The 57271-nt window shown below is 50.8% G+C and carries 54 protein-coding genes, 1 tRNA gene and 1 pseudogene (2 of these 56 only partly in view); 20 read left to right on the forward strand and 36 right to left on the reverse strand.

The window, feature by feature from the left end; genetic code table 11:
• From ABLV07_RS18730 to pepA, 3 genes are all read right to left on the reverse strand, one after another.
• On the reverse strand, window positions 1-945 hold the 5' end (the start) of the coding sequence (locus ABLV07_RS18730; protein ID WP_047063866.1) for a valine--tRNA ligase. Its footprint begins 1911 nt before the window's first position; 945 of the gene's 2856 nt are visible here — the first part of the coding sequence; the start codon lies at window positions 943-945; its stop codon lies off the left edge, out of view.
• Window positions 945-1388 (reverse strand): DNA polymerase III subunit chi, encoded by a 444-nt coding sequence (gene holC, locus ABLV07_RS18735; RefSeq protein WP_020079783.1) that lies wholly within the window; start codon window positions 1386-1388, stop codon window positions 945-947. The genes ABLV07_RS18730 and holC overlap by 1 nt, the downstream gene beginning before the upstream one ends.
• 121 nt (window positions 1389-1509) lie before the next feature.
• On the reverse strand, window positions 1510-3021 hold the full coding sequence (pepA, locus tag ABLV07_RS18740; RefSeq protein WP_008807121.1) for a leucyl aminopeptidase: 1512 nt from the start codon (window positions 3019-3021) through the stop codon (window positions 1510-1512).
• 390 nt (window positions 3022-3411) lie between these two features.
• On the opposite strand from pepA, the gene lptF reads away from it, so the two are divergent.
• Genes lptF through ABLV07_RS18755 form a run of 3 tightly spaced genes read left to right on the forward strand, consistent with a single transcriptional unit; the run spans window position 3412 to window position 6126 of the window.
• Window positions 3412-4509 carry an LPS export ABC transporter permease LptF gene (gene lptF / locus ABLV07_RS18745; protein WP_020079782.1) on the forward strand — a complete coding sequence of 366 codons (1098 nt, stop codon included), beginning with the start codon at window positions 3412-3414 and terminating at the stop codon, window positions 4507-4509.
• Window positions 4509-5591, forward strand: coding sequence for an LPS export ABC transporter permease LptG (lptG, locus tag ABLV07_RS18750; RefSeq protein ID WP_015368543.1), 1083 nt, complete (start codon window positions 4509-4511; stop codon window positions 5589-5591). Before lptF ends, lptG begins: the two co-directional genes overlap by 1 nt.
• 55 nt (window positions 5592-5646) lie before the next feature.
• Window positions 5647-6126 carry a hypothetical protein gene (locus tag ABLV07_RS18755; protein WP_348853696.1) on the forward strand — a complete coding sequence of 160 codons (480 nt, stop codon included), beginning with the start codon at window positions 5647-5649 and terminating at the stop codon, window positions 6124-6126.
• A 94-nt stretch (window positions 6127-6220) separates the two neighbouring features.
• On the opposite strand, the gene ABLV07_RS18760 is transcribed toward ABLV07_RS18755, so the two are convergent.
• Entirely contained in the window at window positions 6221-7723 is a 1503-nt protein-coding gene (locus ABLV07_RS18760; protein ID WP_348853695.1) for a helicase HerA-like C-terminal domain-containing protein, read from the reverse strand.
• A gap of 87 nt (window positions 7724-7810) precedes the next feature.
• On the reverse strand, window positions 7811-8632 hold the full coding sequence (locus tag ABLV07_RS18765) for a TIM barrel protein (protein WP_101705569.1): 822 nt from the start codon (window positions 8630-8632) through the stop codon (window positions 7811-7813).
• Between the two features lie 355 nt (window positions 8633-8987).
• Between ABLV07_RS18765 and ABLV07_RS18770 the strand changes: the two genes are divergently transcribed.
• Window positions 8988-10493: a CoA-acylating methylmalonate-semialdehyde dehydrogenase gene (locus tag ABLV07_RS18770; protein WP_032713568.1), complete on the forward strand. Its 1506-nt coding sequence runs from the start codon at window positions 8988-8990 to the stop codon at window positions 10491-10493.
• Window positions 10494-10511: 18 nt separating this feature from the next.
• On the forward strand, window positions 10512-11312 hold the full coding sequence (gene iolB, locus ABLV07_RS18775; RefSeq protein ID WP_032713569.1) for a 5-deoxy-glucuronate isomerase: 801 nt from the start codon (window positions 10512-10514) through the stop codon (window positions 11310-11312).
• Between the two features lie 84 nt (window positions 11313-11396).
• Here the strand turns inward: iolB and ABLV07_RS18780 are convergent, their stop codons facing one another.
• The gene (locus tag ABLV07_RS18780; RefSeq protein WP_015368536.1) at window positions 11397-12251 is read right to left on the reverse strand and encodes a MurR/RpiR family transcriptional regulator; all 855 of its coding nucleotides are present in this window, start codon (window positions 12249-12251) and stop codon (window positions 11397-11399) included.
• 29 nt (window positions 12252-12280) lie between these two features.
• Between ABLV07_RS18780 and ABLV07_RS18785 the strand changes: the two genes are divergently transcribed.
• Window positions 12281-12403, forward strand: coding sequence for a hypothetical protein (locus ABLV07_RS18785; protein WP_257880794.1), 123 nt, complete (start codon window positions 12281-12283; stop codon window positions 12401-12403).
• Here ABLV07_RS18785 and iolC read toward each other — a convergent pair.
• On the reverse strand, window positions 12400-14313 hold the full coding sequence (gene iolC, locus ABLV07_RS18790; RefSeq protein WP_047076909.1) for a 5-dehydro-2-deoxygluconokinase: 1914 nt from the start codon (window positions 14311-14313) through the stop codon (window positions 12400-12402). The two genes, ABLV07_RS18785 and iolC, sit on opposite strands and share 4 nt — an antisense overlap.
• Window positions 14314-14840: 527 nt before the next feature.
• Between iolC and iolD the strand changes: the two genes are divergently transcribed.
• From iolD to ABLV07_RS18815, 5 genes are all read left to right on the forward strand, one after another.
• Entirely contained in the window at window positions 14841-16781 is a 1941-nt protein-coding gene (gene iolD / locus ABLV07_RS18795) for a 3D-(3,5/4)-trihydroxycyclohexane-1,2-dione acylhydrolase (decyclizing) (RefSeq protein ID WP_348853692.1), read from the forward strand.
• A gap of 47 nt (window positions 16782-16828) precedes the next feature.
• Window positions 16829-17842: a Gfo/Idh/MocA family oxidoreductase gene (locus ABLV07_RS18800; protein WP_015704222.1), complete on the forward strand. Its 1014-nt coding sequence runs from the start codon at window positions 16829-16831 to the stop codon at window positions 17840-17842.
• 41 nt (window positions 17843-17883) lie between these two features.
• Complete coding sequence (locus tag ABLV07_RS18805) at window positions 17884-18768, forward strand: sugar phosphate isomerase/epimerase (RefSeq protein WP_015368532.1); 885 nt, start codon at window positions 17884-17886, stop codon at window positions 18766-18768.
• Between the two features lie 23 nt (window positions 18769-18791).
• The gene (gene iolE / locus ABLV07_RS18810; protein WP_348853690.1) at window positions 18792-19691 is read left to right on the forward strand and encodes a myo-inosose-2 dehydratase; all 900 of its coding nucleotides are present in this window, start codon (window positions 18792-18794) and stop codon (window positions 19689-19691) included.
• A gap of 153 nt (window positions 19692-19844) precedes the next feature.
• The gene (locus ABLV07_RS18815) at window positions 19845-21341 is read left to right on the forward strand and encodes a sugar porter family MFS transporter (protein ID WP_015704224.1); all 1497 of its coding nucleotides are present in this window, start codon (window positions 19845-19847) and stop codon (window positions 21339-21341) included.
• Between the two features lie 100 nt (window positions 21342-21441).
• On the opposite strand, the gene ABLV07_RS18820 is transcribed toward ABLV07_RS18815, so the two are convergent.
• From ABLV07_RS18820 to ABLV07_RS18855, 8 genes are all read right to left on the reverse strand, one after another.
• Window positions 21442-22752: an ABC transporter substrate-binding protein gene (locus tag ABLV07_RS18820; protein WP_015704225.1), complete on the reverse strand. Its 1311-nt coding sequence runs from the start codon at window positions 22750-22752 to the stop codon at window positions 21442-21444.
• Complete coding sequence (locus ABLV07_RS18825) at window positions 22745-23818, reverse strand: ABC transporter ATP-binding protein (protein WP_015704226.1); 1074 nt, start codon at window positions 23816-23818, stop codon at window positions 22745-22747. The genes ABLV07_RS18820 and ABLV07_RS18825 overlap by 8 nt, the downstream gene beginning before the upstream one ends.
• Window positions 23819-23823: 5 nt before the next feature.
• Complete coding sequence (locus ABLV07_RS18830; RefSeq protein WP_015704227.1) at window positions 23824-24648, reverse strand: phosphodiesterase; 825 nt, start codon at window positions 24646-24648, stop codon at window positions 23824-23826.
• A gap of 10 nt (window positions 24649-24658) precedes the next feature.
• Window positions 24659-25546 carry a carbohydrate ABC transporter permease gene (locus ABLV07_RS18835; protein WP_015704228.1) on the reverse strand — a complete coding sequence of 296 codons (888 nt, stop codon included), beginning with the start codon at window positions 25544-25546 and terminating at the stop codon, window positions 24659-24661.
• A complete protein-coding gene (locus ABLV07_RS18840; RefSeq protein WP_015368525.1) occupies window positions 25536-26408 on the reverse strand; it encodes a sugar ABC transporter permease in 873 nt (290 codons plus the stop codon). The genes ABLV07_RS18835 and ABLV07_RS18840 overlap by 11 nt, the downstream gene beginning before the upstream one ends.
• A gap of 142 nt (window positions 26409-26550) precedes the next feature.
• Window positions 26551-27570 carry an NAD(P)-dependent alcohol dehydrogenase gene (locus ABLV07_RS18845; protein ID WP_015368523.1) on the reverse strand — a complete coding sequence of 340 codons (1020 nt, stop codon included), beginning with the start codon at window positions 27568-27570 and terminating at the stop codon, window positions 26551-26553.
• Between the two features lie 113 nt (window positions 27571-27683).
• Window positions 27684-29153, reverse strand: a complete 1470-nt coding sequence (locus ABLV07_RS18850) for a SulP family inorganic anion transporter (RefSeq protein WP_348853686.1) — start codon at window positions 29151-29153, stop codon at window positions 27684-27686.
• Window positions 29150-29788: a carbonic anhydrase gene (locus ABLV07_RS18855; RefSeq protein WP_058655185.1), complete on the reverse strand. Its 639-nt coding sequence runs from the start codon at window positions 29786-29788 to the stop codon at window positions 29150-29152. Before ABLV07_RS18855 ends, ABLV07_RS18850 begins: the two co-directional genes overlap by 4 nt.
• Before the next feature lie 572 nt (window positions 29789-30360).
• Between ABLV07_RS18855 and ABLV07_RS18860 the strand changes: the two genes are divergently transcribed.
• The 3 genes from ABLV07_RS18860 (at window position 30361) to ABLV07_RS18870 (ending at window position 32673) form a co-directional block, all read left to right on the forward strand.
• Window positions 30361-30445: transfer RNA gene (locus ABLV07_RS18860), tRNA-Leu, on the forward strand.
• A 188-nt stretch (window positions 30446-30633) separates the two neighbouring features.
• Window positions 30634-31884, forward strand: coding sequence for an integrase arm-type DNA-binding domain-containing protein (locus ABLV07_RS18865; RefSeq protein WP_079919773.1), 1251 nt, complete (start codon window positions 30634-30636; stop codon window positions 31882-31884).
• A 96-nt stretch (window positions 31885-31980) separates the two neighbouring features.
• Entirely contained in the window at window positions 31981-32673 is a 693-nt protein-coding gene (locus ABLV07_RS18870) for a SinI family restriction endonuclease (protein ID WP_079919771.1), read from the forward strand.
• Window positions 32674-32704: 31 nt separating this feature from the next.
• On the opposite strand, the gene ABLV07_RS18875 is transcribed toward ABLV07_RS18870, so the two are convergent.
• Both ABLV07_RS18875 and ABLV07_RS18880 read right to left on the reverse strand, forming a co-directional pair.
• Window positions 32705-34084, reverse strand: a complete 1380-nt coding sequence (locus ABLV07_RS18875; RefSeq protein WP_079919769.1) for a DNA cytosine methyltransferase — start codon at window positions 34082-34084, stop codon at window positions 32705-32707.
• Window positions 34085-34512: 428 nt separating this feature from the next.
• Window positions 34513-34824, reverse strand: coding sequence for a conjugal transfer protein TraD (locus tag ABLV07_RS18880; protein WP_079919767.1), 312 nt, complete (start codon window positions 34822-34824; stop codon window positions 34513-34515).
• An 829-nt stretch (window positions 34825-35653) separates the two neighbouring features.
• Here ABLV07_RS18880 and mobQ point away from each other — a divergent pair.
• The 3 genes from mobQ (at window position 35654) to ABLV07_RS18895 (ending at window position 38632) form a co-directional block, all read left to right on the forward strand.
• On the forward strand, window positions 35654-37150 hold the full coding sequence (mobQ, locus tag ABLV07_RS18885; RefSeq protein ID WP_348853684.1) for a MobQ family relaxase: 1497 nt from the start codon (window positions 35654-35656) through the stop codon (window positions 37148-37150).
• Between the two features lie 77 nt (window positions 37151-37227).
• Window positions 37228-37731 (forward strand): hypothetical protein, encoded by a 504-nt coding sequence (locus ABLV07_RS18890; protein ID WP_348853682.1) that lies wholly within the window; start codon window positions 37228-37230, stop codon window positions 37729-37731.
• A 538-nt stretch (window positions 37732-38269) separates the two neighbouring features.
• The gene (locus tag ABLV07_RS18895) at window positions 38270-38632 is read left to right on the forward strand and encodes a hypothetical protein (protein WP_348853681.1); all 363 of its coding nucleotides are present in this window, start codon (window positions 38270-38272) and stop codon (window positions 38630-38632) included.
• 721 nt (window positions 38633-39353) lie between these two features.
• Here the strand turns inward: ABLV07_RS18895 and ABLV07_RS18900 are convergent.
• The 4 genes from ABLV07_RS18900 to ABLV07_RS18915 all read right to left on the reverse strand — a co-directional run bounded on the left by ABLV07_RS18900 (window position 39354) and on the right by ABLV07_RS18915 (window position 41428).
• Window positions 39354-39839, reverse strand: a complete 486-nt coding sequence (locus tag ABLV07_RS18900; RefSeq protein WP_348853680.1) for a hypothetical protein — start codon at window positions 39837-39839, stop codon at window positions 39354-39356.
• A gap of 175 nt (window positions 39840-40014) precedes the next feature.
• A complete protein-coding gene (locus tag ABLV07_RS18905) occupies window positions 40015-40290 on the reverse strand; it encodes a hypothetical protein (protein ID WP_057222672.1) in 276 nt (91 codons plus the stop codon).
• Window positions 40291-40300: 10 nt separating this feature from the next.
• Window positions 40301-40852, reverse strand: coding sequence for a DNA-directed RNA polymerase subunit beta (locus ABLV07_RS18910; protein WP_348853679.1), 552 nt, complete (start codon window positions 40850-40852; stop codon window positions 40301-40303).
• Window positions 40853-40867: 15 nt separating this feature from the next.
• Window positions 40868-41428 carry a hypothetical protein gene (locus tag ABLV07_RS18915; protein ID WP_064149395.1) on the reverse strand — a complete coding sequence of 187 codons (561 nt, stop codon included), beginning with the start codon at window positions 41426-41428 and terminating at the stop codon, window positions 40868-40870.
• A gap of 197 nt (window positions 41429-41625) precedes the next feature.
• Here ABLV07_RS18915 and ABLV07_RS18920 point away from each other — a divergent pair, with 197 nt between their 5' ends.
• Window positions 41626-41949 carry a helix-turn-helix transcriptional regulator gene (locus ABLV07_RS18920; protein WP_057222683.1) on the forward strand — a complete coding sequence of 108 codons (324 nt, stop codon included), beginning with the start codon at window positions 41626-41628 and terminating at the stop codon, window positions 41947-41949.
• 433 nt (window positions 41950-42382) lie between these two features.
• On the opposite strand, the gene ABLV07_RS18925 is transcribed toward ABLV07_RS18920, so the two are convergent.
• Together ABLV07_RS18925 and ABLV07_RS18930 are read right to left on the reverse strand one after the other, a co-directional pair.
• Window positions 42383-43102: a hypothetical protein gene (locus ABLV07_RS18925; RefSeq protein ID WP_348853678.1), complete on the reverse strand. Its 720-nt coding sequence runs from the start codon at window positions 43100-43102 to the stop codon at window positions 42383-42385.
• 448 nt (window positions 43103-43550) lie between these two features.
• Complete coding sequence (locus ABLV07_RS18930) at window positions 43551-43820, reverse strand: hypothetical protein (RefSeq protein WP_348853676.1); 270 nt, start codon at window positions 43818-43820, stop codon at window positions 43551-43553.
• Between the two features lie 1056 nt (window positions 43821-44876).
• On the opposite strand from ABLV07_RS18930, the gene ABLV07_RS18935 reads away from it, so the two are divergent.
• On the forward strand, window positions 44877-45575 hold the full coding sequence (locus ABLV07_RS18935) for a DNA-binding protein (RefSeq protein WP_348853675.1): 699 nt from the start codon (window positions 44877-44879) through the stop codon (window positions 45573-45575).
• 31 nt (window positions 45576-45606) lie between these two features.
• Here the strand turns inward: ABLV07_RS18935 and ABLV07_RS18940 are convergent, their stop codons facing one another.
• From ABLV07_RS18940 to ABLV07_RS19000, 13 genes and pseudogenes are all read right to left on the reverse strand, one after another.
• Window positions 45607-45846, reverse strand: a complete 240-nt coding sequence (locus ABLV07_RS18940; protein WP_348853673.1) for a DNA-binding protein — start codon at window positions 45844-45846, stop codon at window positions 45607-45609.
• Between the two features lie 69 nt (window positions 45847-45915).
• On the reverse strand, window positions 45916-46266 hold the full coding sequence (locus ABLV07_RS18945; protein WP_348853672.1) for a hypothetical protein: 351 nt from the start codon (window positions 46264-46266) through the stop codon (window positions 45916-45918).
• A gap of 39 nt (window positions 46267-46305) precedes the next feature.
• Entirely contained in the window at window positions 46306-46542 is a 237-nt protein-coding gene (locus ABLV07_RS18950; RefSeq protein WP_038435614.1) for a hypothetical protein, read from the reverse strand.
• A gap of 53 nt (window positions 46543-46595) precedes the next feature.
• Complete coding sequence (locus ABLV07_RS18955; protein WP_143992401.1) at window positions 46596-46892, reverse strand: hypothetical protein; 297 nt, start codon at window positions 46890-46892, stop codon at window positions 46596-46598.
• Between the two features lie 77 nt (window positions 46893-46969).
• On the reverse strand, window positions 46970-47284 hold the full coding sequence (locus ABLV07_RS18960) for a hypothetical protein (RefSeq protein ID WP_038435616.1): 315 nt from the start codon (window positions 47282-47284) through the stop codon (window positions 46970-46972).
• A 184-nt stretch (window positions 47285-47468) separates the two neighbouring features.
• Window positions 47469-47672 carry an AlpA family transcriptional regulator gene (locus ABLV07_RS18965; RefSeq protein ID WP_021535617.1) on the reverse strand — a complete coding sequence of 68 codons (204 nt, stop codon included), beginning with the start codon at window positions 47670-47672 and terminating at the stop codon, window positions 47469-47471.
• Window positions 47673-47909: 237 nt separating this feature from the next.
• Window positions 47910-48224, reverse strand: a pseudogene (locus tag ABLV07_RS18970) (NIPSNAP family protein).
• A gap of 555 nt (window positions 48225-48779) precedes the next feature.
• On the reverse strand, window positions 48780-49124 hold the full coding sequence (locus ABLV07_RS18975; protein WP_015368495.1) for a DUF1294 domain-containing protein: 345 nt from the start codon (window positions 49122-49124) through the stop codon (window positions 48780-48782).
• A 115-nt stretch (window positions 49125-49239) separates the two neighbouring features.
• On the reverse strand, window positions 49240-49998 hold the full coding sequence (locus ABLV07_RS18980; RefSeq protein ID WP_227502770.1) for a DNA/RNA non-specific endonuclease: 759 nt from the start codon (window positions 49996-49998) through the stop codon (window positions 49240-49242).
• Between the two features lie 278 nt (window positions 49999-50276).
• The gene (locus tag ABLV07_RS18985) at window positions 50277-53426 is read right to left on the reverse strand and encodes a CusA/CzcA family heavy metal efflux RND transporter (protein ID WP_348853671.1); all 3150 of its coding nucleotides are present in this window, start codon (window positions 53424-53426) and stop codon (window positions 50277-50279) included.
• An 11-nt stretch (window positions 53427-53437) separates the two neighbouring features.
• Window positions 53438-54700: an efflux RND transporter periplasmic adaptor subunit gene (locus tag ABLV07_RS18990; RefSeq protein ID WP_015368491.1), complete on the reverse strand. Its 1263-nt coding sequence runs from the start codon at window positions 54698-54700 to the stop codon at window positions 53438-53440.
• A gap of 45 nt (window positions 54701-54745) precedes the next feature.
• Window positions 54746-55090 (reverse strand): cation efflux system protein CusF, encoded by a 345-nt coding sequence (gene cusF / locus ABLV07_RS18995; RefSeq protein ID WP_015368490.1) that lies wholly within the window; start codon window positions 55088-55090, stop codon window positions 54746-54748.
• Between the two features lie 17 nt (window positions 55091-55107).
• Window positions 55108-56493, reverse strand: a complete 1386-nt coding sequence (locus ABLV07_RS19000; protein ID WP_032706755.1) for an efflux transporter outer membrane subunit — start codon at window positions 56491-56493, stop codon at window positions 55108-55110.
• A gap of 173 nt (window positions 56494-56666) precedes the next feature.
• On the opposite strand from ABLV07_RS19000, the gene cusR reads away from it, so the two are divergent.
• Window positions 56667-57271: the 5' portion of a copper response regulator transcription factor CusR gene (gene cusR, locus ABLV07_RS19005; RefSeq protein WP_008807068.1), read on the forward strand. It continues 79 nt past the right edge of the window; only the first 605 of its 684 coding nucleotides appear in the window; its start codon is at window positions 56667-56669; the stop codon falls past the right edge of the window.

The raw sequence follows: 57271 nt of genomic DNA on the forward strand, positions 1-57271 counted from the left end.
ATCGTAGACTTCCGCGCTTTCGCGGATGTCGCCATCAAAGGTCAAAATATTAATCATCGGCAGCTGATGACGGCGGCCAACTTCGTAGTCGTTAAAGTCGTGCGCCGGGGTGATTTTCACGCAGCCGGTGCCTTTTTCCATGTCGGCGTGTTCGTCGCCAACAATTGGAATGCGGCGGTTAACCAGCGGCAGCACCACGAATTTACCGATAAGGTCTTTGTAACGCGGATCTTCCGGGTTAACGGCCACGCCGGTATCGCCCAACAGGGTTTCCGGACGGGTGGTGGCGACCACCAGGTAATCTTTACCGTCAGCGGTTTTCGCGCCATCGGCCAGCGGATAGCGGATGTGCCACATGGAACCTTTCGATTCGCGGTTCTCTACTTCCAGGTCAGAGATGGCGGTGCGCAGTTTCGGGTCCCAGTTGACCAGGCGCTTGCCGCGATAAATCAGGTCTTCTTTGTACAGGCGAACGAAGACCTCTTTCACCGCGTTGGACAGGCCTTCGTCCATTGTGAAGCGCTCGCGCTCCCAGTCTACGGAGTTGCCGAGGCGGCGCATCTGGCGGGTAATGGTGCCGCCGGATTCCGCTTTCCACTGCCAGATTTTATCGATGAAGGCATCGCGACCGTAGTCGTGGCGGGTTTTACCTTCTTCAGCGGCAATCTTACGCTCAACCACCATCTGGGTGGCGATACCCGCGTGGTCGGTACCGGCCTGCCACAGGGTGTTTTTACCCTGCATGCGCTGGTAGCGAATCATGGTATCCATGATGGTTTGCTGGAAGGCATGACCCATATGCAAACTGCCGGTGACGTTCGGCGGCGGGATCATGATGCAGAAGCTCTCCTGGCTTTCATCACCATTCGGTTTGAAATAGCCCTGCTTTTCCCAGTGCTCGTAAAGCGGCTGTTCGATATCTTGCGGGTTGTATGTCTTTTCCATTATTTCCAGGTTGCCGTGTTCAGGTTGAAACCAGCCATGCGGTACGCTTTATAGCGTTCGCGCGCCAGTTGTTTCAGAGAATCTTCGTAAGGGACAAAGTCTATCACTTCTGTGAAAGCGGTGGCAAAATCTGCAAAGTTTAGCCGCAGGCTGATAAGAATATCCCGCGGGCTGCTGTTGCGCTTTTGCGGCCAGGCAATTTCTACCGGCGCGCCGCCTCTCGGGCCTTCGCCCGCCAGGTTATGCGGCACAAAGCTCTCCGGCGGCCGCGTCCACAGCGCTTCGTCGAGGCGAATAGCCTGCTGTTCATCTTCACAGGCGATCAGGACGCGCTTGCCGTTGCGCCAACGTTCTGCGGCAATTTCACACACCAGCTGTTCGACGGCGCTGAGCTCGTCGACGGTGTCTTCGTTGTCCAGAAGATAGAACGTTGCGTTTTTCATATATGGGGCTTCTTGTTGTGGATTTAAATGCAAAGCCGGGTGGCGCTACGCTTACCCGGCCTACATACGGCATTTTTCCGTAGGCCCGGTAAGCGTAGCGCCACCGGGCATCAGACGGCAATCACTCTTCGCCGTTAAAACCCGCACGATTGAGCAGGAACTGCGACAGCAGCGCCACCGGGCGGCCAGTCGCGCCTTTGGCCTTCCCGGAACGCCAGGCGGTACCGGCGATGTCGAGGTGCGCCCAGTTGTACTTGCGGGTGAAGCGTGACAGGAAGCAGCCAGCGGTAATCGCGCCGCCAGGACGGCCGCCGATGTTCGCCATATCCGCAAAGTTGGACTCCAGCTGATCCTGGAACTCGTCGGCCAGCGGCAGACGCCATGCGCGGTCGCCGGCCAGTTCGGAGGCGCCGATCAGCTCATGAGCCAGCGGGTTATGGTTCGACATCAGGCCGGTGATGTGATGGCCGAGGGCAATCACGCAGGCGCCGGTCAGCGTCGCCACATCGATAACCGCTTCCGGCTCGAAGCGCTCAACGTAGGTCAGCACATCGCACAATACCAGACGGCCTTCGGCGTCGGTATTCAGCACTTCAACGGTCTGCCCGGACATGGTGGTCAGAACATCGCCCGGGCGATACGCGCGACCGCCAGGCATATTTTCACAGCCTGCCAGCACGCCGATGACGTTTAACGGCAGCTGCAGCTCGGCAACCATTCGCATTACGCCGTAGACCGCCGCCGCGCCGCACATGTCGTACTTCATCTCGTCCATGCCTTCGGCAGGCTTGATGGAGATACCGCCGGAGTCGAAGGTCAGGCCTTTACCGACCAGCACGATAGGGCGCGCGTCTTCAGACGGGTTGCCTTTATACTCGATGACCGACATCAGCGACTCGTTCTGCGAACCGTTGCCGACGGCGAGATAGGAGTTCATTCCCAACTCGCGCATCTGCTGCTCGCCGATCACGCGGGTGATGACGTTCTTGCTGTAAGTGTCGGCCAACTGGCGCGCCTGGGAAGCAAGGTAAGCCGCGTTACAGATATTCGGCGGCATGTTGCCGAGATCTTTCGCCGCTTTGATGCCGGCGGCGATCGCCAGGCCATGTTGAATGGCGCGTTCGCCGCTGGTGAGCTCGCGGCGAGTCGGTACGTTAAAGACCATTTTACGCAGCGGGCGACGCGGCTCGCTTTTGTTGGTCTTCAACTGATCGAAGCTGTATAGCGTCTCTTTGGCGGTTTCAACGGCCTGGCGAACTTTCCAGTAGTTGTTGCGGCCCTTAACGTGCAGTTCCGTCAGGAAGCAGACGGCTTCCATCGAACCAGTATCATTCAGAGTATTAATGGTTTTCTGAATAACTTGTTTATACTGACGTTCATCCAGTTCGCGCTCTTTACCACAGCCGATGAGCAGAATGCGCTCAGACAGGATGTTCGGCACATGGTGCAGTAACAACGTCTGGCCAGGCTTGCCTTCGAGCTCGCCGCGACGCAGCAGGGCGCTGATGTAACCGTCGCTGATTTTATCGAGTTGTTCGGCGATGGGGGAGAGGCGACGTGGTTCGAAGACGCCGACCACGATACAGGCACTCCGCTGCTTCTCCGGGCTACCGCTTTTTACACTGAACTCCATGCACTATGCTCCTGAATCTTAAAGACAACAGTGGTGGCTACGGCTATACTCGTCGCCTTTCCAGTTGCAGATGCGTTGGCTACGCCTGCTTACCCCTGACGCTGGCTGATGCCGCTCCGGGGCTTCACAGTCCTGCCGCCTTTCTACAACTCGAAATCCATTGAGTATATAATTGCAAGCTTTCGTAACTCATGTCCGCTGTTGCGGTGACTTCGTGTTAATCTTAACGTTATTACGGCCTTGGTTCGTCAGAAAAGATCCTGATACGCAGAACCGATGAGTCATTTAATCTTAGCGATGTTTTCGACGACAAAAGAGAATAAATGACGTTTAAGCCATGAAACAAGCAATTTTCCTGCAATAAGACGGGTTTTTACGGGCGTATTTATAGTGATAATCATAAGATATCTGGTTCGTGAGACGCTGAAAAGCCAGTTGGCGATCCTATTCATCCTGTTACTGATTTTCTTCTGTCAGAAACTCGTCAGGATCCTTGGCGCCGCGGTAGATGGCGATATCCCGACCAACCTGGTGCTCTCTCTGTTAGGGCTGGGCGTACCGGAAATGGCGCAGCTCATTCTGCCCCTGAGTCTTTTCCTCGGGTTGTTGATGACGCTGGGCAAACTGTATACCGAAAGCGAAATTACGGTGATGCACGCCTGCGGCTTAAGTAAAGCCGTATTGATTAAGGCGGCAATGATCCTCGCCCTGTTTACCGGCGCCGTCGCGGCAGTCAACGTGATGTGGGCGGGGCCGTGGTCGTCGCGCCATCAAGATGAAGTGCTGGCGGAAGCCAAAGCCAACCCTGGAATGGCGGCGCTGGCTCAGGGCCAGTTCCAGCAGGCCAGCGACGGCAGCGCGGTGTTGTTTATCGAAAACGTGAACGGCAACCGCTTTAGCGACGTATTCCTTGCGCAATTGCGGCCAAAAGGCAACGCGCGTCCTTCCGTTGTAGTGGCGGATTCCGGCGAACTGTCGCAGAAAAAAGACGGATCCCAGGTGGTCACTATGACTCAGGGGACGCGTTTTGAAGGCACGGCGATGCTGCGCGATTTCCGTATTACCGACTTCAAAAACTACCAGGCGGTAATTGGCCATCAAGCGGTAGCGGCCGATCCCAGCGACACCGAACAGATGAATATGCGCACCCTCTGGAAGACCGATACCGCGCGCGCGCGCGCCGAACTGCACTGGCGATTTACGCTGGTGGCGGCGGTGTTCATGATGGCGCTGATGGTTGTCCCGCTTAGCGTGGTGAACCCGCGTCAGGGCCGCGTGCTGTCTATGCTGCCGGCGATGCTGCTGTATCTGGTGTTCTTCCTGCTGCAAACGTCGATCAAATCGAACGCGGGTAAAGGCAAAATGGACCCCGCTATCTGGATGTGGGGCGTGAACCTGCTCTACTTCGCGCTGGCGGTGCTGCTTAACCTGTGGGATACGGTGCCGATGCGTCGTTTCCGTGCCCGGTTTAATAAAGGAGCGGTGTGATGCAGGCGTTTGGCGTACTTGACCGCTATATCGGTAAAACCATTTTCAACACCATCATGATGACGCTGTTCATGCTGGTGTCGCTCTCCGGCATTATTAAGTTTGTCGACCAGCTGAAAAAAGCCGGACAGGGCAGCTATGATGCAATGGGCGCCGGGCTTTATACCATTCTCAGCGTACCAAAAGATGTGCAAATCTTCTTCCCCATGGCGGCGCTGCTTGGCGCATTGCTGGGGCTGGGGATGCTGGCGCAGCGCAGCGAACTGGTGGTGATGCAAGCTTCCGGTTTTACCCGTATGCAGGTGGCGCTGGCGGTGATGAAAACGGCGATCCCGCTGGTGTTGTTAACCATGGCGATGGGTGAGTGGGTGGCGCCGCAGGGCGAACAGATGGCGCGTAACTACCGTGCGCAGCAGATGTACGGCGGTTCACTGTTGTCGACCCAGCAGGGGCTGTGGGCGAAAGACGGGCATAATTTTGTCTACATTGAGCGAGTAAAGGGCAATGATGAACTAGGCGGCGTGAGCATCTATCAGTTCAACGATAATCGTCGTCTGCAATCTGTCCGTTACGCCGCTTCCGCGAAGTTTGATAATGAAGCTAAGATCTGGCGCCTGTCGCAGGTGGATGAATCTAATCTGACCGATCCAAAACAGGTCACCGGTACGCAAATGGTGAGCGGCACCTGGAAGACCAAGCTAACGCCGGACAAACTCGGCGTGGTTGCGCTGGATCCGGATGCGCTGTCAATCAGCGGCCTGCATAACTACGTGACCTATCTGAAGTCCAGCGGCCAGGATCCGGGCCGTTACCAGCTCAATATGTGGAGCAAAATCTTCCAGCCGCTGTCGGTGGCCGTGATGATGCTGATGGCGCTGTCGTTCATTTTTGGCCCACTGCGGAGCGTGGCGATGGGCGTGAGAGTGGTTACCGGGATTAGCTTCGGCTTTATCTTCTACGTACTCGACCAGATATTTGGCCCACTAACGTTGGTTTACGGGATACCGCCGATAATCGGCGCGCTGCTGCCAAGCGCAAGTTTCTTCCTGATAAGCCTTTGGCTGATGATGAGAAAAGCGTAGTACAATAGAAGGGTGCGAAAGCACCCTTTTTTTTCGTCTTTGCATGGAGGCATTGATGTTTGGTAAATCCCTGATATTCATTCTGCAGGTCGCTGCCGGAATCTTGTGGATCCCGGATATTTTTATCATCGCCACCATCTTCTTCGGCGCGTTGCATCCAGAGTGGGCCAGCGGCTGGTTCCTGTTTGAAGGCACAGTTTTTCTGTTTATGCTGGTGTTTTTTATCTGGTCGTTGAAACGAGCGGATGTGCTGAGCCTGACGACGGGGCTGGTGCGTGCGGGCACAGCAGAAGAGCAAAAAGCCGATCGGGTGCTGTTTTGGTTCGATCTCAATGGCACGTTAGCGGGGGTTATACTGTCGCTATCGATATTCGCTTTTCTGTTTGCTTTCGTGGTGTTAGACAAAGGCCTGCCGCTATATCTTCATCAGGTTGCGGTGGTCGCCGTGCTGGCGCTGTGCTGGCACGGCAATCACCGCCTCGAAGCGCGCAAAAGCGCGCGGGGATATGGGGATTATGTTAAGACAACCCCCTGAGGCGACTAAGGCCTAACGCTTACGCTCACCGAGCCAACAAAGAACCCGGATGAGGCGCAGCGCGCCGCAATCCGGGGTCGGCATCCTTCTTACGCTAACGGCGCCTTCCGCCGAGCAGGCTTCCCAGCATGCCGCGGACGATCTGGTTGGTTACCTGACGTACGGCGCTTTTGGCCGCGGTCTGCACGATACCATCTCGTTTACCGCCGCGCGGGCCGGTAGTGCCGAACAGAATATCTTTCAGTCCACCGAGTAGCCCGTCGTCATCACCATTTTGTTGACCTTTTGCCGGCTGTGCCGACTGCTGTTCTGTGGCGACCTGCACCCCTTTTTGCAGCATTTCGAAGGCCGACTCGCGGTCAATCTCTTCTTCATACTTGCCGTACAGCGCCGAGTGGTTAATCAGGCCATTTCTCTCATCATCGGTGACCGGCCCCATCCGTGAACATGGGGCGATGACCATTGCGTGCTCGACGACCGACGGGCTGCCTTTCTCGTCGAGGAAGGAGATCAGCGCTTCGCCGGTACCGAGCTCCTGAATGGCCTGCTCGGTACTGAATGCCGGGTTGGCGCGCATGGTCTGGGCGGCGGTTTTCACCGCTTTTTGATCCTTCGGAGTAAAGGCGCGCAGGGCATGCTGCACGCGGTTGCCCAACTGGCCAAGCACGGCATCCGGGATATCCGACGGATTCTGCGAGACAAAATAGACGCCGACCCCTTTAGAGCGGATAAGACGGATCACCTGCTCGATTTTATCTAGCAGTACCTGCGGCGCATCGTTAAACAGCAGGTGGGCTTCGTCGAAGAAGAACACCAGCTTCGGTTTTTCGAGGTCGCCGGCTTCCGGCAGGCGTTCGTAGAGTTCGGAGAGCATCCACAGCAGGCTGGCGGCGTAAAGCTTCGGCATCTGATAGAGCTTTTCGGCGCTGAGGATATTAATCACCCCTTTACCGCTGGCATCGACACGCATCCAGTCCTGAATATCCAGCATCGGTTCGCCGAAGAAGTGCTCTGCGCCCTGCTGCTCCAGGGTTAACAGCCCGCGCTGGATAGCGCCGACCGACGCGCTGCTGATGTTGCCGTACTGGTTCTGGAAGGCTTTAGCGTTATCACCGATAAACTGGGTGATGGCGCGGAGATCTTTAAAGTCCAGCAGCAGCAGGCCGCGATCGTCAGCAATACGGAAAATAATGTTTAGCACGCCGCTTTGTACTTCATTCAGGTTGAGCAAGCGGGCGAGCAGCAGGGGGCCGAGATCCGACACCGTGGCGCGCACCGGGTGGCCCTTTTCACCAAAGATATCCCAAACAACCACCGGGTTGGCGTGCGGCTCCCAGTCGGTAACGCCGATTTTTTCCAGACGCGCCTGAAGTTTCTCAGAGCTCTGGCCTGCTTCCGCGATACCGGTCAGGTCGCCTTTCACATCGGCCATAAAGACCGGCACGCCGATCTCGGAAAATGACTCCGCCAGTTTCTGCAAAGTTACGGTTTTACCGGTGCCGGTGGCGCCGGTAATTAGGCCGTGACGGTTAGCCATTGCAGGCAGCAGATACAGTTGTTTATCCAGCGTGCGCGCAATCAGCAGGGGTGAGCTCATGATCGATTCCTCCATTTATCCTGCGTCGATTATAGGCAACCTGACAGTAAAAAGATGGAGGAAATCGATAACTCTCAACGTTTAATCTCAGGCGCAGTGGCGCTGAATCAGCGCGATGCTCTGTTCAATCTCGCGGCGAATCTCCTCTTCGCGCCATGACGCCAGCTGCGGAGCGAAAGGCTCGAAGGCGTAATCGCCACGATATCCGCGGGCTTCGAGATGTTTTACCTGCTGGCAGGTCAGCAGCCTATCTTGTGGTGTCAGCATGATGCGCTCGTCGTCGGTCAACTGTTCGCGTGGGCGGGGATCGTCAACGCCGGAGAGGTGAACCAGACCTATCTCAGCAATGTCCAGCTGGCTGAATTCCTCTTCAGCTTGTGGATAAAGATGATGATGGAAAGTATCAATTAACAGCTTAAACGGCACTTGAGCGTCACGAATGAGCGCCTGCGCCTGCGCCGCCGAGCGCAGCGAACTTTGTGGGAAGCCAAGCGGCTCAACCAGGCCCTGAACGCCATATTGTTCGAACAACGGCGCCAGCTCGCGCATAGCGGCAAGCGTTTCTTGCGGCGCTACAGCGGTGCCATCATTTAACGGGCACATCACCAGCGATTTGGCGCCAATGGACTGCGCCTCTTTTAGCAGCGACTCCGTCAGCTGACGTACTTCAGCGCTGTGGCGATTGAAGGGATAGACGGCGTTGATCGTCAGAATTTCAAGCTGGTATCGGTCGGCTAGCTTGCGCACCTGCTGGTGGGTTAGCTCATCGGTGACTTTACCGCTGGGTAAATCATTACGCAGCTCGACCTTATGCAGCCCGAGTTCGCTTACCAGACGGAAAAACGCTTCAATGCTAAGCGATGGCGCAATTTTACGATTGATACAGAAACGCTGCAGGGCAATGGCCATTTGACACTCCTGACAAGATGTTGACTGGTTTAGTTCGCTTGCCTGATAGTTAAAATGTTTATTTCATCGTTGGCAATGGATGAAATGATGGTTGTTTGAGCACGATCGCAAAATAGTTGCTGCGCTATTTCATAGTTTACATCAACGTCAACCGCAGAAAATCTCACCTTTACTACCGCTGCGATATGAAATCATGTAGAGAGAGGCTTGCTGAAAAATGCGACAGCTATCACCAAAGTGGAATTTCATTTTATCTGTTTATTGAAATATAAATTTCATTTTACTACGGTTATAGCACAGCACAATCAGCGACGGGCCGTAACTTGAACGGCCTTCTACACTATGAGGCGAGAAGATGACTATCACAGGTAACTTTATTGGTGGGAAAACGGTAACCAGCAGCAGCCGGGAAACGATGCCGGTGTACGACCCGGCCACTGGCGATGTGGTTCGCGAAGTCACGCTTTCCACTGCGCAGGAGGTTTCCGACGCAATCCAGGTCGCTCGCGACGCTTTTGACAGCTGGTCCCGTACCACGCCGCTGCGCCGCGCCCGCGTGCTGTTCAATTTTAAAATGCTGCTCGAACAGCACGTCGATGAACTGGCTGGAATTATCGTTAGCGAGCACGGCAAAGTGTGGTCCGATGCGTTGGGCGAGCTGACTCGCGGCATGGAAGTGGTTGAGTTTGCCTGCGGCATTCCGCATCTTATTAAAGGTGAGTTTTCTTCCGACGTAGGTACTGGCGTCGACAGCTATTCGCTCATGCAGCCGCTGGGCGTGGTGGCGGGGATAACGCCGTTTAATTTCCCGGCTATGGTGCCGATGTGGATGTTCCCCATCGCGCTGGCCTGCGGCAACAGCTTCGTGCTGAAACCACCGGCGCTGGCGCCGACCGCGGCGGTACGCATGGCTGAATTACTGAAAGAAGCCGGTCTGCCGGACGGCGTTTTTAACGTCATTCATTGCAGCAATGAAGATGCCGAACAGCTTTATACCGACCCGCGTGTGGCCGCCGTCAGCTTTGTCGGCTCCTCTGGCGTAGCGGAATATATCTATAAAACCGCCAGCGCTCACGGAAAACGCGTCCAGGCGTTTGGCGCGGCGAAAAACCATGCCATCGTGATGCCGGACGCCGATCTTGATGCGACCGTGAATGCCATCATGGGTGGTGCGTATGGTTCCGCAGGCGAGCGCTGTATGGCCCTGCCGGTAGTGGTGGCCGTCGGTGACGAGACCGCAGATAAGCTCATTGCCCGCCTGAAACCATTAGTCGAGTCGTTGAAAGTGGGACCTGGTTGCCTGCGCGGCAAAGACGAAAACGAAATGGGGCCGGTGGTATCCGAAGCGCATCAGAAAAAAGTACTCGGCTATATTGATAAGGGCGTCAGCGAAGGGGCGTCGTTGGTGGTGGATGGCCGCAGGCTGCGCGTGGCCGGGCATGAGGACGGATATTACGTTGGCGGTACGCTGTTTGACCATGTCACTCCGGAAATGACCATCTGGCGTGAAGAGATTTTTGGCCCGGTGCTGGGGATCGTCCGCGTTGCTGATTACCAAAGCGCGCTGGCGCTGGTTAACAGCCATGAATTTGGTAACGGCAGCGCCGTCTTTACCAGCAATGGCCATACCGCCCGCGAGTTCGTTCATGATGTACAGGCCGGCATGGTTGGCGTCAACGTACCGGTGCCAGTACCAATGGCCTTCCATAGCTTTGGCGGCTGGAAGCGCTCGGTATTTGGCGCGCTGAACGTCCACGGGCCTGACGGCGTTCGCTTCTATACCCGTATGAAAACTGCCACCGTGCGCTGGCCGCAGGGGCAGCAAACCGTATCTGAATTCAGTATGCCGACGTTAGGTTAATCGGCGAAGGAGAACGCTATGTCGTTATTGGCTAAAGCGCAAAAAGAGGGACATATCCAGCACATCACCCCGCAGAGCGCGGGGTGGCAGTATATTGGCTTTGATGTCTGGATGTTAAAACAGGGGCAAACCGTGACCCTGGAAAGCGGTGATCGTGAGCTATGTCTGGTTCTGGTCTCCGGGCTGGCCTCGATCAAAACTCAGCACGCCGATTTTCCCGACCTCGGTAAACGCATGTCGCCATTCGAGCGTACGCCGCCGTGGTCGGTCTATGTGCCGCCGCACGATAAGGTCGAGGTCACTGCAGATTCCGATCTTGAGCTGGCGGTTTGCAGCGCGCCGGGCAAAGGCAGCTTCCCGGCGCGAGTGATACGGCCTGAGGATGTTGGCGTAGAGCATCGCGGTAAAGGGCGTAACCAGCGGCTGGTACATAATATTCTGCCGGATAATGCGCAGGCGGATTGCCTGTTGGTAGTGGAAGTCTACACCGAAGAAGGGGCGACCAGCTCCTGGCCATCGCATAAGCACGATACCGCGCTGCCGGGGCAGGAAACCCAGCTGGAAGAAACCTATTACCACCGTTTCGATCCGCCGCAAGGTTTTGCCTTTCAGCGAGTGTACACCGATGACCGCAGCCTGGATGCCTGTATGGCGCCCTATAACCATGATGTGGTGATGGTGCCGCGCGGCTACCATCCGGTAGCGGCGATCGCCGGTTACAACAGCTACTATCTGAACGTGATGGCGGGGCCGGATCGTAAGTGGCTATTTACCTGGGAAGACGATCACGCCTGGATCAACAGCGATCGCTATTCATAGCGTGCGATATACGAGAAAAGCCGGGGATGTCCCCGGCTTTTTTGTCTATTGATTGCCCCTGTTTACCGCTAGCGCAACGGGCAATCAGGCGCGGTGCTGCTGCGGCTCTTTGCTGCTATTCAATGCCAGCGATACCGCCAGCGTCTGCGCCAGGCACAGCGAGGCCACCTGTGAACGGAAACCATCGACCTGCGCTTCACGCACCACAAAGCACACATCACTGAAGGCGGCAAGCGGGCTTACCTGGCTATCGGTAATGGCGATTTGTCGCGCCTTGCGCTGGGCGCCAAGCTCAACCAGCTCCACCACTTCACGGGCATAAGGCGAGAAGCTCACCGCCACGACCACATCCTTCGGCCCCACCAGACTGAGCTGCTCGGTGAACATCCCGCCGAGGCCGTCGATCAGGAAGGCTTTGCGATCCAGATGGCGCAGTGCGTAGGTCAGGTAAGAGGCGACGCTGAACGAGCGACGCAGACCGATAACATAGATATTTTCCGCATCCGCCAGTAAATCTACCGCCCGGTTGAGGTCTTCGCCGGAGGTCTGCATTGCCAGTTGCTGCAGCGCCTGGGTATTGACCATGCTGAACATGTTGAGGATTTCCGTCGGCGTTTCCGGCGGCGTTGTTTCGTCGTTAGTAGTCTGGCGGAACAGACGTGCGCGCTCGGTGTAGTTGGCGGTCTCTTCCATCAGATGCTGCCTGAACATCTGCTTCATTTCGTTAAAGCCGCTGAAGCCAAAGGCGTTAGCGAAGCGAATCAGCGTTGAGGGCGGAACGTCAGCCTGTTGCGCAATGGAGGCTACAGTATCGAAAGCAACGCTATTACTGTTATCCAGTATATAGCGCGCCACCTGCTTCAGACGTTTGCTGAGCGTGTCGTAGCGCCGTCTGATTTCATCCTGCAGGATGGTCAGTTGGGTCGGATTATTAGCCATAAGTTGCGCTCTGAGAAAATGGAAGGAATATGGCTTCCAGTGTACCAAATGAAGCGAATTTTTCATTTTTTGCGATGAAATACGCGATTCATTTCACGAAGAAACCGCAGGCCCGCCGCTTTCAAGGAAAAGGCGGGCCTGAAGGAGGTTAGCCGCGCGCTTCGCGCCAGTAGCCGATGAGCCGTAGATAGTTGCGTTTCACTTCATCGATTAGCGCTGAGTCATCCAGTTCGCCCTGCATCCAGCGGCGCGAAGGTTGACCAAAGATGGTTCGGCCGACGGCAAAACCCTTGATCATCGGGTGCCCGGCCGCTTCGGCGAAACCTGAACGCAATCGATCCGATGGGGCATCCAGCCCGAGGAGCAGGATGCCCCGGCACCACGGATCTTCGCGCTCGATAAGCGCTGAGATCCGCTCCCACTGGGCGCTGGCCAGCGGCGGCAGCTTCCACCAGTCCGGCTGGATGCCCAACTGATAGAAGTGCTCCAGCATAGTGTGGTAGTGGCGTTCATCTTTGTCCGGTCCGTTCTCCGGCAGGATCACTTCCAATAGCAGCTCGTGCCCGGACTTATTGCAGGCCTGCCAGACTTCCAGCAGCAGCGCATCCTGCTCGGCGCGCAGCGCCGCCGGGTCATCCGGGTGGTAAAAGACCAGGCATTTGACGACGTGCTCAAGCGGCCAGTCGATCAGCTGTGAGCCAATATTACCATGTTCAAGACGTAGCGGACGCGAGCTGGGAAGCTCTATCGGCCGACCGATCCACCAGCCTTTACCGGTAATGGCGTTAAGTGAACGTTGACCATAGGTACCATCGGCGAGGATGCCGCTGCGCCGATCCAGCCCGGCCTCTGTGGCGGCCGCCTCGGCGGCGGCCAACAGCAGCAGTTTGAGTTCGGGAATACAGGCCGGGTCGCGCCCGGTTTCTAATGCCAGATCCGCCAGCTGTTTACGATGGTCAAAGGCGAAGATACACAGTTCCGGCCACGGCTGGCGCCGGCTGGTCACCCGGTGCAAATGATTTAACCGCGCGTCGATATCCGGACGCGGAACGGCATCGGCCCGCGATAAATAATCATCAAGCTCTACTTTTGTCGGCATCGCCGGCGCGCAGCCGTGGCGCGAAACCACTAAGGCGCCGCAGGCGTTGGCGTAGCGGCAGGCCTGCTCCCAGCCCTCATCGTTAAGCCAGCCGCGCAGTAGCCCGGACATAAAAGCATCGCCGGCACCGAGCACGTTGAGTACTTCGACGCGAACGCCTTGCTGCAACGGCACTTCGTCCCAGCTATCCGGGATGGCGCCCTCCAGCACCACGCAGCCCATCGGCCCGCGCTTGCAGACCAGCGTCGCTTTGGTGGCATGGCGAACGTTTTTCAGCGCGGTGAGGGTATCGGTGCTGCCGCCGGCGATATGAAACTCCTCTTCAGTGCCGACGACTAAATCGAACAGGTGCAGAACTTCCTGCAACTGACGGGTCACCGGACCCGACTCAATGAAACGCGTTTCACCGTCGCCCAGCGAAGTAAGCCCCCACAGCACCGGACGGTAATCGATATCCAGCGCGGTACGCAGGCCGTGGCGGCGGGCGTATTCCAGCGCCTTCAGTACCGCATCGCGGGTATTGGCGTGTGAAAGGTGGGTGCCGGTCACCGCCAGAGCGCGTGAAGAGGCGATGTACTCCTCATTGATATCGTCAGGCGTCAGCGCCATATCGGCGCAGTTGTCGCGGTAGAAAATCAGCGGGAAGGTATCCTGATCCTTAATGCCCAGCATCACCAACGCGGTCAGCCGTTCTTTATCCGTGATCAGATATTCGGTATCGACACCTGCGCGGCGGAGGGTTTCACGCAGAAACCGGCCGTTGTGCTCATCGCCAACCCGCGCCAGCATCGCCGATTTTAATCCCTGAATCGCGGTACCAAAGGCGACGTTGCCCGAGGAACCGCCGAGATACTTGGCGAAACTGGCCACATCTTCCAACCTTGCCCCTATCTGCTGGGCGTAGAGATCGACGGCCACCCGGCCAATACAGATGACGTCGAGCCGCTTAACTGCTGCATTCATCGCTTGGGTTTCCTTTTGCAAATCTGCTGCCAGGAGAAGGTCGCATGAGTGACAGTCTGCCGTGAACAGCCTGATGGTTATTAGTTATCTCTAGTTTGAGAAATAAATATTTCATTTTCAAATCTAATCGAAATTAAAAAACCAAAAGTGTGAAGGATCTACCACTCTGCGCGGGTACGCAGCTGCCCACCCATACATGCTGTCTGCGTCCCGCTTACCCATGTTCTCCTTTTTTTAATATCAATATTATCCATAATTTTCATGTAGATAATCTTGTTTTTCTTCTTTTGTTTGGAAACCTGCTCGCGAAGGAGATGTAAGTGAAACGTGTGAAATGGGTAGAGAGTTTGATCCTTCTCGCAAAATGAAACATTTTTTCTGTATTTGTGTTTAATGAAAAAAATGTTTGCCTATAATCCAAAAATATTCCAGTGGACGTTAACGGCTTTCCCGCACCTACGCCATCTTCTTTGGCGAGCAAAGCGCTAACTCACACGACAAATACTGAACGATAAGGATTAGGCAACATGGGCAAACTGAGACTGACAATGGCGCAGGCGCTGGTTAAGTTCCTTGATAACCAGTATCTGGAGGTGGACGGCGAAGCGCAGAAATTCGTGAAAGGGATTTTCGCTATTTTTGGTCACGGCAACGTGTTGGGCTTAGGCCAGGCGCTGGAAGAGAACAGCGGCGAACTGCGGGTTTACCAGGGGCGTAATGAACAAGGCATGGCCCATGCGGCCACCGGCTTTGCCCGTCAATCACTGCGCCGGCAGATCATTGCCTGCACTTCTTCCATCGGTCCCGGGGCGGCCAACATGATCACCGCCGCGGCGACGGCTACGGCCAACCGTATCCCGCTGTTATTACTGCCGGGCGATGTATTTGCCACCCGCCAGCCGGACCCGGTACTGCAGCAAATCGAACAGAGCCACGATCTGAGTATCACGACTAACGACGCATTTCGTGCGGTGAGTAAGTACTGGGATCGTATTACCCGCCCGGAACAGCTAATGAGTGCCTGCATTAATGCCATGCGCGTGCTGACGGATCCGGCGGAAACCGGCGCCGTTACCTTGTGTCTGCCGCAGGACGTGCAGGGTGAAGCCTGGGATTATCCCGAGTCCTTTTTTGCCCGCCGCGTCCACCGGCTGGATCGCCGTCCGCCAAGCGCGGCGCAGCTGGCGGATGCGGTAGCGGCAATTAAAGCCAGCCGCAAACCGCTCATCGTCTGCGGCGGCGGCGTGAAATATTCCGCGGCAGGCGAAGCGCTGGTGAGCTTCGCCGAACGTTACGACATCCCGTTTGCGGAAACGCAGGCCGGAAAGGGCACGGTGGTTTCATCGCATCCGCTGAACGTCGGCGGCGTTGGCGAAACGGGCTGTCTGGCTGCCAACCTGTTGGCGAAAGAAGCCGATCTGGTCATCGGTATCGGCACGCGTTTTAGCGATTTTACCACCTCCTCGAAATGGATATTCCAATCCCCGGGCGTGCGCTTTCTTAACGTTAACGTCAGTAATTTTGATGCCTGGAAGCTGGACGGCATCCCAATGCTGGCGGACGCCCGCGAGGCGCTCAGCGCGCTCAGCGCTGCGCTGTCTAACGAGCCCTGGCAGGCAGAATGGGGCGCGCAGATTGCAAGCGTCCAGAGCCGGCAGATGAAAGAGACCCAGCGCGTCTACCGGGCGGTCTGGCAGGAAACGGATTTCGTACCAGAAATTGATGACCATATTGACCGTGAATCGGTATATCGCGAATTCCGTCAAATCACGGATTCTACCCTGACGCAAAGCAGCGTTCTTGGCTTGCTGAACGAGTCGCTGGCGGCGGATGCGGTCATTGTGGCGGCGGCGGGCAGCCTGCCGGGGGATTTACAACGCGTCTGGCGCAACCGCGCGCCGAATACCTATCACGTCGAGTACGGCTACTCGTGCATGGGCTATGAGGTCAACGCCGCCCTCGGCGTTAAGCTGGCGCAGCCGCAGAGCGAAGTCTATTCGCTGGTCGGCGATGGCTCCTTCATGATGCTGCACTCTGAGCTGGTCACCTCCCTGCAGGAGCGGGCGAAGATCAACGTCATCCTGCTCGACAACATGGCGAACGGCTGCATCAACAACCTGCAGCTGGAACACGGTATGGATAGCTTTGGCACCGAGTTCCGCTACCGCTCGGCGGAAAACGGCCAGCTGCAGGGCGGGCTGGTACCGGTAGATTTCGCCACGATTGCTTCCGGCTACGGCTGCAAGACCTGGCGGGTCACCACCCTCGATGAGCTTCGCCACGCGCTGGATGCCGCTCGCCGTGAAACCGTCAGCACGCTTATCGACATTAAAGTACTGCCGAAAACCATGGTCCACAAATACGGTAGCTGGTGGAACGTTGGCGTGGCGCAGACGGCGCTGTCGGAACGTATCCGTAAAGTCGCTGAAATGATTAATGAAAAACGCGCCCAGGCGCGGGATTACTAACAAAGAACACGAACCCTGAACCCTACAGAACTACGGAGAGAACCATCATGTCACTCAAATTAGGTGTCATCGGCGCAGGCGCCATCGGTAAAGAACATATCCGTCGCTGCACCCAGGTCCTACAGGGGGCGACCGTGGTCGCCGTTTCCGATATCAACGCCGATAACGCCCGTGCGGCAGTAGCGCTGCCGGGCGTGCAGGCGGAAGTCTACGCCGACGGTCATGATGTGATTAAAGCCAGCGACGTTGACGCCGTGCTGGTGACCTCCTGGGATCCAACCCATGAAGAGTACACCCTGGCGGCTATTGAGGCCGGTAAGCCCGTCTTTTGCGAAAAGCCGTTGGCGATGAGCGCGGAAGGCTGCCGCCGCATCGTTGATGCTGAAATGAAAGCCGGGCGTCGCCTGGTGCAGGTCGGCTTTATGCGCCCGTACGATGAAGGCTATCTGGCGCTGAAGAAAGTCATTGATGACGGCGATATCGGCGCGCCGCTGATGCTGCGCTGCGCCCACCGCAACCAGTCGGTCGGCGAGAACTACACCACCGATATGGCGATCACCAACACCCTGATCCACGAGCTGGACGTGCTGCGCTGGCTGCTAAATGACGACTACCGCTCCGTACAGGTACGCTTCCCGCGCTCGACCTCCCATACCCATGCGCGGCTGAAAGACCCACAGATCGTCTCGTTTGAAACGAAAAAGGGCACCCTGATCGACGTCGAAGTCTTCGTAAATTGCCAGTACGGCTACGACATCCAGTGCGAAGTCGTTGGCGAAACGGGCATTGCGCGCCTGCCGGAACCGTCGGCGGTGGAGATGCGTAAAGCCGCCAGCCTGTCGACAGCCATCCTTACCGACTGGAAAGACCGTTTCATCAAAGCCTACGACGTCGAACTGCAGGCATTTATCAATGATGTGAAAGCCGGCAAGCTGCAGGGCCCCTCAGCCTGGGACGGCTATGCGGCATCGGTTGCCGCCGACGCCTGTCTGAAGGCGCAAGAGTGCAACGAACCGGTAGCAGTATCGCTACCTGAGTGCCCGGCATTCTACCAACGCTAAATCCTCCTTCACCGACGTAACGTTTCAAACAGGTAACGACGATGAAAATTGCTTTTGATGTCGATGTGATTCGCGATCTCGGGATCACCAGAATGGTTCAGCAGGTGGCGGAGTGGGGCTACAAATACATTGAACAGTCGCCGCACCCGCAGATTAACCCATTCTACAAACATCCGCGCGCCAGCCGGGAGATCATGGCCGAGTATAAGCAGGCGCTGCGTGACAACGGCGTTGAACTCTCCTCGTTCATCTGCGTTTATCGCTGGTCCGGCCCGGATGAGCTGCGCCGTCAGGCGGCGGTGAAGAACTGGAAGCGGCTCATCGAAGTAGCGGTAGAGATGGGCGTGCAGGTTATCAACACCGAATTTTCTGGCGATCCTAACCAGCCGGAAATTTGCGAAGAAATGTTCTACCGCTCGATGGAAGAATTACTGCCGATATTCGAACGTGAAGGTATCCGCGTCGAAATCCAGGCCCACCCGTGGGACTTCTGCGAAGAAAACAACGAGACGGTGGATATCGTGAAGTCCTTCCGTAGCGACAACGTGAAGTACGTCTACAGCGTGCCGCACACCTTCTTCTACGACAAAGGTAAAGGTGAAGTCGAGAAGATGCTGCGCTATGCCGGTCAGGACCTGTCGCACGTGCTGATTGCCGATACCCGCAATCACACCAAACACTGCCGCTATATCGTTAATCCGCCGGGCGTTGACGCCGCCGTACATCAGCACGTCGGCGTCGGCGAGGGGGATGTCGATTTCGATGCTCTGTTCCGCACCCTGCGCGATATGCGCTTCGCTGAACAGACCTTCAAAGTTGGCGGTGAACCGATCGTCTGCACCTCGCTGTTTGGTTACCCGGAAAAGATGAAATACCAGGCCGTGGAAACGCGTGAACTTATCGAACGTGAACTGCTGCGCCGGTAAGGCGCGGCGGCAGGAGCATCAAAATGAACAAAGACAACGTCAAACTGGCTATCGCCCCTATCGGTTGGACTAACGACGATATGCCTGAGCTGGGGAGCGAAAACACCTTCCAGCAAACGGTCAGCGAAATGGCGCTGGCCGGGTTTACCGGCAGCGAAGTCGGCAGCAAATATCCGCGCGATCCGGCGGTGCTGAAGCCGATGCTGGATATTCGCGGCATGCAGATTTGCAACGCCTGGTTCAGCACCTTCTTCGCGAATGGCCAAAGAGAAAAAACCATCGATGAATTCGTTAACCACATGAATTTCCTCCATGCGATGGGCGCGAAGGTGATTGGCTGCTCTGAACAAAGCGGCAGTATCCAGGGGCTCGATAAACCGATTCTCGGCGATGTAAAACCGTGCTTTAGCGACGAAGAGTGGCAGCGGGTAGCTGAAGGTTATAACGCGCTTGGCAAGCTGGCGGCAGAGAAGGGGATGCAGGTTTGCCTACACCACCATATGGGCACCGGCATTCAGACTACCGCGGAGATTGACAAGTTTATGTCGCTGGTGGACGAACGCGTCTTCCTGCTCTACGACACCGGTCACGCCTGGTATTCAGAGGGCGGCGAGGCGCCGATGCTGGCGATCCTGAAAAAATATCTGCCGCGCATTAACCACGTGCATCTGAAAGACGTCCGCCCTGCGGTGATTGAGCAGGTGCGTCGCGAAGGGCTCTCATTCCTCGACGGCGTCAAGAAAGGCACCTTTACCGTACCGGGAGACGGCGAAATAGATTTCCGTCCGGTCTTCCAGTTGCTGGATGACTACGGCTACAAGGGGTGGATGGTAGTGGAAGCCGAACAAGACCCTGCGCTGGCGAACCCCTTCGAATACGCCATAAAGGCGCGTAAGTACATCCGCGAAACGGCAGGAATCTGATCGTTGATGCATTTCGGGCCACACAGCTGCGTGGCCCGCTTTTTCTAAACCTCAAGAGAACCACACGAGAACGACACGTCCGTGAGGCAGGAGGCCTCTGTATTCAGACAAGAGCATATCTTCCCCCTACAAGGTAGGTTACTGGAGTCTTCTATGTCACAGGAACAATATCTCACACTCAATAAAGCGTCGGGGCCGAATAGCGACGCCCCGGCAACGCCGTTTGTTAAGATCGTTGCGTTGATTGCGACCTTAGGCGGTTTACTCTTTGGCTACGACACCGGGGTGATTTCCGGCGCCCTGCTGTTTATGGGTAAGGAACTGCATCTCACGCCCTTTACCACCGGGCTGGTGACCAGCTCACTGCTGTTCGGCGCCGCATTCGGCGCACTGCTTTCTGGCCATCTGGCCAGCGCCGCAGGCAGAAAGAAAATCATCCTCTGGCTGGCGGTGATCTTTGCTATCGGTGCGGTGGGAACCGCCCTCGCGCCGGACGTCAACTGGATGATTTTCTTCCGCCTGGTTCTCGGCGTAGCGGTTGGCGGCGCGGCGGCAACGGTGCCGGTTTACATCGCTGAGATGGCGCCCGCCAATAAACGCGGGCAACTGGTCACGCTGCAGGAGCTGATGATCGTCTCTGGACAGCTGCTGGCCTATATTTCTAACGCCACCTTCCATGAGCTGTGGGGCGGTGAAAGTACCTGGCGCTGGATGCTGGCGGTGGCGACGCTACCTGCCGTGCTGCTGTGGTTTGGCATGATGTTTATGCCGGATACCCCGCGCTGGTATGCGATGAAAGGCCGACTGGCGGAAGCACGCCGGGTGCTGGAGCGTACGCGGCGTAAAGATGATGTCGAGTGGGAGCTAATGGAGATTACGGAAACTCTCGACGAGCAGCGCAATCTTGGTAAGCCAAAAATTCGTGAAATCATGACCCCTTGGCTGTTTAAGCTGTTCATGATCGGTATCGGCGTGGCGGTTATTCAGCAGCTTACCGGCGTCAATACCATTATGTACTATGCGCCGACGGTGCTGACCTCGGTCGGTATGACCGATAACGCCGCGCTGTTCGCCACCATTGCCAACGGCGTGGTTTCGGTGCTGATGACCTTTGTCGGCATCTGGATGCTGGGGAAGATAGGTCGTCGCCCGATGACCATGATCGGCCAGTTCGGCTGTACTGCCTGCCTGGTGTTTATCGGCGCGGTGAGCTACCTGCTGCCGGAAACGGTCAATGGTCAGCCGGATGCGCTGCGCGCCTATATGGTACTGGCGGGAATGCTGCTGTTCCTGAGCTTCCAGCAGGGGGCGCTGTCGCCGGTGACCTGGCTGCTGTTGTCGGAAATTTTCCCAACCCGGATGCGCGGGATGTTTATGGGCGGGGCGGTGTTCTCAATGTGGATTGCCAACTTCCTGATCTCGCTGTTCTTCCCGATACTACTAGCGTGGGTCGGCCTCTCCGGAACCTTCTTTATCTTTGCGGCAATCGGCATCTTCGGCGCGATCTTCGTGATCAAATGCGTGCCGGAAACGCGCAACCGCAGCCTTGAGCAGATCGAGCACTATCTGCGCGAGAAGCTGGATACCAGCCCGGCGGGAAAAGCCTACGCGCGTAAATCCTGGGCTTCGTCGCAGGCGGATAAAATCTAAGGCTTTGCAAAATCTCCCCGGCGCATTCTACGCTGGGGGCGGTTGGTCATCCGGCTTGGGCGTTTACGCCGCAAGCCGGGCGCCCCGCTATAGAACTGCGCTACTTCACTTCTCCCAGCGCAGTCTTATCAACATAAGGTTTCATTAGCGCGTCAGCTTCCTTCTGCGCCGCCTGTACCGCGGCTTCCGGCGTTACTTTAGCATCGTTGACCACCGCCGCCAGCTGGTTCTCCATCGCCTTACGCACGGCGACGGTCTCCCAGGTGGAGTACCACGGATGCGCATACTTCAGCTGTTCAAGGGCGATCGCTGCTCGTGGATCCTGCTGCAGATAAGCTTTCATCTCCGGCGTATCGTAAGAAGCCTTACGCGGCGAAAAGTAGCCGGTAAAGCGGCTCCACGCGCCGTTTACCTGCGGGCTCACCAGATAAGTCAGGAACTGGTAGGCCGCTTTCTTCTGCGCGTCGTTGATGCCTTTAAAGCTCACCAGGCTGGCGCCGCCGATCGGCACCGCGCGCTGCTCTTTGGCTGGTAGCATGGCGACACCGAGTTCAAAATCTTTACTGTTCTCGCGCATAAAGCCCAGTGCGCCGGTGCTGAGCATCGCCATGCCAAGTTTGCCGGAGAAGAATGAAGCGCTGATCTGCTTCGAATTCAGTACCCCGGAAGGCATCACTTTGTCTTTGTAGATCAGATCCTGCCAGAAGCGCAGAGCGCCGATAGCGGTCGGCGAGTTGTAATAAACCTCACCCGGATAGTCTTCATTGAAATATTTACCGCCGTTGGCGCGCACCAGCGCCGAGAAGATCCAGCCGCCGTAGTCGTCGTTGGTCGACGGCAGCATGATCCCCCACTGGCCTTTGCTCTCATCGGTCAGCTTTTTGGCATCAGACAGCAGCTCGGCCCAGGTCTGCGGTGGTTGCGCGATCCCCGCCCGATCGAACAGCGTCTTGTTGTAGTAGAGGATCGGTGTCGAGTTATGGAACGGGATCGCATAGGTGGTGCCCATCACCTGGGCGTTCTTATGCATCGCGGGCCAGAACTCCTTTTGCAGAAAATCGCCAGCCTTTTGATCGCCATATTTAAATAGTTCGTCCATCGGCAGGATCTCATCCTTCAGCGCCAGATCGGTAGTGAAGTTGGCGGACATGATCACCAGCGCCGGCGGTTGTCCGGCCTTCTGTGCGGATTCGGCTTTGATCTTGGTGGTGTCATAGTTGCCGGTGAAGATGCCGCGTACTTCGACATCCTGCTGCGAGTCGTTGAACGCTTTAATAACGCGTGTCATCTCCATCGTCAGCTTGCCGTCTACCGGAGCCGGGAACATGAAGTCTATTTTCTCTTTCGCCAGCGCCGCACCGCTCAGAGCGAGGCTGAGCCCAACCGTCAGGGCGGTTAAGGGGTTAAACATGGTCTGTCTCCATCAGTAAATTATGCTGGGTCTCAGCATGAAAAAGATGCACATCGGCAGGCGAGAAGCCGAGGATCAGCGATTCGCCTTTTTCAGGTACCGTGCCACGGTGGCGGCGGCTAAAGCGCAGGGTGCCGATCGGGGTGCTGACGTGGAGCAGATAATCGGCTCCCATCAGTTCTCGTTGCAGGACGGTGCCCGGCAGGCGCAGATGGCCTTGCTCCACGCGGTCGGTAATATGTTCCGGGCGAATGCCCAGCCAGACGCGGGTCTGGCTGCGGTGGCGCGGCGGTAGCGGATGGCGTAGTTCGCCAAGCTGAACGTTGCCGTCAACGCAGGGAAGTGATAGCAGGTTCATCGCTGGCGAACCGATAAATCCGGCCACGAACAGATTGGCCGGGTTGGCATACAGATATTCTGGCCGTCCTACCTGTTGCACGTGGCCGCCGTTCATCACCACGATGCGGTCGGCCATCGACATGGCCTCGGTCTGATCGTGGGTGACGTAGACGGTACTGGTTTTCAACTGCTGGTGGAGGTCCATAATGCTGTCACGGACTTCGCTGCGCAGGCGGGCGTCGAGGTTGGACAGCGGTTCATCCATTAAGAACAGCCGCGGATTACGCACGATCGCCCGCGCCATCGCTACCCGCTGCCGTTGGCCGCCGGAGAGCTTAGCCGGTTTGCGATCGAGCAGCGCCTCCAGCTGCAGCATCTGCGCGACTTTATCTACCCGCGGCTGCCAGCCGCTTTTTTCTTCCTTACGCACCTTCATGCCGAAGGTGATGTTGTCGCGCACCGAGAGATGTGGAAACAACGCATAGTTCTGGAAGATCATCGCAAAATTGCGTTCTCGCGGCGTGGTGTCGGTGATGTTCTCACCATGCAACCAGATTTCGCCTTCACTGACCTGCTCCAGCCCGGCAAGCAGGCGCAGCAGGGTGCTTTTACCGCAGCCCGACGGGCCGACCAGCACCACAAATTCGCCTTCGTGAATATCAAGCGACAGCGCGCTGAGCGCGGGTTTACCGTCGAAATGTTTACTGATGTTTTGCAGACTGAGCATGGCGGTTAGCGCTCTTCCGTTGGACAACTGATGTTTTCGTCGTACAGCCACGGCCCGGCGTAGTGGGCCAGCGAGTGCTGGTAGCTCACCCATTGCTCGCCGACCTGGCGGTGCATCAGGCACGAAGCCGGCGAGAGATCGTAATACGGGCGAGTGTCTTCGTGGCAGTAAGGCACCTGATGGACGGTGCCGGGGAGGGTGGAGATCAGCGCCTGGCGATACTGGGTCATGGTCAGGCTATGGTTATGACCGCAGAAGATGCGCGTCAGCGACGGGAAACGTTCCACCAGCGCCAGCAGACGGTGGCCGTTTTCGCAGGCAATCGGGTCCATCTGCGCGTTGCCCAGCGGCAGCGGCGGGTGGTGCATAAAGATCGTTGCCGGTTTGTCGCCGCCGTCAAACAGCTGCGCTTCCAGCCAGCTAATGGTCTCGTCGGTCAGCCAGCCTTTTGAAGTGCCGGCGCGGCTGGAGTCGATAAACAGCAGGCGGGTAGCGAAGTCGTCAACCGCATAGCGCATATTATTGGCATCGCTACCGAGCTGTGGGCACAGCGGCTGCAGGTACTCCAGAAACAGCGCTTTATCATCGTGGTTGCCGGGGATGAGATACAGCGGATAGTTCAGGCTGCCGAGGATCTGGCGGGCGATCTGATACTCCTCCGGACGGCCGCAGTTGACGATATCGCCGCTCACCACCACCGCATCCGGGCGTTCGCGCAGCGCGTTAAGTTGAGAAACCACATCAGCATTGGCGGCGTTGACGTCGATAAAGCCGTACAGCTTCTCGCCGCGGCTGCGGAAATGGGTATCGGAAATGTGCGCTAACAGCATGAATAACTCCTTATTTGATCCCGGAGAAGCCGAAGCTTCGCAGGAACTGTTTCTGGAAAAGGATGAACGCCAGCATCAGCGGCAGGCAGACCATCAGCGTCCCGGCGCCGATGGTGCCCCACTGGCCGCCGGATTCAGCGCCCATGGCGAAAGAGACCAGCCCGACCGTCAGCACCTGCTTATCGGGATCGTTAAGCATCATCAGCGGCCACAGGTACTCGTTCCAGTGGTAGGTAATGCTGACGGTGGCGAAGGCCAGCACCGATGGCCAGGACATCGGCAGCAGTACGCGGAATAGCACCTGCCACCAGCGGCATCCCTCCATCAGCGCTGCCTCTTCCAGCTCTTTCGGGATGGCGAGGAACGCCTGGCGCATCAGAAACACGCCGAACGCCGAGGTAAAGTAAGGCATCATCACGCCGGTCAGAGTGTTGAGCAGGCCGAAGGTTTTCAGAGTCAGCATGTTCGGCACCATCATCACCACCGGCATGATCATCAGCTGGACGAGAAACAGCAGAAACAGCGTTTTCTTGCCGCGAAATTCGTGGCAGGCGAAGACGTAGCCGGCGGTGGTGATGGTGAGTAGCTGCACGAAGAAAGTGCCGAAGGTAAAGATAAGGGTGTTGGCGTACAGGCTCAGCCAGTCGGCGCTGTCCCAGGCGTCGCGGAAGTTATCGAGAGTCAGCGGCAGACGGGGCAGCAATGAGGCCATATCTTCGCCGAAGGTGGTGGCGCTGAACGAGGTCGCCAGCATCCAGATAAACGGGCTCACCCATAGCAGCGCCAGGCAGCACATGATTACCGTCAGGGTAAAGGGCTGCGAGCGACGCAGGCGCAACCACAGCGGACGCGAAGCGGCGGGCGAGCGGACCATCAGCGGCGAGATTTCAGCGCTCATAGTGGGCTCCTTTTTCCAGCAATTTCAGGTTAATCAGCGAGAAGGCAAACAACCCGGCCAGCGTCAGGAAGGTGGCGGCGGAGGCTTTGCCAAGGTCGTGGGTATCCCAGGCGAGATTCTGGATGTAATAGAGCAGCACGGTCGTGGCGTTATCCGGCCCGCCGCGCGTCATCACCGCGACGTGATCAATCTGGGTAATGGAGTAAATCAGCGCGGTGGTGATAACAAAGCTCAGCGTCGGGCGCAGCAGCGGCAGCGTGACCTTAAAAAACACCTGGGTGCGGCTGGCCCCTTCCATCAGCGCCGCTTCCCGCGTTGAGGCCGGAATGCTCTGCAGCCCGGCGAGGAAAAACAGCATGTAGTAGCCAGCGAATTTCCACACGCCAATCAGCGCCAGCGCCAGCAGCGCGCTGTTGCTGCGCCCCAGCCAGTTGTTGTTCTGAGGGCCAAATAGCTTCGCCAGATAGTGATCGAGCAGGCCGAGGCCGGGCATAAAAATAAACAGCCACAGCGCGGCGGCGCTAACCATCGGGATAATCATCGGGAAGAAAAAGGCGGTGCGCAGCCAGCGGTTGACGCGGTGATTCTCGCTCAGCGCCACCGCCAGCAGCAGGGCGAGCGTCACGCCGGGTACCACCGTCAGCAGGATATAGAGCAGATTATTGACCAGCGATTGCCAGAAAACGCCGTCGGCAAACAGGCGGGCGAAGTTATCCAGCCCGACGTACTGTGCGCCGTCGCTGGCCATGCGGGTATCAAACAGGCTGTCATAGACCGAACGGCCAAGCGGAAACCAGGTAAACAGCAGTAAAAACAACAGGGAAGGCGACAGTATCAGCCAGGGGAGCCAGCGCTTATTCATGGTGACGGGCGTCTCGTTCAGGCGTTTATGGAAGCCCGGATTGTGGGAAGCGATGACTACAGGGGAATGGCGGGGAGATGACGGTTTGATGAAGCAAGAAGAAAAGCGCCGGGCGCACGGGACGCCCGGCGGTAAATACCAATCAGAAGTCGGCTTTTAGTACCGCGCGATAGCGGGCTTTGCCTTCGCGCACGTGTTTCAGCGCTTCGTTAATTTGCGACATCGGGAACAGTTCGGTGGTTGGCGCCACTTTGCTACGCCCGGCGAATTTCATCAGCTTACGCAGTTCGGACGGATTACCGGTCGCCGAGCCGGAGATGCTGCGGTCGCCGCCGATAAGGGTAAAGGCCGGTACCGGGAACGGCTTCATCACCGCGCCGACGGTGTGGAAGTTGCCGCCGTAGGCCAGCGCCTGGAAGTACGGCTGCCAGTCAAGGTCCACCGCCACGGTGTTGATGATCAGATCGAACTGACCGGCCAGCGCGGTTAACGCCTGCGGATCGCGGCTGTTCACCACGCGGTCGGCACCCATTGCCAGCACTTCCTGCTCTTTCGCCGGGTTGGAACTGAAAGCGGTTACTTCCGCCCCCATCGCCCGCAGCAGTTTAATCGCGATATGGCCGAGGCCGCCGATACCAATCACGCCGACGCGGCTGGTAGCGGTAACGTGGTGGGTCAGCAGCGGTTTGAAGACGGTGATGCCGCCGCACAGCATCGGGCCGGCGGAAGCCAGATCGATGCTCTCCGGCAGCGGGATCACCCATTGCCAGTCGGCGCGCAGCTTATCGGCGAAGCCGCCGCGGTTCATAATGGTCGGCACAGAGCCTTCCAGGCAGTTGATCTGATTGCCGCTGATACAGGCGTCGCAGTGGCCGCAACTGCGCGCCGTCCAGCCGATCCCGACCTTCTGACCAATCTTCAGCCCTTTATCCCGTGCCGCGCTGCCCAGCGCCGCCACCCGACCAATAACCTCGTGACCGGCGACCAGTGGGTAGCTCGACATGCCCCATTCGTTATCGATCATCGACAGGTCCGAATGACAAATCCCGCAGTACTCCACCTCGACTTCAACATCTTCCGGCAACAGTTCGCCGGCATCGTACTCCCACAGCGACAGATCGGCGCCCGCTTCTTTGGCGGCGTAACTTTTAATGATGCTCATGTTTGTTTCCTTGGGGTTGGCGTAGTAACGAAGAAAGTGTAGAGCATGGCAACAGGCGTCGCTTGGCATTAGGAGGGGTGGATAACCGGGCGGACCAGCCGCCCGGGAGACGGTCAGCGGCTGGCAAGCGGCCACTGATTGAGGCGGATACCGCGCTGCGGCGCGCTCTCGGCAAAATCATCCAGCACCGCCTGCACATCCGGGTCAAGGTAGCCGACGTTATCGTGCTCGACGATCACCACGCTCTTTTCCGGAATTTTCGCCAGCAGCGCCAGCAGATGTGGATTGTGTAAAAAGGTCAGGTTCTGCTGGATGCGCAGCACGTAGTGGTCGTCGTAGCGCGCCAGCTGTAGTGAATGGCGATGGCTACGCCAGATGCTGAACGCCACCTGGGTGGCGAGACCAATCCCGATCCCCGCCAGCATGCCGAAGCCGATAATCCCACCAATGGTGGCAAGGAAGGGGACGTACTGTGCGGCGCCCTGGCGGAACTGTTCAATGAACAGCCGCGGCGTCGCCAGCTTATAGCCGGTATACAACAGCACGGCGGCGAGGCTGGCGAGTGGGATTAACGTCAGCAGGCCGCTAAACCACAGTCCGCAGATCAGTAGCAGCACGCCGTGGATAAAGATCGACAGTTTGCTCTGCGCGCCGTTGCTGACGTTGACCGAGCTGCGGACGATGACCGCGGTGATCGGCATCGCCCCGAGTACGCCGGAGAGCAGGTTGCCGACGCCCTGGGCGACCATTTCGCGGTTCGGCGAAGGCGGCGGATTTTGCGGACGCAGTTTTTTCAGCGCCTCCTGGCTGAGCAAGGTTTCGAGGCTGGCGACCAGCGCGAGGGTCAGTGCCACCACCCACACCGACGGATTACGCCACGCGCTCCACGCAGGAGACTCCAGCTCGCCCAGCAGATCGCCGAGGCTACCGAACTCCGGCAGGGTAATGCGCGGCAGAGCGGCAAGCTGCTGCGGCGCGGCCTGGGTCATTAATACGGTGGTGGCACAACCGAGTAGGACAGCGATCAGCGGGCCGGGGATCCAGCGCAGGCTCGTCACCCGGCGGATAAGCGGCGAACCCCACAGCCATAGCACCAGCAGGCCGCCCAGGGCGACGGCGATAGCACTGAGGGAGAAGGTGGCGTTACCCTGCACGATATCAACGAGCCCGGTCTCTTCTGCGCTGCCAAGCGCGACGGGGATCTGCTGCATAATCAGCAGGATGCCGATTGCCGCCAGCATACCTTTGATGACGCTGGCGGGAACCAGCGAGATAAAGCGCCCGGCCCGCAGGATGCCGAACAGCAGCTGCAGCACGCCGGCCAGCACCAGCGCCATCAGGAAGACGGAGAAGGAACCCAGGGATTCAATGGCGGCGACGACGATGGTGACCAGTCCGGCGGCAGGGCCGCTGACGGCGAAGCGGGAAGGGCTGAGGGCGGTGACGACCAGGCCGCCGATGATACCGGTTAGCAGACCGACAAAGGGCGGTAAGCCGCTGGCCTGGGCGATGCCGAGGCACAGCGGCAGGGCGACAAGGAAGACGACAATGCCTGCGAGAGAGTCCTGACGAAGAGTATTCATGGGGCATGCTCCTGAGGTGAGAGGTGTTCGACGAGAGTGGTCAGATGGCCGGATGCCAGATCGTAGACGCAGCCGTGCAGGCTGAGCGGCCGTCCGCTGGCGAGCAGCGTCTGTACGGGGTCGCAGTCAAGCAGGCGGCTGAACTGGGCGCGAACGTTGGCCTCCACCAGGGCATTGAGCGCTTCGGCAGCGTCGGCGTCAGTGTCAGTGAGCGTCAGAGCAGCGATATCACGCTGCAGGGTATCGCGCAGCGAGCCGATGCGGCGGGCCAGCGCCGAGGACTCGTGGGCCAGCGGCATCTGCGGCAACGACAGCGCCGCCTGCACGCCGCCGCAGCCGTAGTGGCCGCAGAGCACCACCCGTTCGACCTCGAGATAGTGGAGGGCATATTGCAGTACGCTCATAAAGTTGTCGTCGGCGGGGTCAATCATGTTAGCGATATTGCGGTGGACGAAGAGTTCGCCGGGATGGCTGCCGGTGAGCACTTCGGCGGGAACGCGGCTATCGGAGCAGCCAATCCACAGCGAATGTGGCCGCTGCCCGGCTACCAGTTTTTCAAAATATTCCGGGTCATGCTGGCACTTCTGCAGCGCCCAGCTGCGGTTACGCGCCAGTAAAGGTTTTAAGGTAGTCACAGTCTTTCTCCTGAGTAAATTCACCGAGTGAAGATGTCCATCGAGACTCGTACAGCGACTAGTAAAAATAGTATTTACCGGAACTTTCACGCCTGAGGAAAATCCTGGAATAAAGAGCGAAAACAAAACTTTTCATTAATGTAAAGTTATAAAAATATTGACGTAATTAATAAATTCTTAAGGATTGCGGTAATAAGAAAAAGCGATGGGATAGTTTTTTATGGAATATATAAATTAATTACTTTAATTATTCTGGAATCTTATATTGAGTGTTTGAGGAAGCGTAAATGCTTATGGTTGGCGGCGATAAAACGTTGGCGCGGTGAGGGTGTAATGTGAGATAGGTTTGAGAAAAATTGGAGCGGGATTGTGATGTGTTGGTCGTAGGAGCAGGGAAGTGAAGGCCAGGGAGCTGGTTTGTCGCGCATTGATGACTGAAAAATGTGACGCCGCACCGCTCGTTTATGGGATTGCGCTGTTTTTTTCAACACTTAGCACTACTGATGCACGCTGTTGCTTGCATGGCGGCTATCGACAGGTATAATCCAAAACGTTTTCCGTATCCCTTCAGTGCCGAAGTGGCGAAATCGGTAGACGCAGTTGATTCAAAATCAACCGTAGAAATACGTGCCGGTTCGAGTCCGGCCTTCGGCACCAATCAAGTCTTTTTTTTCGTCTACTAAAGTCTATTTACGTATATAAAATCAATAAGTTAGATATTCTGCCTCTTGTTTCAGGTCTATTAAAGTCTACTGTCGTATATCAACATCTACCAACAAATGATGGTATAACTGTTGGTAGCTTCGGTTCGATTGAAATTGATACCAACAAGGGGAGGGGGATCTATGGCTCTTACTGATATCAAAGTCAGAACAGTTAAGCCTTCAGACAAACCTTTCAAACTTACCGATGGTGAAGGGATGCACCTGTTGGTTAACCCCAATGGCTCAAAATACTGGCGTCTTCAATATCGTTTTAGTGGCAAACAGAAGATGCTGGCGTTAGGGGTTTATCCAATGGTTTCATTGGCAGAGGCTCGTAAGAGGCGCGATGCCGCGAAGAAACTGGTATCTGATGGTATCGATCCCTCTCAAAAGAAAAAAGAGGACAAGATTGAAGAAAGCGGAGCACTAACCTTTGAGGCTGTAGCAAGAGATTGGCATGCATCCTGTAGCAAAAAATGGTCTGAGTCCCATAGTGAGCGGGTGCTTAAAAGCTTAGTGGATAATCTTTTCTCTGCGTTAGGTAAACGTAAGATTTCGGAACTGAAGACTCGGGATCTACTCGCTCCAATTAAGGTAGTAGAGGCGAGTGGGCGATATGAAGTAGCTTCGCGTCTTCAACAGCGAACGACCGCAATCCTACGTTTTGCGGTACAAAATGGTCTACTTGATTATAATCCAGCTCAAGATATGGCTGGCGCAATAGCTGTAGCTAAACGAGTGCACCGCCCAGCGCTTGATTTCGAACGCCTTCCCGAATTGCTTGATCGTATCGAATGCTTTAAAGGTCGAAAGTTGACTAAATTAGCAGTGAAACTAACACTGTTGGTATTCATACGTTCAAGTGAAGTGCGTTTTGCAAGATGGGAAGAAATCGATTTTAAAAATGCGCTTTGGACGATACCTGCAGAACGAGAACCTCTGAAGGGCGTAAAGCACTCACATCGTGGTTCTAAAATGCGTAGCCCTCATCTTGTACCTCTAAGCCGTCAGGCACTGAAAATATTAGAAGAGATAAAACAAATCAGTGGGGATTATGAGTTGGTCTTCATTGGTGATCACCAGCCAGATAGACCGATGAGTGAGAACACTGTTAACAAGGCCCTGCGCTCAATGGGTTACGACACTAAAACGGAAGTTTGCGGACACGGGTTTAGGGCGATGGCCTGTAGTGCGTTGGTCGAATCAGGGTTATGGTCAAGGGATGCAGTTGAGCGTCAGATGAGCCATCAGGAACGAAATACGGTTCGGGCCGCTTACATCCATCTTGCGGAGCATCTTGATGAACGGAGGCTCATGCTTCAGTGGTGGGCTGATTATCTTGATATCAATCTTAACCATATGGTCAGGCCGTTTGAGTTTGCAAGCAGGTGATAATTCACCTGATGTAATGAATAGGCCATGCTAGTTTTTTAACTGTAACTTTATGATTTAAAGAATTATACTGCCTTAAAACATTAGGAGGTTGTGATGTCAGAGGCAGTGTTTTTCGTCGAGAATGCTGAAGAGTTGGCAAAACAGAAAATGGATAATATTAATCCTGAACTTTCTGAAAAATTCCAGCTCTTAATTAAATTTCTTTCAAGATTTCCTGAAAGTTGTTCAAATCCGCGTTCGAAACAAATTAGAAAAAACTTTGGTAAAGAAGAACATATAGAATATTTAGCTCAAAATTTCAATGAAAGTCGGCTTCCGAAAAAACCAACGCCACCTACTACTATCCCTGATGAGGTTGTCAGTTTAGTCCTTAATGTAAGCTTTGATATACCGCAAGAAAATCTCAATAGGATTAAAGAAGAACATCGACTCTCTATGGCTTCTGAAAATATTGTTGGAGATCTTCTGGAAAGATATCTTGCTGAAAAATTAGAGCCATCTGGATGGATATGGTGTTCAGGAACAAGTGTAAAAGCAGTGGATTTTATTCATTATGACAATGAAAAAGATGAGTGGGGGCTTCTGCAAGTAAAAAATAGAGATAATACTGAGAACTCTTCAAGTAGCAAAATTCGCGACAATACGCCAATTAAAAAATGGTTTAGAACATTCTCACAAAGAGATGCTACAAATTGGGAGAATTTCCCTGACGAAGTTTCATCCAAAGACCTCAATGAGGATGATTTTAGAGCTTTTGTTGAAAGCTACTTACGAAAAATTAAATAACGATGGAAGGGGGATTCCCCTTCCTAATAGTTTAGACCAACTCTCCAAATATATCTAAGTCAGAAGTGTTTTTATATCGAGAGTAACGAAAATTTGGGAATGACTCGATTTCTCTTCCATTCATATGATCTAAAATATTTTTTCCAACAGCCAATCCTAAACCAATGGGCACAGCATTACCCAATTGTCTGTATTTATCCAGAAGTTTACCTTTGATAACCCACTCTTCAGGAAATTGTTGGATCACTTTATATTCTTGAACTGATAATGGTCTCAATTCATCTGGATGAGCGAGGTCAGTAGCTGGCATCGCTGGGTGCGTCACCAATGTAGGTGATGGACGATCCCATGCAACCCGTCGTAAGAAACCTGTTTTACCTCCGCCAAGAAAGAACGATTTACCTAATGCTTCCTTTTGCAAATCCTCAGGTAAATGTTTCCAATATTGACCTTCTTTTAAAAGTCTATAATATTTTAATCTTTTTTCTGGGAATAGCACATGCTCATGGGTGATATTTTTTAAATTATTTATAGTTTCACGCAATGTTATCCATTTTGGAAGGCCATATTCACCGTTTTCACTATGTGTCGGTTGTAGAAAGGGAACTCTGCTGCCGTCCCGTGAACATATTATTATTACCCTTTCTCTAATTTGAGGAACACCGAAATTAGCAGAGTTATATAAGTTGAAAGAAACAGAGTATCCTGCACTTTTTATTATTCTGATAATATAATGAAGTACTCCACCGGGCTGTTCTTCAGATTTTAAAGGTGGCAAACCTTCACCACGTTCATTGTGCGGCCTATGCTTCATTGGCGCAGATAATAACCCTCTAACATTCTCGATTACAATATACTTAGGTCTGATATCCAAGGCGACATCTAAATATTTAATGAAAACGTTCCCTCTCTCATCTTCTAGACCTAAACGTTTTCCCGCTGTTGAGAACGCTTGACATGGTGGGCCACCCATAATCAAATCAATTTCATTACCAGAAGAAACTCCAGCTAATTTTAAAATATCCTCTGTTGTGTAATCACGAATGTCTCCGATAAGAGCCATGTCGGGTTTATTAGATAAAATAGTATCTCTTGCGGCTTTATCTATTTCACACGCTAGTAGGGTTTCAAACCCTGCTTGTTCTATACCAAGATCTAGCCCCATAGCCCCACTGAAAAAACTTAACGCTTTTGGTTTGTTTTTTGGCTCAGAAGCCAACATGCTGTGGTTATTTTGAGCATCGCTTAGGCTATTAACAAGCATCAACTTTTCAACACTCGAACTTTTTATTAACCAAGTTCTACCGGATTGGTATGCATCAATGCTACCCTGCTTGCACATAGTTCTTACACGTTGTGGAGTTAGCTCAAGCAACTGTGCTGCTTCTGTTACGGTAATGATGTCATTCATTATCAAGCATTCTTTTTGTTTCTAATTGGAAACAAAATTATGTACCAAATGCGTTTTGTAGTCAATAAAATTATTACAGCGATTTGAATAACGGCTGAATAACACCAACCTTCTGTGCCCTCTGGGCCTACTCAACATATGTATCTTGTCATGCGAGCTACCCCTGATTAGGAGTTTACTCACTAATCTATAGTTAATCGGCATCATAATTATGAAATAATAGTTGTATATCTAAAAATTAGTCTCATTGATGGATTGTAAAATAAAAAGGGAACTCCTCATTAGAAAAATTACACTTCCCCAACCTCTGAGCAACTCAATCAGTCCATCGGGTGGTAAACTATTCTCGTATGTAGGATCAAGCCAAGTTTCTTACGCCTTATCTCTTAGAATAGCCAGAGTACATTTTAAAAGGCAGGTAAAAGAGTTCATTCCTGTCGCCCAATCATATCCTCAAGAAACTTTTTTCCTCTTAATTTTAATCTTGCTTTATCTTCAATGCTAATATTCGATGATTGTAATATCAGCCCTATTATTATCTCTTTATCCACTTCTTCTACTTTACAGCCCATAGCTTTAGCCACTTCTGCCCCAAGGATGATCTTCAGGCGTGTCTCAGCACTCTTGGACAAAGATTTCTCTTTGATCTTGAGACGATTCAAACGCATCTGCGCTGAGGCTATTTTTTGCTTGATGGTTTTTTCTGTTCTTTGATTTCTGTTTTTGTCATCCGCATTCATAATTACTTTTCCTTTTAGTTGTTTAAAACATCAAATACAATTAAAAAAGGAAAATGTCAAACCATAAGCGAAAGGTAAAATACTTTCCACTCCGAATTCAACTACGCAGAGTAAGATGATTATTCCTGACAATCAGTTTCTGAACAGACTTGCCCTGTTAATGATGAGATTCATCCCGAAAAATAGTGTTTTTGTTTTAAAAATGAGATGTCAGTAAGTTCAAAATAAAAACATGCAACACATACGAGTGCAACCACTAACGTTAAATACCTGATACTCTCCCCGTTACTTATTTTATCAAATCAATTAAAGTAATTTCACCTGTTATTTTTAAACTCTGGTTTTTGGTCTTAACCTGTGAATTGTGCAACGCGTAAAAGTAATTTTTATTTTCACTATTTTTTCTAATTTTCACTTTCCCGCCTTACGGCGGGAGGAAAAATACTACTTTTACCCTTGCGGGCGATCTCTAAAACCAAACATTCAGTATTATCCCCCGACCTCAACCGTTCATCCGATTCCTACCCTGTTAATTTCACAGACATTAAAACTAGCGTTATTATTTAACTATAGGAAAACTTTTCACATTGTCGTTATTTTTAGCTCCTTTAGGAGATATAAAAATAAAGCAATGCCCACCTATACACTGCTACGCAGTGTGTGGGGGCTACCGACGGTTGCCTGCCGCAGGCTAACACCGTTTCCTTCGGAAACAAGGTCAACGTCAACACTAGAGTTTTTCGCAAGAAAAACTAAAACCAGCATAGTCGCATTGGAGATTTATATTTTGGTTTGTTATTTAAAATTATATTGAGGTTCTTTTTATTGTATGGCTATTTTTCATCTTGATTTTAAAATTGTGAAACGAAGTGAGGGCAAATCTTCCGTTGCGAAGGCTGCTTATCATGCTCGTACAAGAATAACAGATGAAAGAACAGGCGATACGTATGATTATAGCCGCCGTACCGATTTATACGGACATTTCATATTAGCACCCGTTAATGCTCCTCAACGTATTGTAAAAGACTCTACAGCATTGTGGAATGAAGTTGAACGGGTCGAGCGTCAGCAAAATGGTCAAACAGCTCGTTATTTCGATGTTGCTATTCCCACCGAGTTAAACAATGACGACAAGAAAAAACTTGTCCTTGAGTATTGCCAGAAAAATTTCGTTGATAAAGGCATGATTGCCGACATCGCTTTTCATGATCTTGATAGCGACAACCCACATGCTCACGTTATGTTGACATTAAAAACTATAGGATCAGAAGGTTTTGGTAAAAAGGAAAGGAGCTGGAACGACAGAAAAATGGCTGTGGTATGGCGTGAATCATGGGCATCGATGGCTAACAGCTACCTCGCTGCTGCTGGTTCGCCAGAACGTATTGATCATCGTTCCCTTCAAGCCCAGCACGAAGAGGCATTAGAAAAAGCGGCGGCTGCTCTGGACAATGAAGAACAAGCGCTATGGCTTGCTAAAGCCGCTGAAACAAATCGTCCTGCAATGAAACACATTCATAGTGCTAAATGGCGTAGTAAGTCTGCTCAGGAGCAAAGAGCCGCAGAATGGGCTGTTCGTGATGCAGCCAAACAAGAAGCCGTTGAAGTCTACAAAACATTCAGCGAACTTTATCTTGAAATCGTCGTTAATGTCAGAAGCTTTACGATTACACATCTTGCTGAACCAGAAGAGATTGTATTACCTGAAACACACCCCGGCTCTTCTACTGATGAGAATCAAAGACCTGTATTGGTAGCACCAGCTCCTCATACTCGTATGCGTGGCGTTAAATCTTACCGTGATAAAACAAAAGTCAGTAAGGTCGTTGCTGGTAAGAAACCATCAGTCAGTATTTCTGATTCTGGAATAAATACTATTCTGAAAATATCCACCCCTCAAAACCCAAACAGGGCATCCAGAAGCGCCCCTAAACGTGTTAAGAGGACACATGCTATTCCACGTCAGGATAATATTTTTAAACGCTTCACAACTCTTGTCATAGATTTTTTCAAGCAGAAGTTTGTATGGGCTAAAGCAAACAAATCTCAAATTGATCATATCAGTGAAGCACATGATAAGCGTATTGCTGAAAACTATGTCTTTGATGAGGTGCTGGGTATCTATGTGCTACGCGCTGAGCATGAGAGACGATCCAAGTTTAACAATGATAATTACAAGCCTACCTCTGATGAGATCAGGCGGTTTCCAAGCCGAATGGTTAAGTCAACACAACCCGATAGCGATCTTGATTACATACCAACACTTGCGACGGACAGGAAAAATCCGGTACATAGATGGAAAACACCAAGCAGTAAAATAAAATGATGATTGTTTATAGTCGATACATTCATATCATGATACATTTACCCATATAAAAACATCAACTTCCCTTAAGGCTAAAAATGTCACATATTGATACTGTATCAAAAATTCTTAGAATGGGTTTTCTTTTAATATGTAAATTTTTCCTTTTCTCAAAAGAAGAAATCACAATATTAGTAACAACTTACCCATTTAAAAAAGGAATGATATTAAGAAAAACAACCACCATAATATCCATTTTATTTATTGCGTATTTATTAGGTGGTCTTGTATGTTCTTATAGTATACAAATAATTTTCATATTACCGTTAGCTTTAGGATTTACATTAACCATATATACATACAAAAAGCATAAGGAACGATTAAAATATACTTCTGATTGTGTTCTGTATGGCTTAGCGACAATAACATCAGCTTATCTTGTTACAAATACAACAAGTATAGATCTCCATTTTTTTGAACAGCAAATGAAGGGTATATCTGGGTTTCTAGTTACTAATTTTTTTGCTGTTGCCGCATCAATTCGTTTTTGTATTAGTGTTGTAGAATGTTTAGAAATATGTGGACTCAAAAGTAAAAAATGAATCATGAATTACTCTTGATTATCCTTCTCGCTGAAGCTTTCAGCGAGAAGCGTTATACCCCAGATTAGCATAATAAAAAACGATAGTAAGTTGAAAGAATATTCTTCATAAATCACTGCTATAACATTAGAGAACACCATGAAGAACATAAAATAATAATTAAATCTTCTTTTTTTATATAAATATATAAAAAATCGCTCCACAAAACCCCTTTCATTACTTTCCATAAAATTCCCTCATACATTTATTAATAGAATAACAGTCAATATAATGCAAATAATAAAAAGTCAAATTTAATCCTAATGTACTGAAATGAGGTAAAGCTATTAGAACAAAAAAATTACTTACTGTTAGTTGAAAATGATGGGGCAACATATTCAAGAATACTCTGTTCCATGTTGAATATTTATCATTACTTGTATTTGGGCCACTCTGAACCTTCAAGATTTAATTAGGTGAATGAAATATAATAAATGGTGTGTATTCTTTTTTTTAATGGTACAATGTTTATTATGTACATTTACTGGAATATATAAAAGTGAGTAAGAAAGAATTAATCACTATAGGTGCGGTCGATGAGGATTTTTTTAATAGCTTCTTGGGGAAATCCGTTAAACATTTTGAAGAAGATTCAAGAATTCATAAAATGATTCAACTTTCACTTGATAAGGCACACGATATAAGAAAGTTTGAGATTGAATTATACTGGAAACGTGCAACATACTTTTTTGCTTTTTTTACCGTAATAACGGTTTCTTTCGGCTATCTTTTTACGCACGATGATTATGCAATTTATGCACCGGGAATGTCTATAACAGGTATCATGGTTTCCATATGCTTTTATTTTGTCAATATTGGGAGTAAATATTGGCAGTGTAATTGGGAATATATAATTGATTAACTCGAAGTATATGTCACGGGTAACTTGCATAAACTTTATTTTTATAAGGAAAAATCAAACTTGCGTCCATCAGTTTCAAATATAAATCAAACTATTAGCGTGATAATATTACTACTTTGGCACGCTTGTTTGATTGCATCATTGTATAAATTACATCCAAACAACCCAGAACTTATTGGTTGTTACATTATTGGTTATTTACTTTCTTTTTCTATCATAATTTCAAGGTGTGTAAATTTTATTTCTGACATTATTGATGAAGATAATAAAAACATTGTATCAAACACTCGATATTTTAAATTCAGAGTGGAATCATATAAAAAATCAAAATAAATACGCAATCGTGTTATTAGAATATTGTAATGATATTTACTCATTCAACTACATATACATTCAAACACGCTAAGAAACATATATGCTTCATCAGGCTGAGGTATATAATATTTGTATCAACAAAGATGCCATATATTTCAAATATCATTATACAGCGTTATCCGTTGATACTTATTTTAGCAAGTGCAGTGCTAATTCGGTACCTGATAAAATAAAATGCATGTATACGCAACATAATTAATACCAGTGGCGAGTCAATTTATACAATATTGGCTACAATCCAATACAATATGTCATATTCAAAACGTTTCTGAAATTTAGATATCTTCACATATGAATAAGAAATTGACAGCTTCGAAACTGAAACTGCCAATGGTTAAAATACCGATTAACTAATTTTTACTTTTTTTACTTCATTGATAAAAACAATGTCATCATCGGTGAACGGAGTGAATTGACCTTGATTTTTCGAGTAACATTTTTTGGATACTGTATCCCATGTCCGTAAAATTAGTTTTTCAAGACAATCTTGAGCATTATCACTATCCAAATGAAACATATTCATCAAATCAGCAGTAAAAACTAAGGAATAACAATTATTGCTTGTGAAATAATCTTTGACTGCTATGTTAGAGATATTTTCAATTTTACTTATTGATATTACTGGCTCATCGATATTTCCACACCATCTGACCTCAGAATAATATCCTTTAACAGGGTTGTTTATTATTTCATTAAATATTTTTTTGATATAGTTTTTTGTAACGTTTTCTTTATTTATGAAGCTAAGAGAACCAATTAAAAAAGGAAAAGTTATCCCATAACTTCCCCGTTCTGAATCTCGCCATTGTTTGATCAATTCAAACCATAACATGACATGCTCCTCACAATTGAATGTCAACTTAAGTATATACTATTAAATTAATCAATGTTGGTCTACAGAGATTTATCGTTAAACCGCTATTTACATTGAGATGAACACCCAAATAATGTAAAAAAACCACGTTTATATGATAAAACGTGGCTCAAGTTTATTGACTGGCACTAAACTATACTCTTCTCCTGAACACAACATTATCAGAGAATATCGCCTTACCAGCTATAAACCCAACAGCCGCAATTATTGGTAGGCTGATAGTGGCACCTGCCATACCTGTAGACATACCAATCAATATAGACAGGCCAAAGGACAGTAAGATAGCTACGGCAGCATACCAGCCGGGTAAGGCCCCATATAAAACAGTCGCCATGCAGCTGGTGCAGACATGAACCCCTCGTTGGCTCTCTTTTAGGCAAAACGGACACTGGATAGTTCGGTTTTTCATGATTCGCTCCTTAATTGGCTTTCCAGCCGTTGCTGGTTTTAACAAGAGCTATGACACTTTCAACAGGTTCGTTTATCCCTTTCACACCAGCGAACGCGCTTTTGTCCAGCCACGAAGGAACATCTACCAACTTCCATGTATAAGACACACGAACAACTTTCTGATTACCGTTTCCCGGTTCAGTCCATTCCTTTATCTCAGCAACAGCCCGATGACCAACACAGGCACCTTTCTCACGGTCCCAAAACTCAACCTCTTGGCCTTTGTCTGTTACTTCCAGAACATCGACACTACTGAAACCATTAGCTTGTTGAGAAACATCAAGCAGTCCCTGATTAGCCAGACCTTTTAAGATTTCATCACTGGCACTGTATCCAGTAGAACGATAGCCGTGATTAACCCGGATGGGGAAACCTTTATTGAACACAATGTCATTGTCCTGCAGTGAGTAGCACAGCTTTGATTGCGATATTTTCGCGTTGATCGCTTTCTCAAAATCCCCTTTTTCACCGCATCCCGATAAATGAGCAGCAAGACCTGCTACGAGTAAAAATTTACGCATCGTGTTATCCCAGAGTTAATGATTGATCGTGCCGTTGCGCAGTACAACAAGACGAACCGGCATATCTGCATTGTTTACTGTGGCGAAACCGCGAACTTCGAAATTGTTTACTGTTCCGGTTATGCTGACTTTCTGGCCCTTCTTATAAGTGAGAACGGCATCATCAAGGCCGGAGTAGTAATCGATCCATACCATGCCGCCGCAGTAGCTTGTATCAGCTGTTTTAAAGAGCAGATAATAGTTAGGGTTAGATTTGGGCATTCCCGTCATCATATCGCTGGCACTCCTGCCCTTCGTAACTTCAAGAACAGTCGCATTGATGATAGAGATCCTTTTGCCAGTCCATTTCTTTTCTGCTGCCATCGCATTTTCTTCATAGTCTTTGCAGACAGCACCAAGGCCAGATACAGACGATACCGGGCCAAGGATTTGAGTGGTTGCGGTTCCCCCCAGCGCTTTACCTACTGAAGACAGCGAAGAACTGATTGCTCCATTAACTGTATTCACGCCATCGTTGAGCTGCTGGCATCCTGTCAGTGCCATTCCTGCCACAAGTAAGATTCTCTTCATTTTCATATCCCATAGGTCAATACATACAAAACGGTATGTACTGGTATGGGTCGCGTGAACTTCTCCAGATATCGCTTTTGATAGCATTGAGGTTATCTGTATCGGCAAACCAGTACATCATCACAAGCAAATACTACGTTAAACGTAGTATCGAAAACAAGGAAAAACTACGATTCTCGTAGCTCTTAATGATGAGAGCATTTATGAACCAGCGAGAATCCCATAGAGACATCTTTTGTAAGCGTTTAAAGGAAGCGCGGCTTGCTGCTGGTTTGTCTCAAAAGAAGCTGGGCATTGCAGCCGGGATTGACGAATTTGTAGCAAGCACCCGCATTAACCGATATGAAAAAGGAGTACATGAAGCAGATATCCATACCGCTCAGAAATTAGCACAGACGCTAAATGTCCCATTAGCATATTTTTATGTGGAAAATGATCAACTTGCTACTATTGTGATGAATTTTGATAAACTATCTGAGGAAGATATAGAAAATATAATTATCAAAATCAAAAAATCTAATCAGTAGAAGTTATAGAGACCGCTTCCTCGTTGTTAATAATAACTTGTATCTTCCCTCGGATATAGACGACTCACACATTAATGAACTCATTATTTACTTTAAATATGTCAAACATCAATTTCCCGTATGGGCCTGTAATATATTATTGGTATATACATATTTATATTCTCATATAGGCTAATAGGTATATTTTTGATGTTGATAGAATATCTATTTTAGCGATAAAGTTTTAATCAATATTTTCCCATACCATCTAAAATACAGTTCAAAAATATTATACTCCAATATATCATCTAAAAGTTTCATACATTCTTTAAATGTTATCAACCTTAATCGAAAAATTCATGATGAAATAACTTATTTAAATAAAGCAGAGCCATAATTCTCACATGGCCCTAACTTATTTCATGCATAAGCGTTCAATCCATCCAAGTCACCCTTATCCATTTTGGATATCTTTTTTTATTCTTATTGCCAACTCAAGAATTTCTTTCAGATATAACTGATGATTTGCTACTTTTTTTAACATCAATGCCCCCAGAGATATACCTAATAAAAATGCTAATCCGAACATGATGACAGTATTAGTGGAGTTCGTGTTAGAAAGATCCCCGATAAATGTTTTACTCAATGTATCAAATCCAATTGATGCCTGTACTGCCGAATAGCAAAGACCCAAGATTGATAATACCGCTGTTTTTTCACCAAAGAAACTACTAACCCTCACTGTTATTCTATTTATCTTAAGTTGTAGCCAATGAATTGCATATAGAAGTTCAATTTCTGAATAACTTATAAGTAGTTTCGCATTTTCTTCATCATGCGAGATTTCACAAATAAAATCATTAGATGATTCTCTTTTCCAGTCTATTAAATGCTTTACTCCTAAGATAGGTGGCAATATCATTATTATTAGCCCAATAAACGTTATAGTAAAATATAACCCATAGATAACATTTACCATTACATCAGTTTTAGCGAAACTAGTTAACTTATATAAAGCAATGCATAAAGCTAGCGCAGCAATAATAATAATTACAATTGCAAGCAATCTACCATGTATTTTGTCGATTACTTTATCTGTTTTACTTTTGTATGTATAAGGTGCATACGGCTTCATATCACTAAGAATTTTAATTATTTGATTAATCCTTAACATGTCATCTCCTATTAATAGCTTGATGTGTTTTTTTAATTTCCTCTTGCATTCATATAACTTAACACAAATCGAATAAAAATACTTCATTTTTAAAACACACAAAAGTATGATTAGTAAATTTGATGACTAAAAATTACTAATAACGAATAATAGTCAAGGCATTATGAGTTTAGCTATATTAGCTTCATGGCAATGATACAATAGAGTTTACTTTTAAAAGTTCGGAAATTAATCATTCATTTCCTCCGCATTATCAGATAAATTATTTTACCAGACACTGCCTTTTACCACATTCGACTTTAACCTGACGCATTTTCATTGATAGGTATGGATATAGGTTTAGTTAAAAAAATTGATTAATGAATAATTACACTAACTATTTAATATCATACAGCAGGTTTGAGAAACATATATAATACCTGTAAGATATTGTAACTAATAACTCAGATTATAACATCTTTGATTTTATAGTTTCTTCACTTATCAGAGTGGGTTCTGAAACCATACGAATATAAATATTCTTTATCCTGTCATTTTCGCAACGACTTACAGACTCAGATAACAGATAATGGCTATAATTATTAACACAAATGTCATTACCATTTTCAAGAGTAAGTTTTATTCCATGTTCGGTATCTTCCACTTTGTTTACAATACAGATCATGAATGGTGTTTTCTCATAAGGATGAAATAGTGTTATTATTTTAATATTGTTCATTTCGTTATCTCCTATTTTATTTATTACTATTTAATACTCTAGCGTAAGCATTAAAATCAAATATATTTGTGTTTTATCCAAATTTTTAAACTTCTTTTTGAAAAGATCTTTATCTCTGTGCTTACGCATGGCTACGCCCTGATACTGGCATTTATTCATTAACTTCAAGATTGTAGTTTTTTAGAATAATCTATCCGATCATTATTAAATTTATTTTCACTATCAAGTTAGAATTAAGATCCTATGTTTCAACATATTTTTCCCTTTAGATATATAGCATTTGCTCTTAAACGTATAGGAAAACTATATCCTTGGCAGCAGCATTTCGTGATTGTTCGCAACAATCACTCTGCTGAACAGGGCTTGCCCCTGTTAATATTGGATTTATCCAAAAAAGATCGCGTCGAAGACGCACACAAAGTAAAAAGAAAATTAATTAATCTCTCACAATAAAAGCAGCAATTCGTGATTGTAGAAAACAATCACTCCGCTGTAATAACATTATAGTAAAAATAAAATAGGTAGCACAAGGTACCATTTTCATAAGGCACAAATAAACTCCGTCGCAAAACATTTCTGAACATAACAATTAAGGAAAGTTTTAATGCCACTCATTTTCATACTGAAAACCTCCAACGCCTTTCATAAAACAGCAGGTGCCATTCAACAGGCACACATTCCCTTTTACTATATTAAACTTATTACTATATTACAGCCATTATTTCTTATACAAAACAATAGATTACTGAGGAAGGGTTATAGATTACTATAACTAGGGTTATCGATATCTATAACTCGGATTATAGTTTTCTATAACCATAGTTAGCAAAAGCTATAACTATAGTTCCGTACTGAAACTATTATTTAATAACTGGCGGATATTCCATTCTCAGTAAACTTATTCCAGCCAGAAAGTAATGAGCTTTTTATCCATCATACTCAATGGATAGCTCTCCACTATTTTAAAACTTTTTCCATTTATTTTTGACTTTGTTATTGACCATAGTGTTTAATCTGTTATGTATTAATAAAAACAATAATAAAAGGAAAAATACAATGACACAAATAGATTTTCAATCCCTTAGCAGTTTATCCCCCTTTCAGCTAACACAGTATATTGATGATCATCTTTTCACTAATGAACAGAAAGTGCAGATATTCGAACATTATCACAGCACACATAAAGACACTACCAATATCTATTCGAGAAAAGAAAACATTAAATCTATTAAAAAAGATGTTGATTATGTCCATATGTTCACAAAAAACTTCCAGCAACTCGCAGAACTTGATATTTCCAAGAATGAGTTGAAGGTTATCGCAAGGATTTTAAACATCATGGAATTTGGAAACTGCTTTCATATATCGCAAGCAAAGCTATGCCGCGACTTAGATATTAAAAAATCAAATATGTCTCTTGTCTTTAAAAAGCTCAAAAAGAAAGGGATCATTATTGATAAAGATGGAGATCTCTTTATGAACTCCAACATATTTCTTAAGGGACAAGCGCATTCTATCAATGCCAAACAACGCCCTAATGTTAAAAAGGCACAGGGATTTAACGCTAATAATGAACCAGTATTTGATAATGTTTATATATTTAATCAAACAAATGATTCTGACAATCAACCTACAGAGGGAACGACTACATCTGAGCCACCAAAAACATCTGATAGCTGTTCTAACAAAGAAACAGATCCAGCACTGACGCTGCAGTATCCTAAAACAGCAGAGCCAGCTTATGATGATGTTTAATATATAAGCGAAGAAGCAACATAGTGACTGGCTACTGCCAATCAATGAGATCCTCTGGTGATATCCTATCCTTCTCCATCAATTTGAGGATTTTTTTCATTTTTAACTTACGTGCCTTTTTCTCACCAATCTCCAGATAGTATTCTTTCTGCCGTTCCGCTACTACCTTGCGGAACTTCTTCAAGAGTTGGTTCAATGTCTTTATATCAGTGATAGCCGCTTCAGCTTGGATTTTTCTATACATATACATAACGTGGAATTCATCAATCATATTAAACCCCTTAGTTTAATCATTCATGTTATTTCCCTCTTTCGAGGGAATACTCATTACATCTAAATATCAAACAACTGTCATTTTTAGCTTCCAGTAAATCGGATCTTCATTTTCATCCTGATTTATATTTTTTGAAACAAGTTCAATGATGTGTTCTTGATGCCAATACAATATTGTGGCTTTTAAATCTCTTGTATTAATATCAGACACATCATTTTTGATAGAGTATTTCTTCATCTCACGAGTTATCAAAACATCATATGTGATGCTTGAAAGGAATCCATCATTCAAAATATCGATTGCTGTTTCAGGATGTTTTTCATAAATGGCATATATTTCATTACTGTATACTTGTAAGATGTTGGCAATAAGTTCGTTTTTTGTTTCCTCATTACTGTTCAATATAATCTCTTTCATCTTTAATCCTTTCATTATGTTAATAGTTAGTAAAAATAATTAGTTGTTATAACCGATATTGATGATAACGGAACCATATTCCAACCCTAAATCATTAACTAGTTCGTTATTAATAAATCGATTTAACTCGTCAAGCAATTTGTGGTCATCCATGATTTCTTCTACTGAATATCCAGTAATGGCAACATACACTTCAAAACGTTCTTGAATAGTATTCATTACTTCAGGGGTTTCTTCGCACAACATACTTACTGTGACAGATATTTTATTTGTCATTTATATTTCCCTCTTATATTTTTGGTTAGCCCCTTGCGGGGCAAGATTGAACATCATTTTCTAAAGCTTTCTGAATATCCTGCTAACATGGCAGCGACTTGTTCAAAGTTAACTTCATGAATATCGCCACTGTTTCCTTCTTGGGCTGTGAATCTCTCAAAGTTATTCTGAATATGGTCAATAACATAAATATTAAATAGACTCATGAAACCGGGGTCATCCAGATAATCATTTGCGTCCCCATCACCATTGACTTCCATGAACATTTCCCAACTTGCTGTAAACGACCTACAAGCAAGGTCATAGAACAGTTCAGTTGATTTATTACTAGCAATACTTTCTTTAGACATATTTATACCCTCATAGTTAAATGCTTATTTAATTCATTGTTTTTTATTAGCCCCTTTCAGGGCCGAATATGCTATTATTAACTCATACTAAAAAGTAATGCTTTAGTATGCACATATCTCATTTCAAACATAACTTTATCCATATCAACATAGATAAGTCTTTCTCTTTTACCAGCTTCTTCCATATGTTCATCAAAGCGTTTTGCCAGATATTCTTTAACATGCAAAATATATGACTCCGTTCTGTTGCTATCTAACATTATGGCTGCCAATATCTCATGCTCTTCTTGTTCTTTATATATACGTATTCCTGTGATATAAAGATTCTTCGCCATAGCAGTAAAAGCTTTAGTCGATGAGTCCTTAATGTTATTTAGTTCTTCAGTATTCATATGGTTACTCCTTATTTTTTTTGAATGTATAGCCCCCTACACTTTCATGCATTATTTGAGAGCAGATTATATTTTTTGTTTTATGCTGATGCTAAGTTCGATTGTGTTTACATATGACCTCCTGCTTTATGTTTTTTGGTTAATAGACTAACTGGCTGTACCGAAACCATTGTGATTTTGCTTTTTATGCTACTTTATTACGTGATAAAGAAATCTTTTCATCAATCCACTTATCAATATCACTCTCTAAGAATGCTATTGCTCTTTCACCAAGTTTTACTTGGGCCGGGAATTCATTACGACTAATCAGGCGATAAATCCAAGCCTTACAAAGGCCAGTTCTATTTAATACTTCAGGTAAACGGATAAATCTTTTTCTTTCGTTCATATATTTCCTCGTCGTTGTTTTGATGAGGTTATTATTCAAATATCGCTTATGACAATCAACACCTGTTTTTTCGGAATTATTGCGTAAATGAGTGTTTTTTGTACAAATCAGAAAGGAATAGATTGAATGCTGTTACAAGATGGGGCTTAGAGGGCTTTAGCAAAAAGTGCTATTTTTAGAGGCGGGAACGGGATTTTAAAAATACACTTATTTATCAGTTAATTATGATAATTCGGTTTAAATTCTGTACTGCGGAAGGATACCCCATGAACAGCGCATCCCCCTTTGCTCGCTATATCTCAATCCATCAATACCGCTTTGTGGTAGTGATAGAACTGATTTTAAACTGAGTTCAATTCGACTGATGATTGCTTCTCATGGGCCACTGCGCCAACCCGCACTCGCATAGAAATCATCAAGAATGCTTTTCATCTGTTGTTCACTTTCAAAAGCCCGTATGAGGTAGTAGCTGTCAGCATCGTGCAGAGAGTTTCCGTACGCAACCACATCGATACGGTTCCGGCTATGAAGTGGAACACTGACTTCGCGCATGACCTAGGGGGACAATAACTGACACGCCATTTCTATCTAATATTACTTTAGCTTCCTTATACGGAATGTCAGAGTTGTTCTTGCCAACAGCTCGTTAAGAGATTTAAGCTGTAGGTATACTAATGAGTTATCACGCTGTTCGATAATCACTGAATGGGACTGTTGGTATATTTGTTGGTACTGAAAATTGTCTTTTAAATTTTATTGCTCCTTAACATAGGGTTAAATGCGATGTTCGAGTCCGGCCTTCGCACCAACTCGACAATAAGATCATCCGATGGCACTTTTTATGTGAATTTCAGTATCGGTTTAATCACGCCGTTTAACGAATGAGAGCGTTATCCATCCACCAACCGCACTAATTCGGCTGCAAATTTTTCCGGATAAAGTCTTTCCCCTGTCGATTACGTTGGCATAAGAAACAATACTATATACCGTTACAATTTAGAGCTATTTTGAATGCCTGCAAACGAGAGGATTAATGTGCGACATTCGGGATACGTATTAAACTCGCAGGAATCAGGCTCATAACCACTAGCGGGCAGGTCACCAACCCTACACCCCATAATCCCGGTACAGCCAATACCCGCCAACCAGCACCACAACATTCAGCACGATGCTAATAATGAAATATGTTCTGAATGGCTGCTTCTGGGTTTTGTGGCGAAAACACTGCTGCCCGGCAATCGCGCCCGGCCATCCACCAAGCAGGCCGAACGTCAGCAGGGTGGATTCCGGGATCCGGCTCCAGGCTTTACGGGCGGCTAATTTATCGATGCCGTAGATAAGCCAGGTTAGCACGTTCGCCAGCAGGAACCACATGGCGATGGAATTGGGCAGCAACAGGCTGCCGACGGCGGCAAGGGCCAGCAGGAAGTAACAAAAATAACCGAGCTTCATACGATATCAACAGCGCTTAGCGGTGGCAGAGACGGCAACTATACCTGGTTTGCTGGCTGGCGGTAAGACGCCGATTGTTAATCGCGACAGGTCGACAACTTTACCCCTCCGTTCCCTACCTGCAACCCATTTCCCGCGCCAACCTCCCCGGCTGCGTTTTTAGCGTTGTGGCAACGGCCGCCGGCAGTGCCGACCACAGCGTCAAATGCGGACTGGTGCGGCGCTCAATCTCCGCCACCGTCACCTGATGGTCGCAAAAATTAGCATCGCGCGGCGTTGCCTGGTCCAGCACGAATGCCGCGTACTGGCCGCTCTGTGGGCCGCTATCGAGGAAAATAATCTTCCAGTAACCGCTGGGGATCTCCACGCCCGGCGCGGCGGGCAGGGTGGCAATATGCCGTTCGAACAGCGGTCCGGTAACCGAATAAACCGCCGTCACCTCCGGGCGCCCGGCTAACGCGCGCTCCGCGTCTTCCAGCCGCGCCCATGCTCCCTGATTCAGCGCCGCTTCCTGCGGGGTGATATTCGACAGATAGTTCAGCGCAGGCCAGTCCTCCGCGCCGCCGAGGCTCGCCAGCGGTGCCTGATGGCCGCGATCGACCGCCAGTAAGGTGTTGGCCCGGCGATAATCGGCGGGCGCCAGGGTATCGGCAGCGGGTAAATCGGGGTCCTGCTTCCACACTCTCTCACGGTTGCTGGCCTCGCTGGCACGGGTGATTTTATACGCTACCCAGTTGGCCAGTTTACGACTGGGGTTATTGTTCAGCGTGTAGGCCGCGCGGAAGAGCGTCTGTTGGCTGCCGCCGGTTGGGCAGCCAACTTCGCAATTATCCACCTTTGCTGTCGCGGCATGGCAGGGTGATATCGTATTCAGGGCAGAAAGTAATAACAGCAAAAATAAACAGGGTGGAAAAGGATTCAGGTTCATCGATAGCGCTCATTGAATTAAGGCCCACCTTTTCTCTGCGTGATAAATACGCAGTCAGGGTGAGCAGGAAAATCAATGAAGCTAAAGGGAATAACGTGGCGTGAAGGCCGATTGGCGCAGAGGATGAGATAATATGAGAGCGGGTGAGGGTTAAATGAGGTAATTGCTTGTGGGTCTAATAATTAAAAGGCCCGCCGGTGAAATACCAACGGGCCTGCCTTTACTTATTCTCCGCGCTTGCCCCGATGCCGGTACAACCACATCAGCTTATATGCCGCCGGAATGATAAACAGCGACAGCAGCGGCGCGGTGATCATCCCGCCAATCATCGGCGCGGCGATACGGCTCATCACTTCCGACCCGGCGCCAGTGCCCCATAAAATCGGCAGCAGGCCGGCGATAATCACCGCCACGGTCATCGCCTTTGGCCGCACGCGCAGTACCGCGCCCTGATACAGCGCCTCGTCGAGCTTATCGGCGCTGAAGGTTTGCGGGTTCTCCAGCGATGGCTCCGCCTCAATGGCGTGGCGCAGGTACATCAGCATCACCACGCCAAACTCCGCCGCCACCCCGGCAAGGGCGATAAAGCCGGTACCAGTGGCCACCGACAAATGGAACCCCATCCAGTAGAGGAACCAGATCCCGCCGACGAGGGCGAACGGCACGCTGGTGATAATCAGCAACGCCTCGCCGAAGCGGCGGAACGCCAGGTACAACAGCACGAAGATAATCATTAGCGTCATCGGCACCATCAGCTTCAGCTTCTGATTGGCGCGTTCCAGCAGCTCAAACTGCCCGGAGTAGGAGACGCTGATGCCCGGCTTCAGCTTCACCTCTTTGCCGATAGCCTGCTGCAGATCGCGTACCACCGACACCATGTCGCGGTCGCGAGCGTCGATGTAGATCCAACTGGTCGGGCGGGCGTTCTCGGTCTTCAGCATCGATGGCCCGGTAACGACCTTAACCTCGGCGACGTCGCCGAGCACGATCTGCTGCTTCAGCGGCGTGAGGATCGGCAGCTGGCGCAGGGTCTCCGGGCTGTCGCGATAGCTCTGCGGGTAGCGGATGTTGATCGGATATCGCTCGACGCCCTCTACCGTTTCGCCAACCATCGCGCCGCCGATGGCGGACGAGACGAACAGCTGCACATCGCCGACGGTCATGCCGTAGCGGGCCGCCTTCTCACGCTGAATATCAATGTTGAGGTAGCGCCCGCCGACCAGCCGCTCGGCTAACGCTGACGTGACCCCCGGCACGGTGCGCGCCACCACTTCAATTTGTTCGGCGATGGCGTCGATATCGGCCAGATTAGTGCCGGAAACTTTAATGCCGATCGGGCTCTTGATGCCGGTGGAGAGCATGTCGATGCGGTTGCGGATCGGCGGCACCCACAGGTTCGCCAGCCCGGGTAGACGTACGGTTTTATCCAGCTCCTCGACGATCTTCTCCATGGTCATCCCCGGCCGCCATTGATCCTGTGGCTTGAGCTGAATCGTGGTCTCTACCATCTCCAGCGGCGCCGAGTCGGTGGCGGTTTCGGCCTTGCCGGTTTTGCCGAACACCCTTGCCACTTCCGGCACCGTCATGATCAGCTTATCGGTCTTCTGCAGCATATCCGCCGCCTGCGCAGCGGAGATCCCCGGCAGCGTTGACGGCATATACAGCAGATCGCCTTCATTAATCTGCGGCAGAAACTCGCCGCCGACCCGGTTAAGCGGCCAGGCAATCGTCAGGATCGACAGAAGCGCAATCAGCAGGGTAGTCTTCGGCCAGTGCAGTACCTTCAGCAGCAGTGGGTGATAAATGCGGATCAAAAAGCGGTTCAGCGGATTGCTGTTTTCCGCCGGGATCTTGCCGCGGATCCAGAAGCCCATCAGGATCGGGATCACCACGATCGCCAGCAGCGCCGCCCCGGCCATCGACCAGGTTTTGGTGAAGGCTAGCGGGCCGAACAGTTTGCCCTCCTGGCCTTCGAGGGTGAAAATCGGGATAAACGACAGAGTAATGATCAGCAGGCTGATAAACAGCGCCGGGCCGACCTCCACCGACGCATCGGTAATGATTTTCCAGCGGATGTCGTTGCTTAGCTTCTCTCCCGGGTGCTGATGTTCCCACTCTTCCAGCCGCTTATGGGCGTTCTCAATCATCACGATGGCGGCATCGACCATCGCCCCCACCGCAATGGCGATCCCGCCCAGCGACATGATGTTGGCGTTGAGCCCCTGGAAATGCATCATAATAAAAGCGAAGCACAGGCCGAGCGGCAGCGAGATAATCGCCACTAGCGCCGAGCGCACGTGCCACAGGAACAGGGCGCAGACCAGCGCGACAACGATAAACTCTTCCAGCAGCTTGTAGCTGAGGTTGTCGATGGCGCGGTCGATAAGCTGGCTGCGGTCGTAGGTGGTAACCACTTCAACCCCTTCCGGCAGGCTGCTTTGCAGTGACGCCAGCTTCTCTTTGACCGCCGAGATCACCTCGCGGGCATTCTTGCCGGAGCGCAGGATCACCACGCCGCCGGCAACTTCGCCCTCGCCGTTAAGCTCGGCAATACCGCGGCGCATCTCCGGGCCGATCTGCACCCGCGCGACGTCGCCGAGATAGACCGGCACGCCGTTATCGCTGGTTTTCAGTACGATATTTTTGAAGTCGTCGAGCGTCTGCAGGTAGCCGCTGGCGCGCACCATATATTCGGCTTCCGCCAGTTCGACGGAAGAGCCGCCCGCCTCCTGGTTAGAGGCGTCCAGCGCCGATTTCACTTCACCGAGGCTGATGCCGTACTGGGTCAGCTTCATCGGGTCGACGACAATCTGGTACTCCTTGACCACGCCGCCCACCGAAGCAACCTCCGAGACGTTAGGAATGGTTTTTAGCTCATATTTTAAGAACCAGTCCTGCAACGAGCGCAGTTCGGCGAGGTCATGTTTGCCGCTGCGGTCGACCAGCGCGTACTCGAAGACCCAGCCAACGCCGGTGGCGTCCGGGCCCATTTCGGCGCTGACCCCGGCGGGCAGTTTGCCCTGCACCTGGTTGAGATACTCCAGCACCCGCGAGCGCGCCCAGTAAGGATCGGTGCCGTCTTCAAAAATCACATACACGTAGGAGTCGCCAAACTGCGAGAAGCCGCGCACCGTTTTGGCGCCGGGGACTGACAGCATGGTGGTGGTCAGCGGCCAGGTGACCTGGTTTTCGACGATCTGCGGCGCCTGCCCCGGATAGCTGGTTTTGACGATCACCTGTACATCAGAGAGGTCCGGCAGAGCGTCTACCGGGGTGTGGATGATGGTCCAGGTCCCCCAGATGCTGAGAAACAGCGCCGCCATCATCACCAGGAAGCGGTTGGCCACCGAGCGGCGGATAATCCATTCAATCATTGTTCCGTTCCTCAGTGCGCGTGGGCGGCAGGAGCCGTGACATCAGGAGCCTTCGCGCGCATGCGCTCCAGCGCGCCGGAGATATTGGCTTCCGAGTCGATCAGGAACAGGCCGCTGGCGACGACTTTTTCGCCCTCCTGCAGACCGCTGCGAATGGCCGTAACGCCATTGGATTCATGGAATGCCTGCACGATTTTCGGCACGAAGCGGCCCTCGTTATCTACGGTAATCACCCGCTGCTCGCTGCCGCTGTCGATCAACGCTTTTGATGGGATCAGCAACATTGGGGCGCTTTCGCTGGTCAGTTGCAGATAGGCGTTCATCCCCGGCTTCAGCGCTTCATCCGGGTTGTTGACCTGCAGGCGTAGCTGCAGGGTACGGGTGGCGCTATCGACGCTGGGGAGAATGGTCCATTTGTTGATGCTGAAGGTTTTGCCCGGCCAGGCGGGAACTTGAATGGCGAACTGCGAGGCGTCTTTAATTAGCCAGGCGATGGATTCCGGCACCGCCACGGTGACCCACACCGGGTCCATGCCCTGAATTTTCGCCACCACATTATCTTTGGCGATATTCATTCCTGCGCGCAGATCGAAGGCGGTAATAACGCCATCGATCGGTGCTTTGAGAGTAAAGCGGGTCTGGATTTTACGCGTGGTTTTCAGGCGGCGGATATCGTCATCTGGCATTCCGGCGAGGCGTAGACGCTCAAGGATCCCCTCGACCTGCGTGGCGGTGCCCCCGGTCTCCTGCAATAAAAGATATTCGCTCTGCGCTTCCACCCAGTCCGGGATGGTCAGTTCGATTAATGGCGTGCCTTGTTTCACTTTGTCGCCGACGGTCAGCGGATAGACTTTATTAATAAAGCCCGCCGCCCGCGCCTGCATAATCACGTACTGGTACTCGTTATAGCTGATGTTGGCCGGGAAGGTCTGGGCGTAGCGCAGCGGCCCGCGGGTGACCGCGGCGGTTTTTACGCCGAGATTCTGGGTCTGCGTCGGGTCGATACGCACCCCCGGCGCACCGGCGGCGGCACTCTCCTCATCGGCGTATTTCGGCACCAGGTCCATATCCATAAACGGCGATTTACCCGGTTTATCAAAGCGAGTATTCGGGTACATCGGGTCGTACCAGAACAGCACTTTACGCTGCTGCTCGGCCGCCGGAGCGGCAGCGTGGGTCGGCGTCAGTCGGGTATACAGCGCCGCGGTAAGCGCGCCGCCAACCAGCATGCTGCCGAGGATCAGCGCCGTATTTTTCAGTGTCAGGGATGCCATGTGTCGTCCATTCAGTTGTTGAGGTAGGCTACCGTCGCCGGGCCGTTATTGGGCGCGGATATCCTGTAACAGCGACAGATTGCCCTGCTGAACGAAGGTGAAGTCCACGCTGTCGCCATCCTTCACATTGTTGAGCTGCGTCTGCGGGGTGATGGTGAAGCGCATGGTCATCGGCGGCCAGTTCACCGCCGGGATGGCCTCGTGGGCGATAGTGATTTTTTTACTATCCATATCAATGGCTTTAATGACGCCTTTACCAGTGATGCTTTGCGTCTGCGCGGCGGCGGGTTGTTCATGCATCGCCATGCCGGCGTGCGGTTCGGCAGCTTGGGCCGCGAACACTGCGCCAGAGAGCAGGGTGAACAGGGCGATTTTAGACAGTGAATTCATAATCAAAACTCCTCGGGTTATTCCATCCAGCCGCCGCCGAGAGCGGTGAACAGGGTGATTTCATTCGCCTGACGGGAATAGTTGAGTTCCAGCAGGGTTTGTCGGGTGGTGAAAATGTCGCGCTGGGCGCTCAGGACTTCGATGTAGCTGACCGCGCCGTGACGATAGAGCGCAGTAGCGCGCTGCAGGGTGATATTTAGTGAAGCGAGATAGCGCTGCTGGGCGGCAATCTGATCGGCCAGGCTTTGGCGCAGGGCCAGCGCGTCGGCCACCTCCTTAAAGGCGGACTGTATTTTTTGCTCATAGTTGACCACCTGCTGCTGCTGGCGGATTTCCGCCAGATCGAGGTTGGCCTGATTACGCCCGGCGTTGAAAATCGGCAGTTCAATTTTGGGGATGAAGTTCCACATCGCGCTGCCGGCGTTAAACAGGCTGGAGAGCTCGCTGCTGCTGCCAGAGAGCGAGCTGGTCAGGGTAATCGACGGGAAGAAGGCCGCCCGCGCGGCGCCGATGTTGGCGTTGGCCGCCAGCAGGCTGTGTTCGGCCTCTAAAATATCCGGCCGCTGCAACAGGATCTCTGAGGAGAGCGACGGCGGCAGGGTTACGCCTTTCAGGTCCACCGCGCTGCTGGCGCTATCGTCCGGCAGCCGTTGATAGCTGCCGAGCAGTAGCTGCAGGGCGTTATTGGCCTGCGCCAGTTGACCTTGCCGTTTGGCGATATCGGCGCGGGTGCTTTCGATCATCCCGCGCGCCTGTTCCAGCGCCAGCACGGTGGTGCTGCCGGTCAGCAGCTGCTTTTCAACGAAGGCGTAAGACTGCTGATAGTTCTGCAAGGTGTCGTTCGCCACCTGTAGCTGCGCCGCCGCCAGCCGCTGGTTGAAGTAGCTTTGTGAAACGTTAGCAATCAACAGGATATGCACCGCGCGCCGCGCCTCTTCGCTGGCGAAGAAGTTCTGCCGGTCGGCCTCGCTAAGGTTTTTCAACCGGCCAAAGAAGTCGAGGTCGTAGCTGAGATTCAAGCCGGCGGCATAATCGCTGCTGGTGGTGGTGTCGCCTTTGAGCTTGCCGCCATAGGTGGTGCTGCCGTCGCCGTTAAGCTGCGGGTAGCGGTCGGCGTCGGTCACCCGGTACTGGGCGCGGGCTTCCTGCACTTTCAGCGTCGCCATCCGTAGATCGCGGTTGTTGGTCAGCGCGGTACTAATCAGGCTTTTTACCTGTGGGTCGACGAAAAAGGTGCGCCAACCGGTCTCCTGGTAGCCCGCCGTCGTGGTAACCAGTTTGTTCTGGCTGAGAGAGAACTGCTGCGGTACCGGCGCGGCGGGGCGCTGGTAGTCCGGAGCAAGTGACAAACAGCCGGTTAAGGCGAATATCACGCTGAGAGTAAGAAGCTTTATTGGGCGCATGGCGACAGACGGTTTTTAGCGATTTATCAATGGCGGATACTTTACGCAGCGGGCTCTGTTCAACGCGTGACAGGAAAATGACAAAGCTGTCATTTTCCTGATATTTCATTGCTATCCGGAGGGGCTCCTCTAAAATTGAATACCCGCACAGAGCGCGCGTGAAGGAGCCAGCCGTGAAGATTTTGATTGTCGAAGATGAGAAGAAAACCGGGGAGTACCTGACCAAAGGGCTTACCGAAGCCGGATTCGTCGTCGACCTGGCCGACAACGGCCTTAACGGTTATCACCTGGCGATGACCAGCGACTACGATCTGCTGATCCTCGATATCATGCTGCCGGACGTCAACGGCTGGGATATCGTGCGCATGCTGCGCGCCGCCAATAAAGGGATGCCGATCCTGCTGCTCACCGCGCTTGGCACTATCGAGCATCGGGTGAAGGGGCTGGAGCTGGGCGCCGACGATTATCTGGTGAAGCCCTTTGCTTTTGCGGAACTGCTGGCGCGGGTGCGCACTCTGCTGCGTCGCGGGGCGGCGGTAATAGTAGAAAGCCAGTTTCAGGCGGCCGATCTCAGCGTTGATTTGGTGAGCCGCAAGGTGACGCGCGGCGCGACTCGTATCACCCTGACCAGCAAAGAGTTTACCCTGCTGGAGTTCTTCTTGCGCCATCAGGGCGAGGTGCTACCCCGTTCGCTGATCGCGTCGCAGGTGTGGGATATGAATTTCGACAGCGACACTAACGCCATCGACGTGGCGGTGAAGCGGCTGCGCGCCAAAAT

The organism is Klebsiella sp. CN_Kp097 (assembly GCF_040064495.1).
Lineage (GTDB): Bacteria > Pseudomonadota > Gammaproteobacteria > Enterobacterales > Enterobacteriaceae > Klebsiella > Klebsiella aerogenes.

Bases quoted from the DNA above. Each gene is read 5' to 3' on its own strand.
- ABLV07_RS18955 (WP_143992401.1), bottom strand. From the start codon at position 46,892: ATGTCTAAAGAAAGTATTGCTAGTAATAAATCAACTGAACTGTTCTAT.
- ABLV07_RS18915 (WP_064149395.1), bottom strand. From the start codon at position 41,428: ATGAAAATGAAGAGAATCTTACTTGTGGCAGGAATGGCACTGACAGGA.
- lptG (WP_015368543.1), top strand. From the start codon at position 4,509: ATGCAGGCGTTTGGCGTACTTGACCGCTATATCGGTAAAACCATTTTC.
- ABLV07_RS18930 (WP_348853676.1), bottom strand. From the start codon at position 43,820: ATGAACAATATTAAAATAATAACACTATTTCATCCTTATGAGAAAACA.
- ABLV07_RS18870 (WP_079919771.1), top strand. From the start codon at position 31,981: ATGTCAGAGGCAGTGTTTTTCGTCGAGAATGCTGAAGAGTTGGCAAAA.
- ABLV07_RS18835 (WP_015704228.1), bottom strand. From the start codon at position 25,546: ATGAGCGCTGAAATCTCGCCGCTGATGGTCCGCTCGCCCGCCGCTTCG.
- ABLV07_RS18785 (WP_257880794.1), top strand. From the start codon at position 12,281: ATGGCTTCCAGTGTACCAAATGAAGCGAATTTTTCATTTTTTGCGATG.
- ABLV07_RS18875 (WP_079919769.1), bottom strand. From the start codon at position 34,084: ATGAATGACATCATTACCGTAACAGAAGCAGCACAGTTGCTTGAGCTA.
- ABLV07_RS18990 (WP_015368491.1), bottom strand. From the start codon at position 54,700: ATGGCATCCCTGACACTGAAAAATACGGCGCTGATCCTCGGCAGCATG.
- ABLV07_RS18755 (WP_348853696.1), top strand. From the start codon at position 5,647: ATGTTTGGTAAATCCCTGATATTCATTCTGCAGGTCGCTGCCGGAATC.
- ABLV07_RS18780 (WP_015368536.1), bottom strand. From the start codon at position 12,251: ATGGCTAATAATCCGACCCAACTGACCATCCTGCAGGATGAAATCAGA.
- ABLV07_RS18850 (WP_348853686.1), bottom strand. From the start codon at position 29,153: ATGAATACTCTTCGTCAGGACTCTCTCGCAGGCATTGTCGTCTTCCTT.
- ABLV07_RS18925 (WP_348853678.1), bottom strand. From the start codon at position 43,102: ATGTTAAGGATTAATCAAATAATTAAAATTCTTAGTGATATGAAGCCG.
- iolC (WP_047076909.1), bottom strand. From the start codon at position 14,313: ATGAATGCAGCAGTTAAGCGGCTCGACGTCATCTGTATTGGCCGGGTG.
- ABLV07_RS18845 (WP_015368523.1), bottom strand. From the start codon at position 27,570: ATGAGCATCATTAAAAGTTACGCCGCCAAAGAAGCGGGCGCCGATCTG.
- ABLV07_RS18900 (WP_348853680.1), bottom strand. From the start codon at position 39,839: ATGTTATGGTTTGAATTGATCAAACAATGGCGAGATTCAGAACGGGGA.
- ABLV07_RS18940 (WP_348853673.1), bottom strand. From the start codon at position 45,846: ATGATTGATGAATTCCACGTTATGTATATGTATAGAAAAATCCAAGCT.
- ABLV07_RS18890 (WP_348853682.1), top strand. From the start codon at position 37,228: ATGTCACATATTGATACTGTATCAAAAATTCTTAGAATGGGTTTTCTT.
- ABLV07_RS19000 (WP_032706755.1), bottom strand. From the start codon at position 56,493: ATGCGCCCAATAAAGCTTCTTACTCTCAGCGTGATATTCGCCTTAACC.
- ABLV07_RS18920 (WP_057222683.1), top strand. From the start codon at position 41,626: ATGAACCAGCGAGAATCCCATAGAGACATCTTTTGTAAGCGTTTAAAG.
- ABLV07_RS18760 (WP_348853695.1), bottom strand. From the start codon at position 7,723: ATGAGCTCACCCCTGCTGATTGCGCGCACGCTGGATAAACAACTGTAT.
- ABLV07_RS18950 (WP_038435614.1), bottom strand. From the start codon at position 46,542: ATGACAAATAAAATATCTGTCACAGTAAGTATGTTGTGCGAAGAAACC.
- ABLV07_RS18770 (WP_032713568.1), top strand. From the start codon at position 8,988: ATGACTATCACAGGTAACTTTATTGGTGGGAAAACGGTAACCAGCAGC.
- iolE (WP_348853690.1), top strand. From the start codon at position 18,792: ATGAACAAAGACAACGTCAAACTGGCTATCGCCCCTATCGGTTGGACT.
- ABLV07_RS18865 (WP_079919773.1), top strand. From the start codon at position 30,634: ATGGCTCTTACTGATATCAAAGTCAGAACAGTTAAGCCTTCAGACAAA.
- ABLV07_RS18935 (WP_348853675.1), top strand. From the start codon at position 44,877: ATGACACAAATAGATTTTCAATCCCTTAGCAGTTTATCCCCCTTTCAG.
- ABLV07_RS18765 (WP_101705569.1), bottom strand. From the start codon at position 8,632: ATGGCCATTGCCCTGCAGCGTTTCTGTATCAATCGTAAAATTGCGCCA.
- ABLV07_RS18830 (WP_015704227.1), bottom strand. From the start codon at position 24,648: ATGCTGTTAGCGCACATTTCCGATACCCATTTCCGCAGCCGCGGCGAG.
- ABLV07_RS18905 (WP_057222672.1), bottom strand. From the start codon at position 40,290: ATGAAAAACCGAACTATCCAGTGTCCGTTTTGCCTAAAAGAGAGCCAA.
- ABLV07_RS18910 (WP_348853679.1), bottom strand. From the start codon at position 40,852: ATGCGTAAATTTTTACTCGTAGCAGGTCTTGCTGCTCATTTATCGGGA.
- ABLV07_RS18945 (WP_348853672.1), bottom strand. From the start codon at position 46,266: ATGAAAGAGATTATATTGAACAGTAATGAGGAAACAAAAAACGAACTT.
- ABLV07_RS18840 (WP_015368525.1), bottom strand. From the start codon at position 26,408: ATGAATAAGCGCTGGCTCCCCTGGCTGATACTGTCGCCTTCCCTGTTG.
- ABLV07_RS18800 (WP_015704222.1), top strand. From the start codon at position 16,829: ATGTCACTCAAATTAGGTGTCATCGGCGCAGGCGCCATCGGTAAAGAA.
- ABLV07_RS18975 (WP_015368495.1), bottom strand. From the start codon at position 49,124: ATGAAGCTCGGTTATTTTTGTTACTTCCTGCTGGCCCTTGCCGCCGTC.
- ABLV07_RS18960 (WP_038435616.1), bottom strand. From the start codon at position 47,284: ATGAATACTGAAGAACTAAATAACATTAAGGACTCATCGACTAAAGCT.
- ABLV07_RS18805 (WP_015368532.1), top strand. From the start codon at position 17,884: ATGAAAATTGCTTTTGATGTCGATGTGATTCGCGATCTCGGGATCACC.
- iolD (WP_348853692.1), top strand. From the start codon at position 14,841: ATGGGCAAACTGAGACTGACAATGGCGCAGGCGCTGGTTAAGTTCCTT.
- ABLV07_RS18985 (WP_348853671.1), bottom strand. From the start codon at position 53,426: ATGATTGAATGGATTATCCGCCGCTCGGTGGCCAACCGCTTCCTGGTG.
- pepA (WP_008807121.1), bottom strand. From the start codon at position 3,021: ATGGAGTTCAGTGTAAAAAGCGGTAGCCCGGAGAAGCAGCGGAGTGCC.
- cusF (WP_015368490.1), bottom strand. From the start codon at position 55,090: ATGAATTCACTGTCTAAAATCGCCCTGTTCACCCTGCTCTCTGGCGCA.
- mobQ (WP_348853684.1), top strand. From the start codon at position 35,654: ATGGCTATTTTTCATCTTGATTTTAAAATTGTGAAACGAAGTGAGGGC.
- iolB (WP_032713569.1), top strand. From the start codon at position 10,512: ATGTCGTTATTGGCTAAAGCGCAAAAAGAGGGACATATCCAGCACATC.
- ABLV07_RS18880 (WP_079919767.1), bottom strand. From the start codon at position 34,824: ATGAATGCGGATGACAAAAACAGAAATCAAAGAACAGAAAAAACCATC.
- ABLV07_RS18815 (WP_015704224.1), top strand. From the start codon at position 19,845: ATGTCACAGGAACAATATCTCACACTCAATAAAGCGTCGGGGCCGAAT.
- ABLV07_RS18965 (WP_021535617.1), bottom strand. From the start codon at position 47,672: ATGAACGAAAGAAAAAGATTTATCCGTTTACCTGAAGTATTAAATAGA.
- ABLV07_RS18825 (WP_015704226.1), bottom strand. From the start codon at position 23,818: ATGCTCAGTCTGCAAAACATCAGTAAACATTTCGACGGTAAACCCGCG.
- holC (WP_020079783.1), bottom strand. From the start codon at position 1,388: ATGAAAAACGCAACGTTCTATCTTCTGGACAACGAAGACACCGTCGAC.
- ABLV07_RS18820 (WP_015704225.1), bottom strand. From the start codon at position 22,752: ATGTTTAACCCCTTAACCGCCCTGACGGTTGGGCTCAGCCTCGCTCTG.